Source organism: Prevotella sp. ne3005 (genome assembly GCF_900110085.1).
Classification (GTDB): Bacteria; Bacteroidota; Bacteroidia; order Bacteroidales; family Bacteroidaceae; genus Prevotella.
Map to the genome: position 1 here is coordinate 57,672 of NZ_FOCK01000008.1, position 55,441 is coordinate 113,112.

Annotated in this window: 66 protein-coding genes and 1 pseudogene (2 of these 67 only partly in view); 13 read left to right on the top strand and 54 right to left on the bottom strand. The window is 49.2% G+C overall.

Going from position 1 to position 55,441, the window contains the following annotated elements:
* Positions 1–611, top strand: the 3' portion of a protein-coding gene (locus BMY16_RS12130) for a sensor histidine kinase (RefSeq protein ID WP_091842806.1). It extends 505 nt beyond the left edge of the window; 611 of the gene's 1,116 nt are visible here — the last part of the coding sequence; its start codon lies off the left edge, out of view; its stop codon occupies positions 609–611.
* A gap of 16 nt (positions 612–627) precedes the next feature.
* Positions 628–1,404: a LytR/AlgR family response regulator transcription factor gene (locus tag BMY16_RS12135; protein ID WP_091842807.1), complete on the top strand. Its 777-nt coding sequence runs from the start codon at positions 628–630 to the stop codon at positions 1,402–1,404.
* Here BMY16_RS12135 and BMY16_RS12140 read toward each other — a convergent pair.
* Positions 1,347–2,579, bottom strand: coding sequence for an MFS transporter (locus tag BMY16_RS12140; RefSeq protein WP_091842809.1), 1,233 nt, complete (start codon positions 2,577–2,579; stop codon positions 1,347–1,349). The genes BMY16_RS12135 and BMY16_RS12140 overlap by 58 nt on opposite strands.
* 32 nt (positions 2,580–2,611) lie before the next feature.
* Complete coding sequence (locus tag BMY16_RS12145; protein WP_262987330.1) at positions 2,612–3,289, bottom strand: MIP family channel protein; 678 nt, start codon at positions 3,287–3,289, stop codon at positions 2,612–2,614.
* 150 nt (positions 3,290–3,439) lie between these two features.
* Here BMY16_RS12145 and BMY16_RS12150 point away from each other — a divergent pair, with 150 nt between their 5' ends.
* Together BMY16_RS12150 and BMY16_RS12155 are read left to right on the top strand one after the other, a co-directional pair.
* Positions 3,440–4,438, top strand: a complete 999-nt coding sequence (locus BMY16_RS12150) for a YqiA/YcfP family alpha/beta fold hydrolase (protein ID WP_091842812.1) — start codon at positions 3,440–3,442, stop codon at positions 4,436–4,438.
* Positions 4,435–5,613, top strand: a complete 1,179-nt coding sequence (locus tag BMY16_RS12155) for an aminoacetone oxidase family FAD-binding enzyme (protein WP_091842813.1) — start codon at positions 4,435–4,437, stop codon at positions 5,611–5,613. Before BMY16_RS12150 ends, BMY16_RS12155 begins: the two co-directional genes overlap by 4 nt.
* A gap of 4 nt (positions 5,614–5,617) precedes the next feature.
* Here BMY16_RS12155 and BMY16_RS12160 read toward each other — a convergent pair whose 3' ends face one another.
* From BMY16_RS12160 to BMY16_RS12170, 3 genes and pseudogenes are all read right to left on the bottom strand, one after another.
* Entirely contained in the window at positions 5,618–7,216 is a 1,599-nt protein-coding gene (locus BMY16_RS12160) for a beta-N-acetylhexosaminidase (RefSeq protein ID WP_091843053.1), read from the bottom strand.
* Positions 7,217–7,289: 73 nt separating this feature from the next.
* Positions 7,290–8,447: pseudogene (locus BMY16_RS12165) on the bottom strand (PIG-L family deacetylase); the annotation flags it as partial.
* Between the two features lie 24 nt (positions 8,448–8,471).
* On the bottom strand, positions 8,472–11,471 hold the full coding sequence (locus tag BMY16_RS12170) for a PEP/pyruvate-binding domain-containing protein (RefSeq protein WP_091842816.1): 3,000 nt from the start codon (positions 11,469–11,471) through the stop codon (positions 8,472–8,474).
* A gap of 111 nt (positions 11,472–11,582) precedes the next feature.
* Between BMY16_RS12170 and ald the strand changes: the two genes are divergently transcribed.
* The 5 genes from ald (at position 11,583) to BMY16_RS12195 (ending at position 15,268) form a co-directional block, all read left to right on the top strand.
* Entirely contained in the window at positions 11,583–12,689 is a 1,107-nt protein-coding gene (gene ald, locus BMY16_RS12175; protein ID WP_091842817.1) for an alanine dehydrogenase, read from the top strand.
* 238 nt (positions 12,690–12,927) lie between these two features.
* A complete protein-coding gene (locus BMY16_RS12180; RefSeq protein WP_091842819.1) occupies positions 12,928–13,392 on the top strand; it encodes a DUF2975 domain-containing protein in 465 nt (154 codons plus the stop codon).
* 7 nt (positions 13,393–13,399) lie between these two features.
* Entirely contained in the window at positions 13,400–13,609 is a 210-nt protein-coding gene (locus BMY16_RS12185) for a helix-turn-helix domain-containing protein (RefSeq protein ID WP_073210620.1), read from the top strand.
* 21 nt (positions 13,610–13,630) lie between these two features.
* Complete coding sequence (locus BMY16_RS12190) at positions 13,631–14,119, top strand: hypothetical protein (protein ID WP_139207219.1); 489 nt, start codon at positions 13,631–13,633, stop codon at positions 14,117–14,119.
* A 102-nt stretch (positions 14,120–14,221) separates the two neighbouring features.
* Positions 14,222–15,268: a TlpA disulfide reductase family protein gene (locus tag BMY16_RS12195; RefSeq protein ID WP_091842824.1), complete on the top strand. Its 1,047-nt coding sequence runs from the start codon at positions 14,222–14,224 to the stop codon at positions 15,266–15,268.
* Between the two features lie 621 nt (positions 15,269–15,889).
* Here the strand turns inward: BMY16_RS12195 and BMY16_RS12200 are convergent.
* From BMY16_RS12200 to BMY16_RS12275, 16 genes are all read right to left on the bottom strand, one after another.
* Positions 15,890–16,393: a hypothetical protein gene (locus BMY16_RS12200; RefSeq protein WP_139207220.1), complete on the bottom strand. Its 504-nt coding sequence runs from the start codon at positions 16,391–16,393 to the stop codon at positions 15,890–15,892.
* A gap of 258 nt (positions 16,394–16,651) precedes the next feature.
* On the bottom strand, positions 16,652–18,859 hold the full coding sequence (locus BMY16_RS12205) for a TonB-dependent receptor domain-containing protein (protein ID WP_091842829.1): 2,208 nt from the start codon (positions 18,857–18,859) through the stop codon (positions 16,652–16,654).
* A gap of 7 nt (positions 18,860–18,866) precedes the next feature.
* Entirely contained in the window at positions 18,867–19,727 is an 861-nt protein-coding gene (locus BMY16_RS12210; protein ID WP_139207221.1) for a hypothetical protein, read from the bottom strand.
* Positions 19,717–20,334 (bottom strand): hypothetical protein, encoded by a 618-nt coding sequence (locus BMY16_RS12215; protein ID WP_091842834.1) that lies wholly within the window; start codon positions 20,332–20,334, stop codon positions 19,717–19,719. The genes BMY16_RS12210 and BMY16_RS12215 overlap by 11 nt, the downstream gene beginning before the upstream one ends.
* On the bottom strand, positions 20,331–20,825 hold the full coding sequence (locus BMY16_RS12220; RefSeq protein ID WP_091842837.1) for an RNA polymerase sigma factor: 495 nt from the start codon (positions 20,823–20,825) through the stop codon (positions 20,331–20,333). The genes BMY16_RS12215 and BMY16_RS12220 overlap by 4 nt, the downstream gene beginning before the upstream one ends.
* 62 nt (positions 20,826–20,887) lie before the next feature.
* Positions 20,888–21,916 carry a type II toxin-antitoxin system HipA family toxin gene (locus tag BMY16_RS12225; protein WP_091842839.1) on the bottom strand — a complete coding sequence of 343 codons (1,029 nt, stop codon included), beginning with the start codon at positions 21,914–21,916 and terminating at the stop codon, positions 20,888–20,890.
* Positions 21,917–21,918: 2 nt separating this feature from the next.
* Positions 21,919–22,227, bottom strand: coding sequence for a HipA N-terminal domain-containing protein (locus tag BMY16_RS12230; protein WP_091842841.1), 309 nt, complete (start codon positions 22,225–22,227; stop codon positions 21,919–21,921).
* Positions 22,214–22,435 (bottom strand): helix-turn-helix domain-containing protein, encoded by a 222-nt coding sequence (locus BMY16_RS12235; protein WP_091843056.1) that lies wholly within the window; start codon positions 22,433–22,435, stop codon positions 22,214–22,216. Before BMY16_RS12235 ends, BMY16_RS12230 begins: the two co-directional genes overlap by 14 nt.
* A gap of 129 nt (positions 22,436–22,564) precedes the next feature.
* Positions 22,565–23,542 carry a tetratricopeptide repeat protein gene (locus BMY16_RS12240; RefSeq protein WP_091842844.1) on the bottom strand — a complete coding sequence of 326 codons (978 nt, stop codon included), beginning with the start codon at positions 23,540–23,542 and terminating at the stop codon, positions 22,565–22,567.
* Positions 23,539–24,801: a TlpA family protein disulfide reductase gene (locus BMY16_RS12245; protein ID WP_091842847.1), complete on the bottom strand. Its 1,263-nt coding sequence runs from the start codon at positions 24,799–24,801 to the stop codon at positions 23,539–23,541. The genes BMY16_RS12240 and BMY16_RS12245 overlap by 4 nt, the downstream gene beginning before the upstream one ends.
* 23 nt (positions 24,802–24,824) lie before the next feature.
* Positions 24,825–26,084, bottom strand: a complete 1,260-nt coding sequence (locus tag BMY16_RS12250) for a tetratricopeptide repeat protein (protein WP_091842850.1) — start codon at positions 26,082–26,084, stop codon at positions 24,825–24,827.
* Between the two features lie 11 nt (positions 26,085–26,095).
* Complete coding sequence (locus BMY16_RS12255) at positions 26,096–27,952, bottom strand: TonB family protein (protein WP_091842853.1); 1,857 nt, start codon at positions 27,950–27,952, stop codon at positions 26,096–26,098.
* Positions 27,953–27,955: 3 nt separating this feature from the next.
* Positions 27,956–28,318, bottom strand: coding sequence for a BlaI/MecI/CopY family transcriptional regulator (locus BMY16_RS12260; RefSeq protein ID WP_091842855.1), 363 nt, complete (start codon positions 28,316–28,318; stop codon positions 27,956–27,958).
* Between the two features lie 151 nt (positions 28,319–28,469).
* The gene (locus BMY16_RS12265; RefSeq protein ID WP_139207222.1) at positions 28,470–30,020 is read right to left on the bottom strand and encodes a tetratricopeptide repeat protein; all 1,551 of its coding nucleotides are present in this window, start codon (positions 30,018–30,020) and stop codon (positions 28,470–28,472) included.
* Positions 30,017–30,421: an energy transducer TonB gene (locus BMY16_RS12270; RefSeq protein ID WP_091842861.1), complete on the bottom strand. Its 405-nt coding sequence runs from the start codon at positions 30,419–30,421 to the stop codon at positions 30,017–30,019. The genes BMY16_RS12265 and BMY16_RS12270 overlap by 4 nt, the downstream gene beginning before the upstream one ends.
* 218 nt (positions 30,422–30,639) lie before the next feature.
* Positions 30,640–31,191, bottom strand: a complete 552-nt coding sequence (locus BMY16_RS12275) for a hypothetical protein (protein ID WP_091842864.1) — start codon at positions 31,189–31,191, stop codon at positions 30,640–30,642.
* 210 nt (positions 31,192–31,401) lie between these two features.
* On the opposite strand from BMY16_RS12275, the gene BMY16_RS12280 reads away from it, so the two are divergent.
* The 4 genes from BMY16_RS12280 to BMY16_RS12295 all read left to right on the top strand — a co-directional run bounded on the left by BMY16_RS12280 (position 31,402) and on the right by BMY16_RS12295 (position 36,598).
* Complete coding sequence (locus tag BMY16_RS12280) at positions 31,402–33,048, top strand: family 43 glycosylhydrolase (RefSeq protein ID WP_091842867.1); 1,647 nt, start codon at positions 31,402–31,404, stop codon at positions 33,046–33,048.
* Between the two features lie 284 nt (positions 33,049–33,332).
* Positions 33,333–34,616 carry an O-acetylhomoserine aminocarboxypropyltransferase/cysteine synthase family protein gene (locus BMY16_RS12285; protein ID WP_091842870.1) on the top strand — a complete coding sequence of 428 codons (1,284 nt, stop codon included), beginning with the start codon at positions 33,333–33,335 and terminating at the stop codon, positions 34,614–34,616.
* A 132-nt stretch (positions 34,617–34,748) separates the two neighbouring features.
* The gene (gene gdhA / locus BMY16_RS12290) at positions 34,749–36,089 is read left to right on the top strand and encodes an NADP-specific glutamate dehydrogenase (RefSeq protein WP_091842873.1); all 1,341 of its coding nucleotides are present in this window, start codon (positions 34,749–34,751) and stop codon (positions 36,087–36,089) included.
* Between the two features lie 5 nt (positions 36,090–36,094).
* Positions 36,095–36,598 carry a septal ring lytic transglycosylase RlpA family protein gene (locus tag BMY16_RS12295; protein WP_091842876.1) on the top strand — a complete coding sequence of 168 codons (504 nt, stop codon included), beginning with the start codon at positions 36,095–36,097 and terminating at the stop codon, positions 36,596–36,598.
* A gap of 6 nt (positions 36,599–36,604) precedes the next feature.
* Here the strand turns inward: BMY16_RS12295 and BMY16_RS12300 are convergent, their stop codons facing one another.
* The 33 genes from BMY16_RS12300 to BMY16_RS12460 all read right to left on the bottom strand — a co-directional run.
* Positions 36,605–37,315 carry a hypothetical protein gene (locus BMY16_RS12300; protein ID WP_091842879.1) on the bottom strand — a complete coding sequence of 237 codons (711 nt, stop codon included), beginning with the start codon at positions 37,313–37,315 and terminating at the stop codon, positions 36,605–36,607.
* Positions 37,316–37,505: 190 nt separating this feature from the next.
* Positions 37,506–38,024 carry a 50S ribosomal protein L17 gene (rplQ, locus tag BMY16_RS12305; protein WP_091842880.1) on the bottom strand — a complete coding sequence of 173 codons (519 nt, stop codon included), beginning with the start codon at positions 38,022–38,024 and terminating at the stop codon, positions 37,506–37,508.
* 52 nt (positions 38,025–38,076) lie between these two features.
* Positions 38,077–39,069: a DNA-directed RNA polymerase subunit alpha gene (locus tag BMY16_RS12310; RefSeq protein ID WP_091842883.1), complete on the bottom strand. Its 993-nt coding sequence runs from the start codon at positions 39,067–39,069 to the stop codon at positions 38,077–38,079.
* A 14-nt stretch (positions 39,070–39,083) separates the two neighbouring features.
* Positions 39,084–39,692: a 30S ribosomal protein S4 gene (rpsD, locus tag BMY16_RS12315; RefSeq protein ID WP_091842887.1), complete on the bottom strand. Its 609-nt coding sequence runs from the start codon at positions 39,690–39,692 to the stop codon at positions 39,084–39,086.
* Between the two features lie 30 nt (positions 39,693–39,722).
* Positions 39,723–40,112, bottom strand: a complete 390-nt coding sequence (gene rpsK, locus BMY16_RS12320) for a 30S ribosomal protein S11 (protein WP_013063216.1) — start codon at positions 40,110–40,112, stop codon at positions 39,723–39,725.
* Positions 40,113–40,145: 33 nt separating this feature from the next.
* The gene (rpsM, locus tag BMY16_RS12325; protein WP_013065210.1) at positions 40,146–40,526 is read right to left on the bottom strand and encodes a 30S ribosomal protein S13; all 381 of its coding nucleotides are present in this window, start codon (positions 40,524–40,526) and stop codon (positions 40,146–40,148) included.
* Between the two features lie 113 nt (positions 40,527–40,639).
* On the bottom strand, positions 40,640–40,756 hold the full coding sequence (gene rpmJ / locus BMY16_RS12330) for a 50S ribosomal protein L36 (protein ID WP_009160995.1): 117 nt from the start codon (positions 40,754–40,756) through the stop codon (positions 40,640–40,642).
* A gap of 15 nt (positions 40,757–40,771) precedes the next feature.
* Positions 40,772–40,990 carry a translation initiation factor IF-1 gene (infA, locus tag BMY16_RS12335; protein ID WP_004341775.1) on the bottom strand — a complete coding sequence of 73 codons (219 nt, stop codon included), beginning with the start codon at positions 40,988–40,990 and terminating at the stop codon, positions 40,772–40,774.
* 6 nt (positions 40,991–40,996) lie between these two features.
* The gene (gene map / locus BMY16_RS12340; protein ID WP_091842889.1) at positions 40,997–41,797 is read right to left on the bottom strand and encodes a type I methionyl aminopeptidase; all 801 of its coding nucleotides are present in this window, start codon (positions 41,795–41,797) and stop codon (positions 40,997–40,999) included.
* Between the two features lie 9 nt (positions 41,798–41,806).
* Entirely contained in the window at positions 41,807–43,147 is a 1,341-nt protein-coding gene (gene secY, locus BMY16_RS12345; protein ID WP_091842891.1) for a preprotein translocase subunit SecY, read from the bottom strand.
* Positions 43,148–43,155: 8 nt separating this feature from the next.
* A complete protein-coding gene (rplO, locus tag BMY16_RS12350; RefSeq protein WP_091842893.1) occupies positions 43,156–43,602 on the bottom strand; it encodes a 50S ribosomal protein L15 in 447 nt (148 codons plus the stop codon).
* A 26-nt stretch (positions 43,603–43,628) separates the two neighbouring features.
* Positions 43,629–43,805 carry a 50S ribosomal protein L30 gene (rpmD, locus tag BMY16_RS12355; protein ID WP_073207279.1) on the bottom strand — a complete coding sequence of 59 codons (177 nt, stop codon included), beginning with the start codon at positions 43,803–43,805 and terminating at the stop codon, positions 43,629–43,631.
* A gap of 14 nt (positions 43,806–43,819) precedes the next feature.
* Positions 43,820–44,332 carry a 30S ribosomal protein S5 gene (rpsE, locus tag BMY16_RS12360; protein WP_091842895.1) on the bottom strand — a complete coding sequence of 171 codons (513 nt, stop codon included), beginning with the start codon at positions 44,330–44,332 and terminating at the stop codon, positions 43,820–43,822.
* Between the two features lie 6 nt (positions 44,333–44,338).
* Positions 44,339–44,683, bottom strand: a complete 345-nt coding sequence (gene rplR, locus BMY16_RS12365) for a 50S ribosomal protein L18 (RefSeq protein WP_091842897.1) — start codon at positions 44,681–44,683, stop codon at positions 44,339–44,341.
* Between the two features lie 19 nt (positions 44,684–44,702).
* Positions 44,703–45,272 carry a 50S ribosomal protein L6 gene (gene rplF / locus BMY16_RS12370; RefSeq protein WP_091842900.1) on the bottom strand — a complete coding sequence of 190 codons (570 nt, stop codon included), beginning with the start codon at positions 45,270–45,272 and terminating at the stop codon, positions 44,703–44,705.
* Positions 45,273–45,286: 14 nt separating this feature from the next.
* Complete coding sequence (gene rpsH, locus BMY16_RS12375; RefSeq protein ID WP_091842902.1) at positions 45,287–45,682, bottom strand: 30S ribosomal protein S8; 396 nt, start codon at positions 45,680–45,682, stop codon at positions 45,287–45,289.
* A gap of 69 nt (positions 45,683–45,751) precedes the next feature.
* A complete protein-coding gene (gene rpsN, locus BMY16_RS12380; RefSeq protein ID WP_091842905.1) occupies positions 45,752–46,069 on the bottom strand; it encodes a 30S ribosomal protein S14 in 318 nt (105 codons plus the stop codon).
* A gap of 5 nt (positions 46,070–46,074) precedes the next feature.
* Positions 46,075–46,632 (bottom strand): 50S ribosomal protein L5, encoded by a 558-nt coding sequence (rplE, locus tag BMY16_RS12385; protein ID WP_091842908.1) that lies wholly within the window; start codon positions 46,630–46,632, stop codon positions 46,075–46,077.
* Complete coding sequence (rplX, locus tag BMY16_RS12390) at positions 46,632–46,949, bottom strand: 50S ribosomal protein L24 (protein ID WP_091842911.1); 318 nt, start codon at positions 46,947–46,949, stop codon at positions 46,632–46,634. The genes rplE and rplX overlap by 1 nt, the downstream gene beginning before the upstream one ends.
* Positions 46,950–46,969: 20 nt before the next feature.
* Positions 46,970–47,335, bottom strand: coding sequence for a 50S ribosomal protein L14 (gene rplN, locus BMY16_RS12395; RefSeq protein ID WP_013065032.1), 366 nt, complete (start codon positions 47,333–47,335; stop codon positions 46,970–46,972).
* 2 nt (positions 47,336–47,337) lie between these two features.
* Entirely contained in the window at positions 47,338–47,604 is a 267-nt protein-coding gene (rpsQ, locus tag BMY16_RS12400) for a 30S ribosomal protein S17 (protein ID WP_091842914.1), read from the bottom strand.
* 2 nt (positions 47,605–47,606) lie between these two features.
* Positions 47,607–47,801: a 50S ribosomal protein L29 gene (gene rpmC, locus BMY16_RS12405; protein WP_013065209.1), complete on the bottom strand. Its 195-nt coding sequence runs from the start codon at positions 47,799–47,801 to the stop codon at positions 47,607–47,609.
* A 7-nt stretch (positions 47,802–47,808) separates the two neighbouring features.
* Positions 47,809–48,237 carry a 50S ribosomal protein L16 gene (gene rplP, locus BMY16_RS12410; protein ID WP_091842917.1) on the bottom strand — a complete coding sequence of 143 codons (429 nt, stop codon included), beginning with the start codon at positions 48,235–48,237 and terminating at the stop codon, positions 47,809–47,811.
* Between the two features lie 26 nt (positions 48,238–48,263).
* Positions 48,264–48,989 carry a 30S ribosomal protein S3 gene (gene rpsC, locus BMY16_RS12415; protein ID WP_091842920.1) on the bottom strand — a complete coding sequence of 242 codons (726 nt, stop codon included), beginning with the start codon at positions 48,987–48,989 and terminating at the stop codon, positions 48,264–48,266.
* A gap of 2 nt (positions 48,990–48,991) precedes the next feature.
* Positions 48,992–49,399: a 50S ribosomal protein L22 gene (rplV, locus tag BMY16_RS12420; RefSeq protein WP_073207265.1), complete on the bottom strand. Its 408-nt coding sequence runs from the start codon at positions 49,397–49,399 to the stop codon at positions 48,992–48,994.
* 46 nt (positions 49,400–49,445) lie between these two features.
* Positions 49,446–49,712, bottom strand: a complete 267-nt coding sequence (gene rpsS, locus BMY16_RS12425; RefSeq protein WP_013065476.1) for a 30S ribosomal protein S19 — start codon at positions 49,710–49,712, stop codon at positions 49,446–49,448.
* 26 nt (positions 49,713–49,738) lie between these two features.
* On the bottom strand, positions 49,739–50,566 hold the full coding sequence (gene rplB, locus BMY16_RS12430) for a 50S ribosomal protein L2 (RefSeq protein ID WP_013064908.1): 828 nt from the start codon (positions 50,564–50,566) through the stop codon (positions 49,739–49,741).
* A 3-nt stretch (positions 50,567–50,569) separates the two neighbouring features.
* On the bottom strand, positions 50,570–50,917 hold the full coding sequence (rplW, locus tag BMY16_RS12435) for a 50S ribosomal protein L23 (RefSeq protein WP_091842923.1): 348 nt from the start codon (positions 50,915–50,917) through the stop codon (positions 50,570–50,572).
* Positions 50,918–50,931: 14 nt separating this feature from the next.
* On the bottom strand, positions 50,932–51,561 hold the full coding sequence (rplD, locus tag BMY16_RS12440; protein ID WP_091842925.1) for a 50S ribosomal protein L4: 630 nt from the start codon (positions 51,559–51,561) through the stop codon (positions 50,932–50,934).
* A 1-nt stretch (position 51,562) separates the two neighbouring features.
* Positions 51,563–52,177 (bottom strand): 50S ribosomal protein L3, encoded by a 615-nt coding sequence (rplC, locus tag BMY16_RS12445; RefSeq protein WP_091842928.1) that lies wholly within the window; start codon positions 52,175–52,177, stop codon positions 51,563–51,565.
* A gap of 364 nt (positions 52,178–52,541) precedes the next feature.
* Positions 52,542–53,729, bottom strand: coding sequence for a GH3 family acyl-acid amido synthetase (locus BMY16_RS12450; protein ID WP_091842930.1), 1,188 nt, complete (start codon positions 53,727–53,729; stop codon positions 52,542–52,544).
* Positions 53,730–53,736: 7 nt separating this feature from the next.
* A complete protein-coding gene (locus BMY16_RS12455) occupies positions 53,737–54,717 on the bottom strand; it encodes a S66 peptidase family protein (RefSeq protein ID WP_091842932.1) in 981 nt (326 codons plus the stop codon).
* Positions 54,718–54,854: 137 nt separating this feature from the next.
* Positions 54,855–55,441: the 3' portion of a helix-turn-helix domain-containing protein gene (locus tag BMY16_RS12460; RefSeq protein WP_091842935.1), read on the bottom strand. The gene runs 532 nt beyond the window's last position; the window shows 587 of its 1,119 coding nt (coding positions 533–1,119); its start codon lies off the right edge, out of view — the gene reads right to left on this strand; its stop codon occupies positions 54,855–54,857.

The window sequence follows — 55,441 nt, forward strand, 5'->3', positions numbered from 1 at the left end:
GCCAGCAGCTGAAGGACGAACAGGCCAAGCACACAGAGGCAGAGCTCGCCTGGCTGAAAAATCAGATCAATCCCCATTTCCTGTTTAATACACTCAACAACATCTCCAGCCTTACGCAGATCGATGCCGATGCCGCACAGGATGCTATTGCCCAACTCTCCGACCTGCTGCGCTACGCGATGTACGAGACCAACAAGCCCCAGGTTGCCATTCAGGGCGAAGTGGAGTTCATGCGCAACTATATCTCGCTGATGGAACTGCGCTGCAACGACAAGACAGAGGTCAACGCCCAGTTCTCGATTCCCAATCCCCAACAGGAGATTGCCCCACTGATCTTCATCTCACTCATTGAGAACGCCTTCAAGCATGGCGTCAGCAGCAACCGTCACTCGAGGATAGACATCACCCTGCAACAGGAGGACGACACACTCGTGTTCACCTGCGACAACACCAACTATCCTAAGGACGATGCCGACCGCAGTGGCTCAGGCATAGGCATAGAGAACACGCGTCGACGACTCGACCTGATGTACGCCAACCGCTATACCTGGGAGCAGTCGCTCGAGAACGATATCTACCACGTTCGTGTTACATTAAAGATTAAAGGATAAAGATTAAAGAATAAAGATGAGTCTGAGTTGTATGATTGTCGACGACGAGCCCCTGGCCGTCAAGTTATTAGAGTCGTTCGTAGCCAAGACCCCCGACCTAGAGTTGCTCGGCTCATTTACCGACTCCGTCGAAGCTATCAATGCCATCAAGGAGGAGAAGCCACAACTGCTGTTCCTCGACATCCAGATGCCCGACCTCAGTGGCATGGAGCTGGCCCACATGCTGCCCGCCGGCACAAAGGTCATTTTCACCACGGCCTTCAAAGAGTACGCCTTCGAGAGCTACGAGGTGTCGGCCCTCGACTTCCTGCTGAAGCCCATCCGCTATAACAAGTTCATTGCAGCCGTCGAGAAAGCCCGCGAGTGGTATCTCACCCGTACGCCTCAGCCTGCTGCCGCCCCTGTCGCAGGAGCTGACACCCCCCAGGCATCCCCTATCCTCGCCACACCCACAGGAGGATCAATCTTTCTCAAGGTCGACGGCGAGTTCCGTCAGGTTGCCCTCGACAAGATTCTCTACGTCTCAGGCATGAAAGACTATGTGATGTTCTATCTCGACGGCGAGCGCAAGCCTCTCATTACCCACCTCACGATGAAGTCGGTCGAAGAGATGCTGCCCACGCAGCAGTTCATGCGTGTACATCGTTCGTATATCGTTGCCCTCGACAAGATCCGCAGCGTCGACCGCAACGACTGTATCTATATCGGCGACGAGATTATCCGCGTCACTGAGGCCTACCGTGAGACCTTCCTCAACTTCCTGGCACGACTCACCATCAGTCCGAAGCCATAAAGTCCAACGATGACGTAGCACATCAGCGGAATGATGAAGGGTACCACCATGTCGGTGGCATCGGCAATGATACCCACCAGCAGGAAGCCACAACCACCCACAGGCGTCATCATTAGTATCGACGAGGCACTCTTCGTCAGACTGCCCAGGTCTCTTACTGCCAACGAGAATATCGTCGGGAACATCACTGCCTCAAAGAGGAACACACCAATCAGGCCTATCATCGACAGACGACCAAAGTTCATCAGCACCAGCAATATGCAGGCCACACAACCACCGCCACACAGGAAGAGCATCTTCTCTGCAGGCACCTTACGCATCACCAGACTACCCCCGAAACGCCCTACCATAAAGAAGCCCAACGCAGCTGTCAGCACCATCGAGGCTGTACGGTCATCCATCCAGCCCATGCCCGTCACATAGTTGATGAAGTAGCTGTTGATTGATATCTCCGCCACTTCATAACACAACAGTGCTATGAGTCCATAGACGAAGTATTTGTGACTCCACACCTTCAGCAGTGGCTCACGCCCATAGCGGGCTTTCTCTTCCATTCCGTCATGATGCACGATCTCAGGAAGATGCACACGTGAAAAGACGGCTGCTATCACCAGCACCACCACTCCCAGTATCACGTAAGGCACAGCCACACTACCACCGTTGTCGCTGAACAGGAACTGTCCCACAGCAAAAGTAGCAAACAAACAGCCCAAGCCATTGAACGACTGCGAGAGGTTCAGTCGGCTTGAAGCCGTTTCACGCCCTCCCAACTCCGTCACGTAAGGGTTGGCAGCCGTCTCGAGGAACACCAATCCCATACTGATTATAAACAGCGCGAAGAGATACGAGCCGAAAGTGGCAGCCTCTGCACACGGTACAAACAACAACGCTCCGATGCCGAAGAGCAGCAGTCCGAGCACCACGCCGCGCCTGTAGCCCATATAGTTGATAAAGAGTCCTGCAGGAATCGCCATAAGGAAATAGCCCATATACGTGGTCACCTGGATTAGGCTCGACTGCGTGATTGAGATGTGCATCTCGTTCTGGAAATGCTTGTTCAGCACATCGAGGATGGCCCTGGCGAATCCCCAGAGGAAAAAGAGCGTGGTAATCAATATGAACGGCACCAGGTAGTTGGTGCCGTTCGCCTTAAACAGTCCGTTTTCGTGTTTCAATTTTCAATCTTCAATTTTCAATTTCCAATCTATTACTTCTCTGTGTCAATCAGCTTCCAGATACCAGCAGCACAGGCACCACCCACAAACGGACCCACGATGAAGATCCACAGGTTAGCCAGCGCCGTTCCACCCTGGAACACTGCCGGAGCAATCGAGCGGGCAGGGTTCACAGAAGTACCCGTATAACGGATACAAACCAGGTGTACCAGAATCAGAGACAGACCGATGGCCAGACCAGCGAAGTTGTTGGTAGCGCCGTTAGTCTTGGCAGTAGCACCCAGCACGACGAGCACGAACACACAGGTGAAGATTACCTCAGCCAGCAGACCGCCCAGCACGCTCACGTTCGCCTGCAGGTCGTTGGCACCCGTACCCTCAAGACCAGGCACATTCTCTGTCAGAATATAAAGAAGCAGAGAGCCGATGAAAGCACCGATCACTTGGAAGAGCATGTACATACCACAATCCTTCGCGCTCATGCGGCCACTCAGGAAGCAGCCCAACGTGATGGCGGGATTGATATGGCAGCCCGAGATGCCGCCGATTGTGTAGGCCATGGCCACCACAGCCAGTCCGAAGGCGAAGGCCGTACCCACCACAGCGGGAATATTATTTACAGGGTCACAACCCAGGCTCACGGCCACGCCGCAGCCCATCAACACGAGTACCATGGTACCCACCATCTCTGCTAAATACTTTTTCATAATCTCAATGGTTTTAATGAATTGAATAATATTTAATGTTTACGTTCTGGGGGCAAAGTTATACATTATTTCTAAAACAAACAAGAAAAAACGGTAATTTGTTTTGTATTTTGGGTGATTTGTCGTATTTTTGTGCCCTAAAAGCATATAAATATGGAACAAACCAATCCTTATATCACACAGTTTCCCGATCTTTTCAAGGGGAAAAAGATTCTATATGTTCACGGCTTTGCCTCGTCTGGACAGTCTGGCACAGTCACCCGCATCCGCACCGTCCTGCCCGAGGCAGAAGTGGTGGCTCCCGACCTGCCTTTGGAGCCTGAGGAGGCACTGGCATTACTGCGAAAGGTGTGCGAGCAGGAACAGCCCGACCTCATCATCGGCACGTCGATGGGCGGCATGTTTTCCGAGATGTTGAGGGGCTACGACCGTATCCTCGTGAACCCAGCCCTGAGGATGGGCGACACCATGAAGGATCACGGCATGATGGGTGCCCAGCATTTCCAGAATCCACGTCAGGACGGAGTGCAGGACTTCATTGTGACGAAAGCCCTCGTGAAGAGCTATAAGGAGATTACGGAACATTGTTTTGAGAGCATTACAGAAGAAGAACAACAGCGAGTATGGGGACTCTTCGGCGACGAGGACGATCTGGTGAATACCTATGGCCTTTTCCATGAGCATTATCCGCTGGCTGTGAGTTTCCACGGAGAGCACCGTATGAACGACCAGAGTTTTATGCACGCCGTCGTGCCCGTGATTCGTTGGATCGACGACCTGCAAGAGGGACGGCAACGACCTATTATATATATAGGTATAGAGACGCTCATGGATGACCATGGCAAGCCTAGGAGTTCATCGCAGAAAACCATCCGTACACTATTGGCAGACTATCAACTCTTTTTTGTACCCCCTGCCCCACCCGAGGCTGAGGCGTACAAAGAGGTCAACGACTGGCTAAGGCAGTATGTGAACGTGCCAGCCTTCAGACACACTGTGTTTACCAACCAGCGGACCCTGCTCTATGGCGACTATTTCATCGGCACCGATGACGCCTGGGACGGCATGGCCACGCAGATACGTTTCGGCAGCGACACGTTTAAGACGTGGGATGACGTGGCAGATTACTTCAACAGACTCGGCGGGCAATGAAAACAGCGATTGTCGGAGGCGGGGCGGCAGGCTTTTTCCTCGCCATCAACCTGAAGGAGATGATGCCTACGATGGAGGTAACCATCCTCGAGCGGAGCACGAAGCTGCTGGCTAAGGTCGAGGTGAGCGGCGGCGGACGTTGCAACTGCACCAACTCGTTTGCTGCCATCCGTGACCTGCAGGCCGTCTATCCCCGTGGCCACCGGCTGATGAAGCGACTGATGAAAGGTTTTTCACAGCGTGATGCCTATGACTGGTTCGAGGCCCACGGCGTGAGACTGACGACACAGGCTGACGAGTGTGTCTTCCCCCTGTCGCAGGACTCGCATACCATCATCAACTGTTTCCTGGCCTATGCCCGTCGCCTCGGCATTGAGATCCGTACTTCAGAGAAAGTGACCAACTTTGAGCAGTTAGCTGACTATGACTTCGTAGCCGTGACCTGTGGCGGTCAGCCTAAGGCAGAGGGGCTCCAGTGGCTTGCAGACCTTGGCCATGAGACAGCACAGCCCGTGCCGTCGCTCTTCACCTTCCAAATAGCCGATGAAGGATTGCGCACCCTGATGGGAACAGTAGCCGAAGAGGCCGTGGCGATGATCCCTGGCACCAAACTGAGGGCGCAAGGACCGTTGCTCATCACCCATTGGGGCATGAGCGGGCCTGCCATCCTGAAACTCTCGAGCTATGCGGCACGCCATCTGGCAGAGCGCCAATACAAAGCCCCCTTGGCCATCAACTGGCTGGGATCGAAGGATACGGAGGCCATTGCCCTACTACAGGCCACAGCCCAGCGAGCCCCACAAAAACAAATCGACACCATTGCCCCAGAGGGACTGACAATGCGTCATTGGACCTATCTTGCAGGAAAAGCCATAGGCGAAAGAGCCACAGGCCGTTGGAGCAGTCTGAATCAAAAAGAACTGAACCGCCTGGCCAACGCCCTATGCTGTGACACCTACGAAATCACAGGTCGCGCACCGTTTAAGGATGAGTTTGTCACCTGCGGAGGCATCGCCCTCGAAGCCGTCAACCCTGCCACCTTGGAGAGTCGTCATGTTCCTAGACTCTTCTTCGCTGGCGAGATCCTCGACATCGACGGCATCACAGGAGGCTTCAACTTCCAAGCCGCCTGGACCACTGCCTATACCGTGGCCAAAGCCATCGCCAACTATTAATACATCAGAACTGCCAACGGTTAGGGATCTGGCGCTCGGGCCAGAGGTGTTTGCAGTAGGTGTAGTGCAAATATTCCAGATACTTGGTAAATTCGCCCAGTCGTTGTTTGAAGTCATCGAAATTCTTACGCTCGGGCATAGTCCACTGCACCTCAGCGAGAGCCGTCATACGGGGCAGGGCCTGATACTCTACCATCGCCTCGTTGGTCATATACTCCGACCAGAGATTAGCCTGCGTGCCGAGGATATGCTGGCGGGCCTCCACGGAGAGGCTGTCTGGGGCAGGATCAAGCGAATAGACCTTTTCGATGGGGATGAATCCACCACAACGACTCGGTTCGAAAAGCACATCCTCCACTTGCTGGTAGTCGAGATAACAGTGGGTGGTAGGCGCCATGATGACATCATGCCCAGCCTCAGCAGCCTTGGCACCAGGGGCAGTACCGCGCCACGACATGATCATCGCATCCTGAGGACTGCCGTCGAGAATCTCATCCCAGCCTAAAGCACGACGACCTTTCGATGTCAGGAAGTCGAAGACACGCTTGGTGAAGTGCGCTTGCTTCTCCTTGATGCCCTGACATTTAAGACAGGCCTCCCATTTCTCCGTAGGCGTCTCGTCCCCCCCGATATGAATCACCTCCGAGGGGAAGATATCCATAATCTCCGTGAGCACATCCTCCACAAACTGATAGACCTTCGGATTGCCCACACAGAGCACATCCTTATAGACGCCCCAATAGTGTCCCACTTGATAGGGGCCACCCGTGCAGCCCAGCTCTGGATAGCTGGCGAGGGCAGCGAGCATGTGGCCTGGCATATCAATCTCAGGTACTACGGTAATATGACGTGCTGCAGCATAAGCCACAATCTCGCGGGCCTCAGCCTGCGTGTAATAGCCACCATAGGGAATCTGATCGTCAATGTCGCTGTTGGTACCGATAATGGTACCCGTGCGATGAGAGCCCACCTCCATCAGTTTCGGCCACTTCTTGATCTCGATGCGCCAACCCTGATCGTCGGTAATATGCCAATGGAAGATGTTCATGTTATGCAGGGCCAACAGGTCGATGAACTTCTTCACGAACTCCACCGAGAAAAAATGACGGGAACAGTCAAGGTGCATGCCTCGCCAAGAGAAACGTGGTGTATCGGTGATGACGGCTGCAGGCAGCTGGAACATCTGAAGCAGAGACGCGGACGAAGTGTTGGCGAATGACTTCCTAAGTGTCTGGATGCCATAGAAGACGCCAGCAGCCGAGCCTCCCTGAAGGGTAACGCCCTTGCTGCCGACAGTGAGCACATAACCTTCCTTCGATGTCACCCTAGGCGACACTGCCAGTTCGATATAACACACCTTCTTAGCGCGTTTCTGGACGACAGGGAAGTCAAGCCCCACCATATCGCGGAGGTAGAACTGCAGAAACTCAGCCTCCTGTTGCAGTGCTGACGGTGCCAGTATCTGCACGGTGGCATCAAGCGTAAAGGGTTCTCCCTTCTGCAGGGCAATGCTCTGGGGCAGGGGCACAATGTTGTAGTCGCCAGCCTGCGCTGACAAAGGTAAAAGGGCAAAAAGGTAAAAGGGTAAAAGACCTTTTACCATTCCTATTACCTTACGGATTACATTCGTTCTCATCATCTCCATTTTACTTTTTACTTCTTTACCTTTTTACCTTTTAAAAGTGGTATTCCACAAATGCTTCCATGGCCTCGTAGCAGGCGAGGCCCAGTTCGTCGTAGCGTTTGGCGGTGTCGCGGTTGCGATCCTCAGCACGCTGCCAGAAAAGGCGTTCGTCGTTGCCTAAGAACGGAGCACTCTCCATCTGACTCTGATGGCGCAGGATGGCATTACGTTTCTCGCGCAACTCCTCAGGACTCATGGGTACACACATCTCGATATCTGCCACGTCCCACTCTGCCCAGGCACCACGATACATCCACACACGGCAGTCGTCGAGCCACAGGGGCACATAAGGATCACCCTTGCTGCGAGCCTCAGTCTCAACTTTCTTCTCCTCGTCGATAGCTGCCAGCACGGCATCAGTACACTTACGGTGGGTACCATGGGGATCAGCAAGGTCGGCAGCCACATAGATCTGATGGGGTTGGATCTCGGCAAGCAGCTGGATGATGGGTTCCACATCGCGCTCACTCATGGGCAGTTTCTCAATCTTGCCACTCTCATAGAAAGGCAGGTCGAGGAAGTGGATATGCTTGCTGTCGATGCCGTTGTACTCACAGGCCAGACGAGCCTCACCACGACGGATCAGTCCCTTCAGACGCAGGATCTGCTCATTGTCGAGATCACCTTCCTTCTTATTCTTGATAAAAGCTTTCACCACCTGATAGCTGTGCTTGATCACCTCGTCGGAGCCATTGGCAAAGATGGTGTTGAAGCCATTGATGAAATGCATGAAACGACGGACCTCCTCATCGCCCACGGCAATGTCGCCAGAAGTCTCGTAGGCGATATGCACGTCGTGGCCCTGCTGCATGAGTCGACGGATGGTGCCGCCCATGGAGATGACATCGTCATCAGGATGGGGCGAGAAGACGACAACCCGTTTTGGATAGGGCGTGGCACGCTCCGGACGCGTGGAGTCGTCGACTCCAGGCTTACCTCCTGGCCAACCCGTAATGGTATGCTGCAGTTCGTTGAAGACTTCGATATTGACAAGTCCCGCCTGGCCCTTGAACTGTTCCACAAGATGGCCGAGACCATTATCCACATAATCTTTCGTGGAGAGTTTCAACAGGGGTTTCCCCACCTTGTGGCAAAGGTCAATCACTTGCCGACGCAACTCGTGGTCGGGCATCTGAATAGTTGATGTAAGATGTAAGTTCATATCATCAATGTTTTAGTTATTAGGCAATAGTACTACGCCAAGCTGCTTCTTGCCGTCCATCATGATCTTCATCGGGTTCTCGAAGCGCACATGGCGTACATAATCCGTTTCCTCAACGGCAGGCATCTGGTCAAGCACCTCTTTCTGGAAGATGCCGTCGCCTGTATAGGTATTGATGGTGAAGTAGCCAACACCAAACGAGGTGAGGTTCTGGAAGAAATGCGTACCCTGAGAGGGGTCGACATGGTAGTTCTTCAGACCCGTCTCCACGATGACACGGGCAGCAGAGATATGGGGCCACTTCACGGGGATACCCAGCCAGTAGTCGCTGGAGCCCCAGCGCCCTGGCCCCACAAGCACGTAGTTTTTGTTCTCGTCTAGGAACTTGCGGTTGATCTGTTCTATCTGGTCGGCAATCGTAGGATTATTCACGGCTGTAAAGTCGTCATCCGTCTTGACATAGACCACATCGACCACATCCTCCGAGATACCATGTCCGAGGGAGTTGGCAGATCGCAAGAGACACTGTTCGTCGGGGATGGCCTGTAAGTCTTCCTCAAGCACCTGCTTGGAATCGACAATAGGTCGGATCTGCAACAGGTAGAACTCTCCCGTGCGGTCGTCATTCAGATTGCAGGCAAACTCAATTTCCACAGGGCGCTTCATCTCGTCAGCACCATATTTCTGTGACATCTGCAAGAGCTCAGGCAATGGGAACACACCATGCTGGAGCACACCACAGAAGGAGATGACCTTGCGCCCACCCTCATAGATACCATCACGGATAATCTGATCCACAGGATCGTAGGTCGAGGCTATATAGGTGAGGGAGCCATCAGCTGCCGCCTGCTTCACTCGGAGGTTCTTGATATTGAAGCCATCGTCCACCTTGAAGTCATCGCCCACATGCGTCATGTCAAGGGCATAGAAGCGGGTCTGCGTCTCCGTCAGAGCCGTCTCCATCTCCGAGGTCTGGAGCACCTGCGTGGGATGGTAGGGCGACACACGGAGCGTCTGTCCGCCATCCACGATATACTTACCCAGTCCGAGAGCCAGTGAGGCGATACCCTCCTCGGCCTTCTCTTCTCCGATGGGATAATAGTTCAGCGAACGGAGCACACCCGAGAAATTCGGATAATAGAGGTCGCCATACTGCTTACCCACCACCTCCTGCAGGATGACAGCCATCTTCTCTTGGTCGATGACGTTCTGCGTGGCGAGCATATAAGCCTTGGAGTCCTTATAATAGACCGAGGCATAGACGCCCTTGATGGCACAGGCCATCATGCGCAGCATCTCATACTTATCGCTGAGATAAGGAATCATATAGGTGGAGTAGATACCTGCAAAGGGCTGGTAGTGACTATCCTCCAACAGCGAGCTGGAGCGCACGGCGATGGGCGACTTCACCGCATCGAAGAAGGTGAAGAAGTCGGCTATCAGCGAGTCGGGCAACTGAGCCCGCATGAAGTGGTGCAGGATCTCCTCATCGCTGGCATCTGAGAGGGCGATGGGATAGAGGTTGTTCTTCTCCATGAACTCATCGAAGAAGTCGGTACAGAGCACCACCGTTCTGGGAATCGACACCTTCGCATTCTCATACTGGTTCAACTCCGGATGGCGCTTGATGATGTTATCGAGAAACGCCAGGCCACGACCTTTGCCTCCCAACGAGCCTTCTCCGATACGGGCGAAATGGCTGTAGGCATCAAACTTCAGGCGGTCGAACACGGCCACCACACCGATGTTCTTCATCCGTCGGTACTGTACGATGGCATCGAAGATGATCTGCCGGTGGGCATCCACATCCTGAAGCTTATGCCAGGTGACATGTTTCAGGAAAGCCGATACGGGGAAGATGGCACGGGCACAGAGCCAGCGGCTCATGTGGTTACGCGACACATGGTAGAGCATCGAGTCGCGAGGAATCTTGAAGATATTATCCTGCAACTCCTTCAGCGACGACACGCGCGCCACCTCTTCCTTGGTCTTAGGATCACGGAAGATAAAATCGCCAAAACCCATGTGCTCCTCCATCAGATGGTGAAGGTCGACATTCATCTTCGTGGAGTTCTTGTCGATGAAATGGAAGCCCTCGGCCTCTGCCTTGGCACGATTGATGGTTTCCGAAGAGTCGAGGATCAGGGGCACATACTCATCACGACGGCGGATCTCGCGCAACAGCTTCAGACCTGCCTCCGGATCGCCCTCTTCCACGTGACTGAGCCGTCCCTCATGAACCTGCATCGGGAAGCGGGTATCACTGATCACACCCAACGTATTCTCGTGATACTTCTCATAGATCTGCATGGCCTCCTCGTAGGTCGTGGCGAGCACCACCTTGGGGCGTCCTCGCTTACGCTGGGCTGCAGCGTGAGGATTCAGGGCTTCAGTAGAGAAACGCTTCGACTGGGCGAGGATATAATTATAGAGGTTGGGCAGTACGCTCGAATAGAAACGGATATTATCTTCGACGAGGAGAATCATCTGCACACCAGCCTCGCGGATATCGTGCTCGATGTTCATCTTGTCCTCAATCAGCTTGATGATCGACATGATGAGGTTGGTATTACCCAACCAACAGAACACGTAATCGAACACCGACATATCCTCATCCTGGATGCGCTTGGTGATGCCATGCGAGAAGGGGGTCAGCACCACGCAAGGGATGTTGGGATGCTCGGCTTTGATCTCACGGGCCACGGTGAAGGCATCGTTGTCGGCATTACCAGGCATACAGATCACGAGGTCGATGTCGGTCGTATGGAGCACCTCGTTGGCCTCCTCCGTCGTCGACACCTGGGTGAAGGTGGGCGGATAGCGCATGCCCAACTCCATATACTCGTCGAAAATCTTCTCGTCCACGCGGCCATCGTCCTCCAGCATGAAGGCATCATAGGGGTTGGCCACGATGAGTACGTTAAAGATGCGTCGTGTCATCAGATTGACAAACGACACATCTTTCAGATAGAATTTATTCCACTCTTGTGGTATCTTGATTTCTTCTTCCATTTCAAAGTTTTAGTTTCGACTGCAAAGATAAGAAAAATATCTTAATAATTGAACAACGAATGGATATTTTTTGTATATTTGCACCATCAATTAACTAAACACCCATAGATTATGAAAGTAGGAATTCCCAAGGAGATCAAAAACAATGAGAATCGCGTAGGCATGACGCCTGCAGGAGTAGCAGAACTTACACGTCGTGGACATGAGGTGAGCGTACAGCACACTGCTGGCGAAGGCAGCGGATTTAGCGACGACGACTACATCAGGGCGGGAGCGAGGATTCTGCCTACCATCGAGGCCGTGTATCGCGAGTGCGACATGATTGTGAAAGTAAAAGAGCCCATCGAGCCCGAGTACGAGCTGGTGCGTCCAGGGCAGTTGCTCTTTACCTATTTCCATTTCGCATGCGAGAAAGAGCTGACGGATGCCATGCTGAAGAGCAAGGCCGTTTGTCTGGCTTACGAAACGGTACAGTTACCTAACGGCTCATTGCCATTGCTACAGCCCATGAGCGAGGTAGCAGGACGCATGGCGACCCTCAATGGTGCTTACTATCTGCAGAAAACGAAGGGCGGCAAGGGCAAACTCATCAGTGGAGTTCCTGGTGTATCACCCGCCAAGGTTTTGGTACTGGGTGGTGGTATCGTAGGCGAGGCTGCAGCCCTGATGGCAGCTGGCTTGGGTGCCGATGTCACCATAGCCGATATCTCCCTGCCCCGCTTGCGTCAGCTCGACATTGAGACACCCGCCAATGTCCATACACTCTTTTCCTCAGAGCACAATATCCGTAAGATGTTGCCGACAGTAGACATCGTCGTAGGTTCTGTACTCGTACCTGGAGATAAGACGCCACATCTGATTACGCGCGATATGCTAAAACTGATGGAACCAGGAACTGTTCTCGTCGATGTAGCCATCGACCAAGGCGGCTGTTTCGAGACTTCCCGTCCTACCACCCATAGCAATCCCGTTTATACAGAAGAGGGCATCGTTCACTATTGTGTAGCCAACATCCCAGGAGCCGTTCCCAATACTTCTACATTGGCTCTGACAAACGCAACCCTACGTTATGCCATTGCCCTGGCCGATAAGGGTTGGCAGAAGGCCTGCAAGGACGATCCTGCTCTGGCCAAAGGCCTGAACATCGTTGACGGCAAGGTCACCTTCAAGGCCGTCGCCGATGTCTTCGCCCTCCCCTACGAGCCGATTGCCCTGTAGTTACCACTCAGGTACATTAAGAAAAGTGTTGGCGTTCCAAAAGGGCGCCAACATTCTTTTTTCCCAAGATGTAATGCTTAGTTGTTACGGAACGTTAAATTTATCGTTTTTCGATAAGTTTTTATTGATTTTCTTTGGTTAATTCAGAAATAACAACTACTTTTGCATATCGAAAATCGATAAATAAACAAAATAAAACAATAAACAGAGTATGAAATCAACAAAAATCGATTGAATTATGAAAAAGAGACTGAACGTTTTCTGTGTACTGATGTTGTTGCTGATGGCAACAATGGTTGTGATGACCTTTGTTACTGGGGCCGATGCCTTTCAGGAAGGTTGGGAAAAGGGTAGCAATGCTGAACCCGATTACAGCTGGGCTCATCTGCTGGCGTTCATTGCTGAGATGTTCGCCATTGTAGCCGCCCTTGTGTCGTTCATCAGCTTTATCCGGTTTATCCTGAATGTGAACCGCAACAAGGTGTTTGTATGGGAGAATGTCAGCCTGCTGCGCTTGACGGCTTGCGGACTGATAATTGTTGCCTTAGTAGCTACTGGCGATGAACTTTATACGGGTTGTAGCTTTGTTGATGTCTACGAGCACTTCTTCGATGCTTTCCTCTTTGGTGTGTTTAATCTGATTATAGCCGAGGTGTTTGCCGTAGGCTTGAAGTTACAGGAAGAACAGGATTTAACTGTTTAATAGGCCTATGGGACAAATCATTGTAAACTTAGATGTAGAACTCGCCAAGCGCAAAATGTCGCTCAGCGAGTTAGCCGAGAAAGTAGGCTTGACATTAGCCAACCTCTCGATCCTGAAGACGGGCAAGGCCAAGGCCGTACGCTTCACCACCCTCGAGGCCATCTGTCGCGAGCTGGGTTGCCAGCCTGGAGACATATTGGAATATAGAGACGAATAACAACATCAAATCAAACCAAATATGAAGAAGATAAAAATATACGGATCAAAGCAGAATCCGATCATTGGCATTGTCATGTTCATCGCTTTTATGGCAGGGTGCATGTTCAGCATGTATCAATCTGGAGGCAAATCTAATAGCGGCATCATGATTCCAGCTATGATGTTTGCACTCAGTGCGGCCATCAGTATTGTTGCCTTCGCCATCAGGAAGCCCAAACTCATTATCTCAGACTACTCTGTGATGATAAACACATCTGTACCATGGGAAGTTTGTTTCGAAGAGGTAGACTCATTCTATCCAACCAGTTACAAAGGAGAAGAGATGATATGCATCCGCTACAAGAAAGATGTTGAGGCAGGCGTAACTATAGAAGAAGTGGAAGACGGAATTAGTCTGCGTAAGAAAACGCTCCTGAATCCAGGCGAGCCTTACGACATCTACGTAACAGGCCTCGCCAAGAAACCAAAAGATATTCTCAACCTGCTGAACGAACGATTAAAGGTTTGAATTATTAACAAACATAAGTTTTGGTTTCTTTAACACATAAACCTGTAATCATTTGATATTTCCCATGTCTATAAAATAAATAGTTAGAAATTGATATTGATTATGAAAAAACTATTATCCACATTCGTACTAGCCCTTGTCGCATTGACGACCTCCGCACAAGGGAATAACTACACCGTTAGTTGTGATCTCACCTCAGTCATTGAATCCATGACTAAGCAAGGTGTCCATATCGACAGTTTCTATTTAGCCGACTATGCCAGCAAAGAACCTATCACCAAGAAGACTGCCTTCCTGGAAAACAAGATCACCATCAGCGGTAAGGTTACTGCTCCCCAGGTTGCCGTCCTGCAATTGCAGATGCAGATTCCTAACGGCACTCGCACACAGAGCTTCCCCCTTCTCCTCGAAGCAGGTAATATCGTTGTTACTGTCGACGACCGTTCGTTCTCTGTAGGAGGCACGCCACAGAACGATGCACTCTTCAGCGCCATAAGCGACATTCGCAAGGCTAACCAAGAAGGCGATATGGATAAAGCCCGACAGCTCATCAAGGATTACGTCCCCCAGCACCGTCATGACCTTACTAATGTACTGATGGTAACATCGTATAACGCCATCACCTCTGATGACGCCAAGCAAGTTAAGGAACTCATCGCCCAGTGTAGTGAGGCAGTACAGCAGCATCCCGTCATCGTCAAGTATGCCGATAGAATGAACACCCTACTGAATCGTCCTAAGGAGGGCGACATGTTCAAAGACTTCGCAGTAGAGTATGACGGTAAGACCACTCGCCTCAGTGATTTTGTAGGACGTGGCAAGTACGTACTCGTTGACTTTTGGGCCTCGTGGTGCGGTCCCTGTCGTAAAGAGATTCCAAACATTATCGCCATGCACGAGAAATACAAGGATCGCAACTTCACTGCCCTTGGCGTGGCTGTAAACGACAAGCCTGAGAACACGCTGAAAGCCATTGAGAAAGATAAGATAACCTATCCGCAGATCATCAACTCGCAGAACATCGCCCCAGGTGTCTATGGTTTCAACGCCATCCCGTATATCATCCTCTTCGCTCCTGATGGCACTATCGTAGCCAGTGGCCTTCGTGGTCAGGACATCGAGAACAGACTTGCAGAAATCTTCAAGTAAGCTTTAAAAGCCGCTCTTCAGGGTTATCCATATAAATCCAAATTTATATATTATTGCTTCAAGTTCTACAAAAAACAGTACAATTTATTGATTTACAAGAAATTATATAGCAATTTAAATTCTATTAAAGTTCTATTAATCCTCTACATTAGTTCTACATTAATTCTATAAATGTACTCATTTCATTAACTTCACCATGCCACAAACAGAATGTTATAGTGTATTAAACCCGCACTTTGCTACCTGCTCTTATAGAGTCAGGCATTAGGAAACCCTTAAATTCTCTAGAGAATTTAACACTTTACTCCGACCTTTCTTATAGTTTAATTACGGCAAGCTCCTAAATTCTCTAGAGAATTTAGGAGTCACTTCCCTGTATCCTTTGACTTACCTCGTTACATAGAAGCACATTAAACGCCATCAACTACTATTCGGGTGGAACAATAGTAGAACTTTAGTAGAGGGAAAATAGAACTTTAGTAGGACTTGATATTACTGATAATTACGAGGATAACAATAGGATACGGAGATTTCAGTAGAAGTAGAAACATCCTCGCCACTGACAATGATGTCAAGTAGGCGAGGATTTGAAAAAACTCAGTATACTCATTTCACAATGATTCATTTCTTAAGCCGTTCGATACTCATTTCGAACAGATCCTGGATGAATTCATCTTCGGTTTTGGCTTTCAGTTTCTTGATTTCCTTAGCCACCATCTTTTTCTCCGCATCATCCAAAGGCTTTGCCTTCTTGCAGAGGTTGTAGATATAGGTGGCATAATAGTTGGCGGCTGCGCCATCAGGCTTCTTCAGAAACAGATTCTTGTAAGTATTAAACTCACTCAGCCACGATTCGGAACTCTTTTCGCCACCAATGAAGATAGAGTCGCCCTCAAACCCTGTCCATTTGCCAGGATTCAATTTCAGCTCTTTGCCATTGACGAAAATCTTCTTAATCTTAGGGTTCTTCTTGCGATACTCCTGGGTGGTGGCATAGGTGATGGCGAGGCGCACTTGGGTCTTCTCGCCTTTCTCCAACCACTCCATGGCGTAGGCATAGCGGTATTTCTTCTCTGGATCGTCCTTGTCGAGGAAACAGGCGTAGATATAATTGGAGCCTTTCATCTTGCCAATAGCCACAGACTGGGACCTGCCTCACCGCCCAAGACCAGTTCAAAGCCCTCCTTGAGCATTTCAAGATTCCTGTATAAACAAAGAAAAAGGTTATTTTCTCCATCCTGCGACAAGATCTAAGGGTATTCCAAAGTTCTGTCGCAGAATGGAGTGTGAGTCGCTCTTTTGCATCTACATAGGGCTCGCAGTGATGCGGGCCCCATGTGATTGTATAGAAAAATAGAAAGTTACCTACATTCCTAAACAAAGTCACGAATTTCCTTTCGATATTCCGCCAACTACATCGTCATTTTCGATGCTATGCTCTGTCTTCTTAACGCTTGACTTCAGCGAGCCGAAGCGCCAATTGACTGAAATAGTGAAACAGCGTCCTCGATTCCATGACTGCTGATAATCACGATAGTTGCCATTAACAGTTTCTGCCACAGAAGGCAAGTATTTGTCGAAGGGAGAATTGGCCCCAAGCCTTACTGTTAGACGATCGCCTTTCAAGAATGATCGTTGTAGTGAGGCATAATAGTTATACCAAGAATGCTGTATATAGTAGACGCCCGATGGACTATGTCCTATCTTACCGTTTACGCTCAGATAGAGGCGCAATTTCCAAGGCAGTTTCTGAGTGAGATGCACGTAGCCGATATCCGACCATCCATGAGTGCAATATCCCAAATTGGGATTCTCATTATGCTCATAACGGAGGTTGTTGTTGATGATGAGAGTTGTACCATCGAAAGGCTTCCATTGCACATACTGCTCAACGGAGAAACGACGATAGCGCAGGATGTTGTCGTAAGTCGTATAGCGGACATCGCCCTTAGCCGTCTGTACGGAGCTAATGCCTCCAGATGAGAAGCTATAGGCTGGAGCGAACTGGAAAGTCAGCTTGGGCAGAATATAGGAATAGATGAGACTGAGGCGCTGAGTGTGCGAACTCTCTAGATTGGGATTACCCTGCGATACAACAGTTGGGGTTATGGATGCTGCAGGGTTCAGGTAGGAGATGCCTGGGCGATTGATGCTGGTGGTATAGTTCAGTTTCAAGGATTGGGCATCCGTCAGTTGATATTTCAGTGTGGCCTGTGGTACCCAGTCGCCCAAGTGTTTATCAAACGATTCGCCTTTGCCATCAGGATAACTGCCCTGCATAAAGCTATACTCATAGCGCAATCCTGCACGAGCCGACCATTTGTTCCGCTTGTAGATATAGTCGGCATAGCCTGCCAGCACTCGGGTGGTATGCTGAAACTCATTGCTGGTCAGCATATCTGTATCATAAAAGTCTTGGGTGTTATGGCTGTTATTATTGCGATCGATATATTTGGCGCCAATCTCCAACTGGTGACCTTTGCCCAGAGGTCTGAGCCAATCGGCCTGAAACGTATGCTCTGTAAAGCGTTCGCGCTCTTTCATCATGCTGCCACTATAGGGGAAGGGTACATTCATCAACTCTGTATAGGTATTCTCCTGATCGGTATGTTGACGCGTGAGGGCGAGCATGTAAGAGAGAGTGAGCCGCTCGCCCTTCCGTTGCGTCTTATGTTCATAGTCCAATCGTCCGTTCCATGAATGGTGCTGATAGCCTGGCATCCAGTAGTGGTTGTTGTAGCTATAGATGGGCTGATCATCATGTCCAAGCCAGGTGGAGCCGTCGCCCTGCACATTAAACTTATAGAAGTAGCCACCAAACGAGGCCGAGATCAGGTTGAGCGAATCAATGTCGTAGCTGGCATTCAGGTTGGTGTAGTGGATGTCACCTGGGTTAGAACCCTCTGAATTTGAGAACATCCGATTGCCTGTATCGAGATAGGTACGATCCACTTCCGTACGATTATAGGAGTCCTTATCCGTCATTTTGCTGAAACCATAATCCACAGATAGCAGTAGCTTGCCCATCTGCCCAGTGAGCGAGGTGTAGAAATTGGGATGACTCAGAGATGTATAGCTGGCAGAGACCACGCCTGTTATGCCTTGCATCTTTGAGCCATTGACCATCACGATATTCAGGATGGCATCCACGCCTTCTGCATCCTCTCGTGCTCCTGGATCCGTAATCACTTCGATGCGTTTCACCATCGTGGCAGGCATCGCCTTTAATACTTCTTTGGCATTCTTCGTCAGACTGGGATCAAGGTGCCCGTTCTTATAGACTTTGAAACTGCTGTTGCCTTTTACGAGGATATTATCCTGTCCGTCTACTGTTACCATCGGTACCTTGCGCAGCATATCGATTACAGTCTGCGTTTTCGATTCTTCATCGCTTTGTACATCGTAAGCGATGCGATCAATCTCCTGCTTGATGAGCTGCTTTTGTGCCTTGATGACAACTCCCTCCAACTCCTTGTTCCAAGTGATGGAATCGTTGCTCACGCTGGTAGAATCCTTTTGCGTCTGGGCCATAGCTATCCCTACTCTCGCTGCCAGAAGCAGCGAGAGGAAAACAATCTTCAAATATTTCATAAGTGGGTTATTTCTTAAGCCGTTCGATGCTCATTTCGAACAGATCCTGGATGAATTCATCTTCGGTTTTAGCTTTCAGTTTCTTGATTTCCTTAGCCACCATCTTTTTCTCCGCATCATCCAAAGGCTTAGCCTTCTTGCAGAGGTTGTAGATATAGGTGGCATAATAGTTGGCGGCTGCGCCATCGGGCTTCTTCAGAAACAGATTCTTGTAAGTATTAAACTCACTCAGCCACAATTCGGAACTCTTTTCGCCACCAATGAAGATAGAGTCGCCCTCAAACCCTGTCCATTTGCCAGGATTCAATTTCAGTTCTTTGCCATTGACGAAAATCTTCTTAATCTTAGGGTTCTTCTTGCGATACTCCTGGGTGGTGGCATAGGTGATGGCAAGGCGCACTTGGGTCTTCTCGCCTTTCTCCAACCACTCCATGGCGTAGGCATAGCGGTATTTCTTCTCTGGATCGTCCTTGTCGAGGAAACAGGCGTAGATATAATTGGAGCCTTTCATCTTGCCAATAGCCACAGACTGGGACCTGCCGTCGCCAACAGCCAAAGACATGTGGTCGCTTCCAGGATGGCTGACCGTACGAAGCTGGTAGGCTGCATCCTTGTCGTTCTCGAAAGCCTTCTGGATGGCTTTGACATGGTTGAGGCCAGAGGGATTGGACACCACGAAGTCGTAGACATCCGACTGAGCCGTCTTCTTACCCGTCTCAGGGTCGCGATCCACCGAGTGTTGCGTCTTGGTTTCTATAACATTGTCGTTCAGCAGAGCATCGAATGCTTTCTGGATATTCTGCTGGGCATTTGCTGTTGTGGCCGATAGCATCAGTATCGTGGCCATCATTAAGTTTTTACTCTTCATATGCAATTAATTCATTTTGTTCGTTAATATATATTATGGTACCATCTTCTTGCATCACGGGAATGAAGCCATAGGCAGCCAATTGGGCGTCGATGACCTCCTGCCGGGCCTGTTCCAGCTCCAGTTCCACATTCCTTTTTGCCCTTTCCGCCTCAGCCGTCAGCGCATAGGCTTTGTCGTAATCGGTCATGGTGGGTGCAGGCTTCCTGAGGCTGCGCTTCTTGGTCTGAACAGGCAGCACTTGCTCTTTAGGCGATGACGCCGTATCGGGCGTTGCCTGTTGCGTGGTTGTCGAGTCTGCCTGAACCATCAGGGGCACATCGGGATTCCGATCTGTCTGGCGGGAAGGCATCGTGAGATACAACACACCTGCCACCACGGCAGCAGCAGCCACGCCCCACCCTATCCATCTTCTTCTGGGCTTGGCGGAAGACTGGGATTTCATCGCCTCGAATTCTGCGAACAACAGACGATACTCCTCCCACTCTGCAGGTATCTGACCCTGGGCAAAGTACTGGCTGAGGATGTCTTCTTCCTCCAGCGTCGATGTGCCTTCCATAAACTTGTCGAGCAATCGGCCTATATGTTCCTTTGTGTACTGTATCATCGTTGATTCCTCCTTTTGATTTCTTCTAATAATGTTCGTCGTGCCCTTGCAAGTAGTGTACTGACCGAGGTGATCTCGATACCCAGCAGTCGGGCTATCTCCTCATGGCTGCGCCGTTCCACCTGTCGCATATATAATAAGGTGCGCTGTGTGGTGGGCAGTTGTTGGAGCTTTGCTGAGAGCCATTCATCGTTTTCCTTGCTCTCCAGTTCTTCGTGCGGACTGGTGTTGAGGCTCACTACTATGGCTTCGTCGAGCGTTTCTGAGGGTTTTCGTCGCTGGTGGTTCCTGAGCTGATGTTTGGCCATCAGGGCAACGAGGGCTTCCACAGAGTCATAACGGTCCAGTTCGTCGTGCATCTGCCACAGGCGGAGCATCACATCCTGAGCGATGTCTTCTGCCTCGTCCTTGCCCGCCCCGTTGCTGATGCTCACGCTGAGCGCCTTCTTCCGCCACGAGCGGGCTTGATGTTCAAATGCTGTTCTGTCCATTCTTATGCTTGCACTACATCTACAAGACACGCCAAAACGTCAAAACCAAACAAGATTTAATGTTACTTAACTCTTTTACCGTTATTTACAATGGATAACGTATTTCTTCTATATTTGTACGATAGCCAATAACTGCGTTTCAGGGCATCCGAAAGGAAAGAACGTTCTATCAGTTCTTTTGCCAATGGGATATCTGTGGCAAATGTGTCTAGTTCTCGCTTTATCAGTCGTGGAGCCAGTCCTATACGACGGCCAAATTCCTCAAAGTCCTCCCTACTGACGGTTTTTGTATCAGACATCAGCATGCCTTCCTTGAAAAGCCCTTTGTCGAGGGCAAAGATGCGGGGCATACCCAAATGGAGGCTTGTATTGATGAGATCATAGGCAGGAGCCAGATGGTACTCGCCGTCGCCTCGGTTAATGAGCGAGAAGTTCTTGAGATGGGCATCATCATTGAGGGTGAGATAGTTGAACACCACTATGCGGAAAAATTTCAGTATCTCAACAGGAGCAGCATTTACATACTTGCGGATGATATCAGCACATTCCTCATAACTCAGGTTGCAGTATTTGTAATCACTACCTCCATTGGCGTTTGTCAGCCCCGCTATCGATGCGAAATCTTCCTGCTGGTATTTCTGCCCGTCAGGTCCGACATCAAACCTGCGGCAGAAGTATGCAGCCTCACCATCACGAAAGAAACATAGTCCATTAGCTGCTGTCTCAATATGATAGACTTGCGATGCCAACTGCATTGTCAGGTGCTCATTGGCAGGACAGTATTTACGTTCGAAAAGCGCATAGGATGAAGGAGCAGGCTTTAAGATATAGGTGCCACGTTCATCTTCTGCCGGTTTTACGAGCTGATGGCTTGAGTTGACAATCAGGCTTGCCTTTGGCTGTACACCAGAAAGTGATATACGGCCTACACTTCTCAGATAGGCTTCGCTATCAGCACTTTCATTGTTTGGACTGTTGAAATCCAGAATATGTGATACGGGCTGCCCATCGAACAATTGTTTCAAAGCCATTGGCGAATAGGTGGAATAACCTTCCTGCAGCGTAGATGGACAGACATTGAGTTCTATCATATTCATACAGGTTTTACGGTTACGGCTCCAATGGTGTCATATTGTGCAGTGGCCAGCATAATACCAAAGTCGTCTTTCTCATCAATATGCAGTAACGTCGACTGCACCTGCCTGTTAGCCCCCTCGGAAAGCATGTTGAAGAAATAAGGGAAAAGGTGGTCAGAACGATAAACCTTTTGTCTTACAGGCATTGCAAGACACACGGGATCGCCCTGATAGTCATCATGATAGGTGAATACATATTCTCTGTCGTCTGTCTCTTGCAGAAGTCCTGCTTCTGCATTGTGGACATATACCTTACATTCTCTCATACTCCAATTGCTTGATGTTGATATCTGCTTGTAATCCCAACGTATCAAGAATAGTCAGCAGCGTTGATAACTGCGGATTTCCCTCACCACGTTCGATGGCAACCAATGTATTGACTGCCACACCTGCCAAATCGGCCAGCGTCTGCTGGTTTACTCCCAACTTTTTCCGGCGCTCCTTAATGGCACTACCAATTTCTTGCTGCGTCATAATCCCAATATATTGCGATTTCGCCACAAAGATAAGAAAAAGATTCTATACTTCCAAGCAAAATCGCAATAAATTGGGAATTTCTCTTAAAACCAAACAGCGTTTAGCAAAACTTAACAAAAAAAACACTTACCACATCATCATGCGGAGGGTTTGCTCTGCTGAACGGCGCATGGATTTGATTTTGTCGTTGTATTCTTTATTCTCCGTTGCTTCAAGAAACTTGTTGAAGCACTCTTTGGCTTTATCGCGCTGTTTCAGTTGGAAGTAGCACTGCCCCATCTGATAGGTCAGTTCATTGACATCTTTCTCGTCAGCCAGTTTCATACACTCCTGCAATTCCTCTAAGCGGAAATCGTATTCACCTTTCTTCCCAAAAGCATCTGACAGTTCTTGATGCAGGCGGAAGAGCGTCCTGCGGTCTGGCATCATCCGCTCCTTGGCCATATCGAGATAACTCAGGGCTTCAGCACCAAAACCGATACGATTGCAAACGATACCAAGCGTAAAGAGACAATAGGGGTTGGCATCATTATTGATGGTGGTTGCTCGCGACAGATAATCGTAGGCAGTAGAGTTGTCACCCATACGCTGATAAGTCAGTCCAAGGGTATAGAGCGTTCCAAAGCAGGTGTCGCCCACAGCCTCCAACTGCTTGAGTGCAGGCAAAGCAAGATCATAGTTACCTATATTATAAAAGGCCTCAGCGAGTTGACGATTCACAAGAATATGGGTGGAGTCACGTTCACGATACTTCTGACAGATATCGATGACTTTCGAAGGATAACTCTTCTTGCCCACATCGCCCTGCCAACCCTTATTCAGTCGTGGTGTGAAGTCAACGATTAACGATACATCGTAAGGATCTTGTTTCAGAATCTTATCACCCCAATATGCGAGAGAATCGTATTGTCCGAGTTGGACGAAGTTATCATAGAATAGTCGCATGTCTTCAATCGTGAGACTATCTTCTGGTATCTGGCGCAGTTCGTCAAGACTCTTGTTAAAATAGCCTCTCGAGGCCCAAAGACGGGCAGAATCTCGAACCTGCCCCCACGATTCGGCTTGTACAGCCAAGACGATAAGAATAAGTAGTAGTTTCTTCATTGTTGTCTCTCCTTTTCCAATAGTTGTTGCATTTTGTCGATCAGCATCGTGGCAGAGATATTCTTGGCGATGATGCGTCCTGAGCGGTCTACGAGATAGTTGTGGGGTATGGTCTTGATACCAAGCAGACGGACCTCATCGTCCAACTTACCCTTATTGCGGTAGGCATGGATATGATGAATCTGATAGGGATGCTCGCCATCGAGATGATTAAGCAGATCATGTTCCTTCACTGCACTCCACCACTCCTTACCTGATTTATCGATAGAGACGAGATAAACCCGCAGATCGTCTGCAAACATCTGGGCTGCCTGTTTGATGTTGGGCATCTGCATCAGACAGGGCTGGCACCACGAGGCCCAGAAATCCAAATAGATATACTGGCCGCGATATTCGTTCAGACCATAGATCTTCATATAGTCGCCAATCTTCAGCGGACGGACAATGGTGTCCGTCTCACTGTCGTAGAAGCGATCGCTATAACGTTTCCAGAACAGGGTGTGAGTAGCAAAACTCTCTGCTGACATATAATTGCCAAGTGTACTGTCATTAACAAGGGCACGAATAGGCGGATAGTCAGGAAAGCGGGCTATGAGCGAGTTCATGATGGAATCGACTACCTCCTCCTTGTAAGTATGCGTGGTAGGGCTCCATTTGTAGTTGCTATAGATGCTACCGCCTGCCCCCATCGCTGCATAGGGGTACTTGGCATTCATGGCAAAGACCTCTTTGTTGTGCTCTATCTCGCGAAAGATTGCTTTTTCAATCGCCTTGAGCGAATCCACCTTAGCTTCAGGTAGTCCTACAAGCTGCGACTCTGCTCTGGCCATGCGTTCCTTCCTATCAAGACTATCCTGCATCAGATGATAGCCGACATACTCCAGCATGGCTGGCGAGCCTTCCACCTTTCTGGGATAGCGCAGGCGGAAGCCATCATCTTCATCAGCCACATGAACAGTAATACTGTCGCCATTGTTCACCACTACAGGCACCACCCCTGGTCCTCGACGGGCAAACATCAGATGGACGGCATACTCATAAGGTACAGAGCCGTGCAAGGTACCGATGCGATGTACGGAATCAATATGCAGTGAATCGTGCAGCTGCATCTGGTTCTCGATTTGTGAATACAGATACACCTTCTGCGGTTCACTGGCAATGGCAGAGTCCACCTTCAGCGTAATGGCAAACTGCTCATTCTGAGCATTGGCACTCATCAGGAACAGCAGACTACCTAAAATGGTCGATAATCGTTTCATACTGCAAAGGTATTATTATTTTTTCATTTATGTACAGTTATCCGCTTTGTTTTGATTTTATGGAGGAATTCCTCTGCCTTGCCCATCATGTCGATGAGCTGCTGCGTGGGTTTCTCCTCTTGGCGGGCAAGGTCGATGAACTGGCGATAATAGTCCTCGGCCAGTTTGTTGTCTTTCAGGATATAAGCGTAGACATTAGCTATATTAAAGTAGGTGGCGACGGATGATGGGTTGTAGTCCAAGTGGCGTTTCCAAGCCTCCACGGCCTCGGGATAGTGTTGACTAAGGTAATAGCCTTCGCCCTGCGAAAGGGTGATGGCCTTCATGGTGGTGGTATCGGGTTGCATCATCTCTGTGGCCAGCTTCAGGTAGTTAAGGCCCTCCGGATAGCGCTGGGTATCGACACACACCACCCCAAGACGATAGGCACACCCCTGATGCTGCATGCCACTGATGAGGAAGGCCAGTTGCAGATACTTATAGGCACGCTCCAGACTGTCAATGCGCGAATAGCTCATACCAGCCGAATAGAGGGTATTGAAGGCGGAATCGCCTTGTTGGAGCAAACGCTCATACATCTGCGAAGCTTTCTCGAACTGGCGATCCATAAAGTAGGCATCGGCGAGGGCACGATTCACTTCGATATTTGTCGAGTCGACGGCAAAGTACTTTTGTCCGCACTCGAGTCCGTTCTGTGGCTGCTCCAATTGAACATAGCCCAGTGTCAGGCCTGCCACGATCTCTCCATCCATAGGATAACGAGCCACCAACTGCCCTGCCCAATAAACATAGGAATCAAGATCCCCCAGCTTTTTGTAGCTCAGTGCCAACTGACGGAAGGCCTCATGAGAGAGCGAATCCTCAGGGATGGTCTTCAGCAGTTGCGCACTCTCACGATAGTTCGCCCGTTTATAATGACAGTTGGCGAGTTTCATCTGGACCATGCAGTCGACTATCGCACTCTTTTCAGTTGATTGCTTCAGATGTTCGATAATCTCATCCTGTCTCTCCTGAGGCAGTTCCTCAAGCTTGTCGAGAGGAAGATCAAGATGCTCTACTGCCTTTTGCTGACTTCTGGCTTTAGCAAGGGCGTACGCTTGCTTATAATACTTCAGCGCCTCAAAGGTGTTGAACTGTTGCATGCAGCTGTCGCCAGCCTGCAAGCAGATGGTGAGGGAGTCAGCAACGGGCTCCAACGTCTTTGACTTTTTAGCCAAAACCTCGCCCCTGGCAGGGGAAACTGCCAGCAGGGCGAGGACGAAAAAACTCAGTATAATTCTCATTTCACAATGATTCATTGTTTGGTATTCTTCTTGGTGGTGATCAGGATGACACCATCTTTGGCCTTCTCACCATACTTCTCGATGGCAGACTTGTCTTTCAACACATCCATATGGTCGATAGATTCACCTTTGATCTTTTCCAGCTCATCATAAGACACCTCTTTACCATCAACTAAAATCAGCGTCTTTGGCGTTGGGGGAAGACCATTCTTTGCTGCATAATAACCAGCGAGATAGGCTGTCGTTTTTTGGACGAGAGGGTCGTCTGCTCCTTTTATTCCGCCTTCGACTCTGAAAGTAACGGGGATTGTGTACTTAACACGGAAAGCTTCGCCATTCTGCTTGCCGGGGATCCACTTAGGCATGCTGTTGACGACACGCAAAGCCTCAGCGTCGAGCAAGGGATCGATAGGCCTCACCACCTTTGCATTGGAAACACTACCATCTTTCTCTACTACAAATGAAACAATCACCCGCCCCTGAAGATTGGCATCCTCAGCCTCCTTCGGATACTGGATATTCTTAGAGATGAACTCAAAGAGTGCAGACGGTCCGCCAGGGAACTGGGGCATCTCGTCAACGACATCATAGGCTTTATTGGAATCAGGTGTGCCTTCAGGCTCTTTCTTCCCACTACGATTTGCCTCAAAGGCGACCTTCACCACGTCACCCTTTGCAACCATATCCTTAGTAATCCTAATTCCCTTACTGTAGTTTACAACAGTAAAGGTCACCAAAGAACCAACAACAGGATTGTCTAATACAAACTTTCCGTCTTTATCAGTCTCGGCACTCTTGACAGGTTTACCAGTCTCTACCATCAGGACAGGAACGCCTGCTATTGGCGAATCTTCAGGACTAAAGACTACCTGAAAGGTGATTGGCTTATTCTTAGCTTCGTCCACTACTTCTGCAGGTTGAGGTTCTGCCTGCAGGATTTCCTCATTAACAAGTTCCTCTGCAGAGGGAGCCACAGTATTGGTATACACCACATCCTGCACTTTCTCTGCATTCACAGCGAGGGCGAGGCCAACGATGGGAACGAGGGCGAGGAGCTTCAGCAGACTGGTCTGGCTTGATTTCTTATGTAACATCATATTGATTCGGTTTTTGAGGGTACTATGGCTAATACCGTTGGCAAGGGAGTACCCGCCAATGCTAGCGGCTTTAGTGATTAACAGATATTGATATTGACGCGCGTTAATCCCTAAAGAGAGTACTTCACCGTCGGCCTCGTATTCATGGATGGCCCTGAGGTCAGAGCGCAGCATCCACATGGCAGGGTTAAACCACTGGAGGGCGGTGAGGGTGTCCACGAGGAGCAGGTCCCAGGAGTGCCTGAGGCGGATATGTCCCCGTTCATGAGCGAGAATAGCGGCATTGCGTTCTGCGTAGTCGCTTTGGTTCATGACTATATAGTGCATCCAACTGAATGGTGGCACATCGGCGTTTCCGGACACGCAGATCGTAGTACCATCAGACTGGGGATGCTTCTCGCTCCGTTTTATCAGCATGAGGATTCTGAACATTGACATCAGGGTGTGGCCTATCGTTACGACCATACCTATCATAAATAGGACAGGCAGCAGAATCTGCCACCAAGGCGTTTCTACAGCGGGCTCTGGCATGGGCGCAACATCGTCGACTGTCAGATTGTCGACAGTCATCACAGGCACCGCCTCCATCGTAACCGTCTCGTGCATGGTAATCACACACAAGGGCAACACAAACGAGGCAACAGCCGTGAGGAGCAGCACCAGGCGGTTCACCCTGTGGAAGGTCTCACGGGCCAGCATCAGGCGATAGAACATATAGAATACTGCTATCAGCACAGCCACCTTGGCATCGTATATCAGGAAGTCCATCATACTTTACGATTGTTGGTTTTCTATCTGGTTAATGAGTTCGCGCAGTTCGTCTACGCTGATCTTCTCTTCTTTGACAAACGAGGAGACGGCAGAGAGATAGGAGTCGTCGAAGTAGTTCTTGATGATACCTGCAATAGACTTGCGCCCATACTCCGCCTCAGAGATGAGGGGGTAATACTGGTAGGTATTGCCAAACTGCTTATGGTCGAGGAATCCCTCACGCTCCAGGATTCTGACGATCGTAGAGAGCGTGTTGAAGTGAGGGCGGGGCTCGGCATAGTGCTCCTGCAACTCGCGAACGAACATAGGACCATGCTTCCAATACAGATCCATGATTTCCTTTTCCTTGTTGGTCAGTTTCTTCATTGCTTTCGGGTTTTAAGTTTACCTTTTATTTGCGTCAATTATCAATATCTGAGCGCAAAGTAACTAAAACTTTTCGTTATATACAACTAAATACTTTAGTTTTTAAACTATTTTAATTAGTTTCTTTAGTTGTTAACCTTTTCCCAATGCCTTAGTTGACTGCCTTGATGGCAGCATCGAAGTCCTTGGCGCCACCTGTCTGACCAAAGAGTTTCTTCAACAAGCGTACTCTTGTATTGGTGATGGACTGGGGAGTAGAGATGGTCAGTGTGGCAATCTCCGTAGGCAGGAAGTTATGACGGATTAGCAGACAGACAGTCTGCTCTTTGGTAGTCAGTACGGATAGCAGCACCTGCAACGCTGGACTCAGGGCATAAGAGAACTGTGCCAGAGAATTGACATCCTCGTCATCAGCTACCCTACCCTTGTTGGCAGAGGCATGCAATCGGGCGATGACGGCTTTCAGCTGCTGTGAGTTTTCCTTCATCTCGCGCTCCTTCTGGTGGCGCATCTGGGTGAGTTCGCTACGCGTCATGTCATATTTCTGCTGGCTTTCCATGAACCTGACATTCAGCAGATCAATGCGCCTGCGACTATACCTTATTATAATAGTAGCACCTATGGCAATGAGAATGATGGTTGCCAGCAGGGCAATGGTGGTGCGATACTGGCGGCGCTCCTTTTGCTGTTCATCATACTGAGCCTGCATGTCGATGACACCAGCCGCATCGCTGCGTTCGTAGAGCTTTTGATAGACCTCATTAAGTCGCTGACTATATTCCAAGGCCTGGTCCTTGTCACCCTTACGGTTCAGGTATTGTATCAGTAAGCGGTAGGACTGGATGCTGACATCTGGCGAGAACGAGTTGGTGAGGCGATACCACTGTTGGGCTGCTGCCTCTGTATCGCCCTCCTTCATATAGATGTCGGCCAGGAGTTTAGAGGCTCTGTCGATGGGTGTATAGCGCATCGACTCATTCAACAACTGCTTGGCCTCCTGACGCTTGCCAAGGCTTAGCAGATAGCTGGCCTTGTTGACCAGATAAGTGGCTCGAATCTCACCATCGGTCTTGGGGGCATAAGGCTGTGCCAAGTCCGTATAGTGCTTCAGACTGTCAGGCTGGCCTAAGAGGTCGAAGGTGGTGGCAATATTATTGAGGGTTTGTACCATCCACGCCTCGTTCCTGCTCTTCCGGGCTTCAGCAAGGGCTTGTTTGTAGTAACGGAGGGTCTGGGTATAGTTGCCCACATTGTCGTTCACATCACCCAACACGGAGTAGAGATACCACTTGAAGGCTGGCAGTTCCATATCCTCAGCCAGATATTCCGCCTGTTTCATGGTGAGCACAGCCTCGTGGGTCAGCTTCTGTCTATAGAGAATGATAGCGTGATGGAGCAATGCCCTCGAGAGGTGTTCTTGATCACCTCTCTCCTTATAATACTTTCTACTGAAGATGATCAGCGAATCGGCCTCCGTATAGAGTCCGCTACGATGGAGGGCCTCCGTATAAAGCAGTCCGTAGAGAGCCAGATCAGCCTCATCCATCTTGGTGTCGTACCAGCGAGGGGCGAGCAACCGCACAACGGAGTCGGGCTTTTCAAAGACCATCGCCTCAGCCTTCGTCAGGAACTCATTGTGGGGCTGCTCAGACGAGCAGCCCACAATAAAGAGGGAAAGTATTAAAAAGGAGAGTGCTATCATTTCAGATTGAAGCTAATAGGTACTGTATATTTCACTCTTACCACTTTGCCGCTCTGCATGCCAGGCTTCCACTTAGGCATAGCAGACAAGACCCTGACGGCCTCGGCATCGAGCGAAGGGAATACGGGCCTGAAAACCTCTACATTGCTGATACTTCCATCAGTTTCAACCACGAAGTTGGCAATCACCCTTCCTTCTATCTTCTGTTTCTCGGCATCAGCAGGATACTTCACGTTCTGACAGAGATAATCAAGCAGGGCTTTTATACCACCAGGGAACTCAGGCATCTGTTCTACGACATCGAAGGCCTGCTGGTTCTTTTCGGCTACCACAGTTTTCTGTGCACTTGCTGTCGTGAGGCCAAACACAGCCATCAACGACAAGATAATCAGTTCCTTCATTTCTTCTTTTTTTTAATGATTCAACATTTGTTTGTCTGTCCGGACGTTTGCAAAGACAGTGCAAACCGAATGCAGAGAACTAGCTCTTTGCTGAGGTGCAGCCTGTCTTCGCGTTTGCAAAGGTAGACAAATTCCCTTTTCGATGCAAGAAAACCATTACATTATATTACACAACTACTCAACTTCGTAGCCTTTTACCATGATTTGTGCTTTCCCCCTCATTCTTTTTTCCCTTCCAGGGCATCCCAACGCTGCTGGTATTCCGCTTCTTGCTGGCGGACCACCTTTAAGGCCTTTTTCCTTCTAGCACGCTTCTCCAGATTCTTGCCTAAGGTGTTTTCAAAAAGCCAGGAGGCTATGGCAAGCACATTGGGTCCTGAAGGAATCTTGATTCGGGCTAATTGGGCATCGACGCTCTGGTCCATTGTGGACTTCCGCATCTCTGCCATCCGATTGTCGAACCGTCGCTCACCATAAATTACCACCTCACGCAAGGCATTCATATTGGGCATCAGCCAGATGGTGTCGCCTTTCAGCTCCGATTTGAGGATGTAGCGTTTCTCATAATTCAGATGTGAGAGGTTAATCTTACCGAATCCCTCATGGAGCGAGAATGTACCATCCCAGTTGCTCCGGGTATCCTGATTGTCGTCGGTATGAATCAGGACATCGCGAATGGGAGCTCGCGACTCCATATCTGCCACAACATACTGTTGAACTTCTGCGCTGGCAGAAGTGGCTAGTAACGACAGAATCAAGAGTTTTCTCATACATGAACGGATGATAATCGGCTGCAAAGATACAAATAAAAGTGAGACAGCCAATGTGGATTAACATTTCTGCCCTCTATTCTAACATCTTTAACCTCAAGTAAGGTAATAAAAAATTATCAAATGGTAACTCTTTTTGTCAAATGGTTGCCTATTCCAAAATAATTGTTTAAATTTGCAGCCAATTAATGACCATTCAAAATAACAGAGATGAAAACTAAGACCCTAAGCATGATTATTGCAGCAGCCTGCTGTTCGCTGATGGCTGTATCCTGTGCCCAACAGGCAGAAACAAAGAAGTCAGAGTTGACTACCGTAGGTAACCCTTACCTCCCCCTCTGGGAACATATCCCCGACGGAGAGCCTTACGTGTTTGAGGATCCTAACAATCCAGGAAAGCAACGCGTATATATATATGGTTCGCACGATAATCTGATAACAGCTTATTGCGGAAGAGACCAGGTGGTGTGGTCGGCTCCCGTTGAGGATCTGAGCCAGTGGCGCTACGATGGCATCATCCTCGTAGTAGACAAGAATGCCAAGGGCGAGCCTTTTGATTCAGCAAAAACGGCAGATGTATTGTATGCTCCCGATATCACTTTGGTAACAGACAGTACGGGTAAGAAGACCTACTATCTGTTTCCCAACGACCAGACTGGCTACCGTAATGGTCTGATTGCCAAGAGCGACAGACCTGACGGACCTTTCGAGGTATGCAACTGGAATGCGGATGACCCAACAAAGGTGGACGGCATCTATGGCTTTGACCCCGCTGTATTTGTGGATGACGACGGGCGTGTCTATGGCTATTGGGGCTTTGAGCACTCCTACGCTGCAGAGATCGATCCTGCCACTATGTGTACTGTCAAACCAGGTACGCAGATCGTGGATGGCATGGTTTCTGGCAGAAACGAACCAGGCATCTTCCATTTCTTTGAGGCCTCATCCCTCCGTAAGATCAAGGATAAGTATGTGTTTATCTATAGTCGCTTCACCGAGGATGGTGAGTTTGGATTACCCTCGTCGAACTATAACCTTGCCTATGCCTACGGCGACAGTCCATTAGGCCCTTGGACCTATGGCGGCACGATCATCGACGGACGTGGTCGTGAGACGGATGAGCAGGGCAACGTGATTGCCTCAGCTGTTCCCGACGGCAACACCCATGGTTCGATCTGCGAGATCAACGGGCAGTGGTATGTGTTCTATCATCGTCAGACAGGTACTGACGAGTATGCCCGTCAGGCCATGGTAGCCCCCATTGAGGTAAAAGTACAGGAAGGTAAAGGCGGTAAGGTGGAGATATCTGAGGGAGAATACAACTCTGAAGGCTTCGCTCTTAACGGTCTCAATCCCTTGGAGCGCCACTCGGCAGGTATTGCCTGTTGGCTGACGGGTCCGAAGCCTGCTAAGCACAACTGGCCCAACAACACCTTCTATGGTTCGTATGTAGAGTCATCCTATGGAACAGACTCTAACTTTGATGAGCCTTATGACCTGAAGAATAACACCAATCGCATCATTAACAATACTGATGGTTCGATTGTTGGGTACAAATACTTCAATTTCACAGAGGCCAATGGTAAGGACAATATTCAATTGTTACTGCGTCTGATTCCAGAGGGAATCGATGGCACCATCACCATCATGGCTGATAGACCTTGGGCATCCCAGGGAGGAAAAGTTATAGGCACTATCGAATTGAAGACCGACATGCCTCAGACTTCAACGGAACTCTCTGTGACATTGCCAGCACTAAAGGAACTCACAGGCAAGCACGCACTCTACTTCGTATTCGCTTCAGAAACGAAAGAGAAGTCGCTCTGCATACTGGAAGATTTCGTATTCAACTATTAAAAAGTAATCGGGACGCAGGGATGCGTCCCGATTACCTTACTAACCAATTAACTAACAAAACCTAATCTTATGTATGAAAAAACTAACTATTAATGTTTCACGATGCAAAGGTACGACGAAAGATTGAACGGACAAAATCCGTTCAACGAATCGACACATATATTCAGTAAACCAACCTATTTATATTTTGTTAGCAATCAGCAGTCCACTTTTGGAGTAATAATGGCTTCTTTCTGAAAAAAAGTTGTACCTTTGCAGGCAGATTATCAAAACCGACAACAACAATGGAAAAGAAACTGAAACAAGGCACGCTCTGCGTACAGGCAGGCTATAAGGCCAAGAATGGAGAACCAATAGAGTTACCCATCATCCAGTCGACAACGTTCAAGTACGACGACTCTGATGAGATGGCAAAGTTGTTTGACCTCGAAAAGGAGGGCTATTTCTATACCCGTCTTCAGAATCCCACCAACGATGCCGTGGCTGCAAAGATCGCCACCCTTGAAGGGGGTGTGGGGGCTGTGCTCACCTCTTCTGGCCAGGCAGCCAACTTCTATGCCATCTTCAACATCTGTCAGGCCGGTGACCACTTCATCACCTCGAATGAGATCTATGGTGGCACCTACAACCTCTTCGGCGTGACGCTGAAGAAACTGGGCATCGACTGCACGTTCATCTCACAGGAAGCGTCTGACGAAGAGATTCAGGCTGCTTTCCATCCTAACACTAAGGCGATGTTCGGTGAGACAATCTCCAACCCTGGTTGTGCTGTCTTCGACATTGAGCGCTTTGCTAAGATTGCCCATAAGAACGGGGTACCCCTCATTGTGGATAACACCTTTGCCACCCCCATCAACTGCCGTCCGTTTGAATGGGGCGCCGACATCGTGACCCACTCTACTACAAAGTATATGGACGGAATGGCTACGCAGGTTGGCGGCGTCGTAGTGGATAGCGGCAACTTCCCCTGGCTCGACTATGCAGACAAATTCCCTGGCCTCTGCACACCCGACGAATCGTATCATGGCCTGACTTACGTGAAGGCATTCGGTAAGATGGGCTACACCACGAAACTCGTGGCCCAGCTGATGCGTGACCTCGGAAGCATTCCTGCACCCCAGAATTCTTTCCTGCTGCACCTTGGACTGCAGACACTCCATCTGCGTATGGCACAGCACTGCAAGAACGCCCAGAAGGTGGCCGAATTCCTGCACGACAACGAGAAGGTGGCTTGGGTACACTATTGTGGACTGCCCGACGACAAGGCCTATGCTCTCGGACAGAAATATCTGCCTAACGGCAGTTGCGGTGTGATTGCCTTTGGCCTGAAGGGCGACCGCGAGACGGCTATCAAGTGGATGGACTCACTACAGATGATCAATATCGTGACCCACGTGGCCGATGCCCGTACCTGCGTGCTGCATCCTGCCTCACATACTCACCGACAGCTGAGCGACGAACAGCTTCGCGAGGCTGGTGTCGCTCCAGACCTCATCCGTCTCTCTGTCGGCATTGAGGACGTAGAGGATATCCTCGACGATATCAAACAGGCCTTGGCAAAGATTTAAAGGGGCACGATTTAACAAAATGTAACTTTATAAGAAAATTATTCGGTACTTTCCTTGGATGGTATCGAATATTTTTCTATATTTGCACCATCAAACGTAACATATTGTAAACTTAAAACAATTATTATTACTATGCAAGTAGAGAAAATCATGCAAGCTTTGGAGCAGAAGCATCCTGGCGAATTAGAGTACTTACAGGCTGTAAGGGAAGTGTTGGAGTCAATCAAGGACGTGTACAACCAGCATCCTGAGTTTGAGAAGGCAAAGATTATAGAACGCATCGTGGAGCCTGAGCGCATCACCACCTTCCGTGTGCCCTGGGTCGACGATAAGGGTGAGGTACAGGTAAACATCGGTTATCGTGTACAGTTTAATAGTGCCATTGGCCCGTATAAGGGCGGTCTGCGTTTCCACCCGTCAGTAAACCTGAGCATTCTGAAGTTCCTCGGCTTTGAACAGACCTTCAAGAACGCACTGACCACACTCCCGATGGGTGGTGGAAAGGGAGGCTCAGATTTCAGCATCCGCGGAAAGAGCGATAATGAGGTGATGAAGTTCTGTCAGGCCTTTATGTGCGAACTGTATAAGGTGATTGGTCCTGACATGGACGTTCCTGCAGGTGACATCGGCGTTGGAGCCCGTGAGATTGGCTACCTCTTTGGATACTATAAGAAGCTGACCAGTCAGTTCCACGGTGCAACCCTCACAGGTAAGGGTATGGAATGGGGCGGCAGCATCCTCCGTCCCGAGGCAACAGGCTATGGCGCCCTCTATTTCGTTCACCACATGATGGATACCCACGGACTCGACATCAAGGGTAAGACTGTGGCTCTCTCCGGCTTCGGTAATGTGGCGTGGGGTGCTGCCAAGAAGGCCACCGAACTGGGCGCCAAGGTAATCACCATCTCAGGTCCCGATGGTTATATCTATGATCCCGATGGACTTGATGCCGAGAAGATTGAATATATGCTCGAACTGCGTGCCAGTGGCAATGACGTCTGCCAGCCCTACGAGGAGGAGTTCCCAGGCTCGAAGTTCTTTGCAGGCAAAAAGCCTTGGGAGCAGAAGGCTGATATCTATCTGCCCTGCGCTACCCAGAATGAGCTCAACGGTGAGGATGCCGACAAGATCTTGGCCAACAAGCCGCTGTGCGTAGCAGAGGTGTCAAACATGGGCTGCACAGCAGAGGCAGTCAACAAGTTCATCGCTGCAGGTCAGCTGTTTGCTCCTGGTAAGGCCGTTAACGCTGGTGGCGTAGCAACATCTGGCTTGGAGATGACACAGAACTCTATGCGTATGGCATGGACTGCCGAGGAGGTAGACCAGCGTCTGCACCAGATTATGTCTGGCATCCACGAGCAGTGCGTGAAGTACGGTAAGGAACCGAATGGCTATATCAACTACGTGAAGGGCGCCAATGTCGCCGGTTTCATGAAGGTTGCCAAGGCCATGCTGGCCCAAGGTGTTGTTTAATTTTAATGTTATTTAAAAACAAGATAGTCTTAACGACACTTACATTGCTGATTTTCGGCTTTACCGCTCTGGCTCAGACTCAGAGCGGTAAGGCTTCGTTTTATCCCATCAAGTTTACTGGACGGCAGACAGCCAGCGGAGAACGACTGCATCACGACAGTCTGACCTGTGCCCACCGCACCTACCCCTTTGGCACATTGCTCAAAGTCACCAATCCAGCAAACAATAAACAGGTTATTGTGCGGGTTACCGACCGTGGTCCGTATGTCAAGGGGCGAATCATCGACTTGTCTGTCAAAGCTGCCCGTGAACTGGGAATCATTGCCCAAGGTATAGCTCCAGTGATTGTGGAGCGAATAAAGTTCATTCCCATCCCCTTCAAACCAGAAGATATTGAACTGCCAGAATTAGACATGGGCACCAACGAAGGACCTCTAGAGAAGCCCATCTGGGTCATTCTAAGAGAACAGATGAAGCAGCAACAACAGAAAGAACAAAGCAAGCGATAGATGTTTCTATCGCTTGCTTGTCATAATGCGGAATTCACGAGCCTGAGAGGCCATCTCCCTACTGCCTTGGAAGACACTAATACGGAACACCGCCTCGCCATCATGCAGTTTATTATCGGTTCTGATGACTGCCGTATAGCGGATTCCCTTACCCGGCATAATGCTTTCTACCAAGACATTCTCCGAAACACGGATATGCTTGTTACCTGTGAGTTCTCTTACCATAGGGAGCACGCGATAGACAGGCTTCGAAGAAGTATTAAAGATCTCAAAGACCATCCTTGCCTCTTCACCACGAGTCAGCACACCATCGCGGCTGGAGTCAACCAAGTGAGGATGACGGATCTCCAGGCATGATTCAGAGGCCGGTATGGGATGCTGGCTGGGTGTAGTATTGAAAGACTCATCAAAGCCATATAAACGGTCATCGCCATCATAGCGCTGCTGACGTTCCTGACGCTGCCGCTTATAATCTTCGTATCTCTGTTGCTCTGCATTATCAGCAGCCTGGCCAATAGCTGCACCAACAACGGCGCCACCAGCCATACCAACAAGTGTACCAATGTCACTACCTCTATGACCACCAGCAATACCGCCGATGGCAGAACCGATAATCGAACCGAACCAACCACCTGAAGCAGCTCCCGATGCCGTATAAGTACCACAACTGCTCATCAAAAGCAACACGCCAATCGATAATACCAATATCTTCTTCATAACCTTCGTATTTTAAAAGATTCACGCTGCAAAGATAGGGAATTCTTTGTTTCCTGCCAAAGGGAAAACCCGAAAAAAGAATAGGGGAACTCCTATTCATGGTTTGTAGTCACAAATTCACTTACCTAAGAAAAACAAGAATCCCGCATCACGGTAATGATACGGGATTCTTATATAAAGAGCGTTGTGATTACTCAGCCTTTGCCTCTTCAGCAGGAGCCTCAGCAGCAGGAGCTTCCTCAACGGGAGCCTCTGCCTTTGCCTCTTCTGCAGGAGCAGCAGCCTCAGCCTTAGGAGCTGACTTACGAGAACGGCGAGTGGACTTCTTCTTGGTATCCTTAGCCATTTCAGGATCGAAGTCAACGAGTTCGATGAAGCATACCTGAGCAGCATCACCCTGACGGGTACCGAGCTTGATGATACGGGTGTAACCACCGGGACGGTCACCTACCTTCTGAGCTACCTCTCCGAAGAGTTCCTTGATAGCTTCCTTATTCTGCAGGTAGCTGAATACTACACGGCGAGAGTTGGTGGAGTCGTCCTTTGCCTTGGTGATCAGAGGCTCCACATACTTCTTCAGGGCCTTAGCCTTTGCGACGGTCGTAGTGATTCTTTTGTGCATGATCAGCGAGATAGCCATGTTTGCGAGCATGGCGCTACGGTGAGATGCAGTACGACCGAGATGGTTGAATTTCTTACTATGTCTCATTTTTGTTTCTTTCTTTTTGTTGGGCGTTGAGTCTTATAGGCCTCACCTACAGTTACTCCTTGTCCAGTTTATACTTTGAAATATCGGTTCCAAACGACAGATTCAGACTCTCGAGCAAATCATCAAGCTCGGTGAGCGATTTCTTACCGAAGTTGCGGAACTTCAGGAGGTCAGTCTTATTGTACTGTACCAGATCGCCAAGGGTCTCTACATCAGCAGCCTTGAGGCAGTTGAGGGCACGAACAGAGAGGTTCATGTCTACGAGACGGGTCTTAAGCAACTGGCGCATGTGCAGAATTTCCTCATCAAACTCCTGATTGCTCTCAGTCTCTGAAGTCTCAAGGGTGATCTTCTCGTCAGAGAACAGCATGAAGTGGTAAATGAGAATCTTTGCAGCCTCCTTCAGGGCATCCTTCGGATGGATGGAACCGTCCGTCGTAACTTCAAGCACGAGCTTGTCATAGTCGGTCTTCTGCTCAACACGATATGGCTCAACAGCGTACTTCACGTTACGAATCGGAGTGTAAATAGAATCGATTGCTATTACATTCACGTCGGTGCAGAACTCGCGATTCTCATCTGCGGGTACATATCCGCGACCTTTATTGATTGTAAGATCAATCTGCATCGATGCCTTGGAATCTAAATGACAAATCACCAAATCGGGATTCAGCACCTCAAATCCAGTCAGATACTTGCCGATGTCTGCGGCTTTGAATTCGGTAGAATTCTCGACCGTGATACTGACTTTCTCGTTCTCGAATTCTTCTACAACTTGCTTGAACCGAACTTGCTTCAGGTTCAAGATAATGTTGGTCACGTCTTCCTTTACACCAGGTACAGAAGAGAACTCATGCTCAACACCAGCGATACGGATGGTGTTGATAGCATAGCCCTCAAGTGATGAAAGAAGAATGCGGCGCAAGGCGTTACCGATGGTCACACCGAAGCCAGGCTCCAAAGGACGAAATTCGAACTTGCCGAATCTGTCGTTAGCCTCCAACATTACGACTTTATCAGGTTTTTGAAATGCTAATATCGCCATTAATTTAAATGATTTTAGTTCTTAGAGTACAACTCAACGATTAACTGTTCCTTAATGCTCTCGGGGATGTCAGCACGCTCCGGCTTATGCAGGAACTTACCACTCTTTGAGTTCTCATCCCACTCGATCCAGGGATACTTGCTATGGTTGAAACCAGCAAGGGCAGCTTCGATAACCTCGAGAGACTTAGACTTCTCGCGGACAGCAACAACCTGACCGGGCTTCACACTATAGGAAGGAATATTAACAACCTGGCCGTCAACAGTAATGTGCTTGTGACCCACGAGCTGACGAGCAGCAGCACGGGTGGGAGCAATACCAAGACGGAACACTACATTGTCGAGTCGGCTCTCCAACAGCTGGAGCAACACCTCACCAGTGATACCCTCGGCCTTAGCTGCCTTCTCAAACAAATTACGGAACTGGCGCTCAAGTACTCCATAAGTGTACTTGGCCTTCTGCTTCTCTGCCAGCATGACCGCATACTCCGACATCTTGCGACGACGGTTATTGCCATGCTGTCCCGGGGGGAAGTTCCTACGGGACAAAACTTTGTCTGCGCCGAAGATGGGTTCACCAAAACGGCGTGCAATCTTTGATTTCGGTCCTAAATATCTTGCCATAATACTAAAAAATAATTCTGAATAATGTGATTATACGCGACGACGCTTCGGGGGACGGCAGCCGTTGTGGGGCAGCGGAGTTACATCGATAATCTCCATCACCTCGATACCTGCACCATGAATGGCACGGATAGCCGACTCACGACCATTACCGGGACCCTTCACATAAGCCTTCACCTTACGCAGGCCCAGGTCATAAGCTACCTTGGCGCAATCCTCAGCTGCCATCTGAGCAGCATACGGAGTGTTCTTCTTAGAACCACGGAAACCCATCTTACCGGCAGAAGACCAAGAGATAATCTGACCCTCGTCGTTTGCCAGAGATACAATAATATTATTGAAAGAACTGTGTACGTGGAGCTGACCAATAGCGTTCACTCTCACGTTTCTCTTCTTTGAAGTGACTGTTTTCTTTGCCATAATTCTTAAATTCTTTAAACGTTCAACTTAGAATTACTTCGTAGCCTTCTTCTTATTAGCAACAGTCTTCTTCTTTCCCTTACGGGTACGAGCATTATTCTTTGTGCTCTGACCGCGAACAGGAAGACCATTACGATGACGGACTCCACGATAGCAACCAATATCCATCAGTCGCTTGATGTTCAACTGGATCTCACTGCGGAGATCACCTTCTACCTTGAATTCAGCGCCGATGATTTCACGGATTTTGGCTGCCTGGTCGTCAGTCCACTCGTTAACCTTCAGGTCACGGCTGACACCTGCCTTGTCCAATATCTTTGCTGAACTACTTCGACCAATACCATAGATATAGGTCAATGCGATTTCGCCACGCTTATTCTGGGGCAAATCTACTCCAACAATTCTTATTGCCATTTGTTAAATAAAAATGATAAAAATAAAAACTTTAAATTTCGAAATTCTGCTAAAAAGCATGCAAAGGTACGAAGATTTTCTCAAACCTCCGCACATTTTATGCTTATTTAACATTAACCCTGACGCATTTTATACTTAGGGTTCTTCTTGTTGATAACGAACAGGCGGCCCTTGCGACGTACAATCTTGCAGTCTGGGGTACGCTTCTTCAATGATGCTCTTGTCTTCATATTTGTTCCTATTGTTTATTTGTATCTGAATACGATTCGGCCCTTTGTCAGGTCATAAGGACTCATTTCGACCTTGACCTTGTCGCCGGGAAGTATCTTGATATAGTGCATTCTCATCTTACCAGAGATATGCGCAATAATCTGGACTCCATTTTCAAGTTCTACACGGAACATCGCATTCGACAGCGACTCTACGATGGTTCCGTCCTGCTCAATAGCGGATTGCTTTGCCATACAAATCTAATATATATTTCCTTCTAATTGTTCTATCTCTTCAAAAGAAGATAAAATCTCTGCCTTGCCCTTGCGGACAACAATCGTATGCTCAAAATGAGCTGCGGGTTTGCCGTCGCGGGTGCGGATGGTCCAACGGTCCTTATCCAGCCAGATGCTTCGCTCACCCATTGTAATCATGGGTTCGATTGCGATACACATCCCTGCCTTCAACATCACACCGTTTCCCCTCCTGCCATAGTTGGGCACCTGCGGATCCTCGTGCATCTCACGACCAATACCGTGACCGGTCAACTCACGTACGATACCGTACTTCTGTGCTTCACAATGCTCCTGCACTGCACTGCTGATATCGCCAAGGTGCTTACCTGCAACAGCATTCTCGATGCCTAAGTAGAGCGACTCCTTTGTCGTCTTCAACAGTTTCTTCACTTCATCGGTGACCTCACCAACACAGAACGTATAGGCAGAGTCGCCATTGAAGCCATTCAGCAACGTACCACAATCGACGGAGATGATATCACCCTCTTTCAGAACTGTCTCTGCATTGGGCACTCCGTGTACGACTACGTCATTGACTGACGTGCAGATGCTGGCAGGAAACGGCCCTCCATATGGATTGGGAAAACCCTTGAAAGTTGGCTGAGCACCGTGATCTCTGATGAACTCATCCGCTATCTTATCCAACTGGAGGGTCGTTACTCCAGGCTTGATATGTTTTGCCAATTCGCCAAGCGTACGTCCAACAAGTTGGTTTGCCTGGCGCATCAACTCTATTTCATCCTCAGTCTTCAGATAGATCTTCATAGAAGAAGATTAATATGCAGCCATTCCGCGGCCATGGATACGGCCAGAACTGAGCAAACCATCATAATGGCGCATCAACAGGTGGCTCTCAATCTGTGCGAGCGTGTCGAGCACGACACCGACGAGAATCAGCAGTGATGTACCACCAAAGAACTGAGAGAACGCATCCTGTACATTCAGCAGCCCTGCAAGAGCCGGCATGATGGCGATGAAGGCGATGAACAGAGAACCTGGCAAAGTGATGCGTGACATCACTGTGTCGATATACTCTGCCGTCTCCTTACCAGGCTTGACACCGGGGATGAAACCGTTATTACGCTTCATATCCTCAGCCATCTGCGTCGGGTTCAGCGTGATAGCTGTGTAGAAATAGGTAAATGCGATAATCAGTATAGCGAAAATGATGTTGTAGGTCCAGCTATGATGATCGAGCATCGTACGCACGAACCAGCTTGCATTTTCAGGTGCAGAATACTGTACAATTGTCAACGGGATGAACATCAGTGCCTGAGCAAAGATGATAGGCATCACATTGGCGGCGAACAGCTTCAGAGGAATATACTGACGGGCACCACCCACCTGCTTGTTACCCACAAGACGCTTTGCATACTGTACGGGAACCTTGCGGACACCCTGTACCAGAACAATAGATGCGCAAACAACTGCATAGAGAATGATAATCTCAACGAGGAACATCACCAGTCCACCACCTGTGATGGCAGTGAAACGTGAGCTCACCTCCTGGATGAATGCCTGAGGCAAGCGGGCGATGATACCGATCATAATGATCAGTGAGATACCATTACCTATACCCTTATCCGTAATGCGCTCACCCAACCACAGAATGAACATACTTCCTGCGGAAAGGATGATGACAGCAGGAACCATAAAGACTGACCAGGAGATGCCTGTAGCCAAGGCAGCTCCAGAGGTCATCTTCAGGTTCATCAGGTAACCCGGTGCCTGGAACAGCAGGATTGCCACTGTCAGCCAACGGGTATACATACTGATTTTCTTACGGCCGCTCTCGCCCTCACGCTGCATTTTCTGCACGTAAGGAACAGCGACAGCGAGAAGCTGCATTACGATAGAAGCAGAGATGTATGGCATGATTCCAAGCGCAAAGATAGATGCGTTGGAGAATGCACCACCGGAGAACATGTCAAGCAGCGACATCAGACCGCCGGCAGTCTGCGACTGCAACTGGCTCAACATGGCAGGGTTGATACCAGGGAGTACCACAAACGAGCCAAAACGATAAATCGCTACAAACAGGAGTGTGATCAGGATGCGCTGGCGCAAATCCTCAATCTTCCAAATGTTCTTCAGTGTCTCTATTAACTTCTTCATCTTACAGTTTAGATTTTTGTTGCGTTACCACCTACTGCCTTGATAGCTTCCTCAGCAGTCTTTGAGAATGCATTGGCCTCTACGTCAACCTTTGCCTTCAGCTCACCAGTGCCAAGAACCTTGACAAGCTCCTTACCGTTGGTCAGACCAGCGGCGATAAGCTCTGCAATACCGATCTTTGTGAGGTTCTTCTCCTCAGCAAGCTTCTGAAGGGTTGAGAGGTTAACTGCAAAGTACTCCTTGTGGTTGATGTTCTTGAAACCACCCTTCGGCACACGGCGCTGGAGAGGCATCTGACCACCTTCGAAACCAATCTTTCTCTTATAACCAGAACGAGCCTTGGCACCCTTGTGACCACGAGTAGAAGTACCACCCAGACCTGAACCAGGTCCGCGACCGATACGACGACGTGAATGAGTAGAACCCTCAGCCGGCTTTAAATTATTCAGTTTCATAATCGAATCTACTTTTTAAATGTTAATTACTCAACGACGGTCACCAGATGGTGTACCTTGCGAATCATACCACGGATTGAAGGAGTATCCTCTACCTCAACAACCTGGGAGATTTTACGCAAGCCAAGAGCCTGGAGCGTACGCTTCTGGTCTACCGGATAACCGATCTTACTCTTAATCTGTTTTACCTTAATTGTTGCCATAGTCTTGTTCTCCTTTATCCTCTAAATACTTTCTCCATACTGATTCCACGAGTACCAGCCACAGTATAGGCGTCGCGCATCTGACTCAGGGCGGTAATAGTTGCCTTTACCAAGTTGTGAGGGTTAGATGAACCCTTAGACTTGGCGAGCACATCCTTTACACCTACGCTCTCCAGTACAGCACGCATAGCACCACCGGCCACCAGACCAGTACCGGCTGCTGCCGGCTTCAGGAATACCTGTGCACCACCGAAGTGTGCCTCCATCTCGTGAGGGATAGTACCCTTGAGTACAGGAACCTTCACCAGGTTCTTCTTGGCAGCCTCAACACCCTTGGCGATAGCGGCGGTAACTTCACCAGCCTTACCAAGACCCCAGCCGATGATGCCGTTGCCGTCACCGACAACAACAATGGCTGCGAATGTAAAGGTGCGACCACCCTTGGTTACCTTCGTTACACGGTTGATGGCAACCAGTCTGTCTTTCAACTCTACGTCACTATTTACTTTAACATTTTTCATTGCCATAATCGTTTAGAAATTAAGTCCACCTTTACGAGCTGCGTCTGCGAGAGACTTCACGCGGCCGTGATAAAGATAACCGTTACGGTCGAAGACTACAGCGGTAACGCCAGCCTCCTGAGCCTTCTTGGCCACCAGTTCACCAACCTTCTCAGCCTGCTGGATCTTAGGCATAGCCTCGAGACCCAGTGAGGATGCAGATGCAAGTGTTTTACCTTCCAAATCATTAATCACCTGAGCATAGATCTGCTTGTTGCTGCGGAAGACGCTCAGACGAGGACGCTCGGCTGTGCCGAACACGTTCTTACGAATTCTATATTTGATCTTAATTCGTCTTTCTACTTTCTTCGTTGTCATAATCTTCAATCAATTAAAGTTACTTAGCTGATGCTGATTTACCCGACTTACGACGGATAACCTCACCCTTGAACAAGATACCCTTTCCTTTATAAGGCTCAGGCATACGGAAAGAACGAATTTTAGCACAAATCAGACCGAGCAGTGCCTTGTCGCATGACTCGAGGATAATCTGGGGATTCTGGTTACGCTCCATCTTGGTCTCAACCTTCACCTCCTTAGGAAGCTGGATGAAAATGGGGTGCGTATAACCCAGAGCGAACTCGATGATGTTACCCTGGTTGGACACACGGTAGCCAACGCCTACGAGCTCCATCTCCTTCTTGTAACCTTCGCTCACACCTACAACCATATTATTGACAAGCGCACGATAGAGACCATGGAAAGCCTGCTTCTGCTTAACGTTAACAGGGCTGTTCTCATCAATCTCGAATGTCACGTGGCCATCCTCAATCTTCACTTTGATAGAAGCATCCACCTTCTGTGAAAGCTCTCCCTTCGGACCCTTAACGGTCACGATGCCGTCCTTATCCTGTACTACTGTAACGCCTGCAGGGATACTAATTGGTAATTTTCCTATTCTTGACATAATCTATCCTCCAATTAATATACATAACAAAGCACCTCACCACCAATCTTCAGGTCGGCAGCCTCTTTGTCTGTCATTACACCCTTGGACGTGGAAAGGATTGCGATTCCAAGTCCGTTAATTACTCTCGGCATCTCTTTGTAGCCAGTGTACTTGCGGAGACCCGGAGTGGATACTCTCTTCAGGCACTTGATGGCATTTTCACGAGTTGCAGGGTCATACTTCAGAGCTACCTTGATAGTACCCTGAGGACCATCCTCAATGAACTTGTAGTTCAGGATGTAACCCTTCTCGAAGAGGATCTTTGTGATTTCCTTCTTCAAGTTTGACGCAGGAACCTCAACGACACGATGGTGTGCCATGATGGCGTTTCTGAGTCTTGTCAGATAATCTGCTATTGGATCTGTCATAAAATTGAGTTTTTAATTAATCGGGACTGCCCCGACAATATTAAATAAATAAAATGTCTCTTCTCTGGATTACCAGCTAGCCTTCTTCACACCGGGAATCAGACCACTTGATGCCATCTCGCGGAACTGGATACGAGAGAGGCCGAACTGGCGCATGTATCCTTTGGGACGGCCCGTAATCTTACAACGGTTGTGCAGACGGATGGGATTGGCGTTGCGGGGAATGCTCTGCAGCTTGCGGGCAGCCTCGTAGGCAGCCATAGCGCCCTCCTCCGTATTCACGTCAGCAGTAGCGATGATTTTCTTCAGGGCCGCACGCTTCTCTGCGTAGCGGGCAACGAGCTTGGCGCGCTTCACTTCGCGAGCCTTCATTGATTCTTTTGCCATATCTCTTAGTCGTTTTTAGCGTTCTTGAATGGAAGACCGAAAGCCTTGAGCAGTGCATAACCCTCCTCGTCAGTCTGTGCAGACGTTACGAAGGTGATGTTCATACCCTGGATGCGATCTACTGAATCGATATTGATCTCCGGGAAGATAATCTGCTCCTGGATACCCAGTGTGTAGTTACCACGGCCGTCGAACTTGCTCTCGATACCCTTGAAGTCGCGGATACGAGGAAGAGCGATGCGAACAAGCTTCTCGAGGAACTCGTACATACGCTCACGACGCAGAGTTACCATCACGCCGATAGGCATCTTTTTACGAAGCTTGAAGTTTGCAATATCCTTCTTAGAATAGGTTGCAACAGCCTTCTGACCGCAAATAGCGGTAATCTCGTTGATAGCTACATCGATGATTTTCTTATCCTGTGTAGCATCACCCAGACCCTGGTTGACAACAATCTTCTTCAGGACAGGAATCTGCATCGTTGAAGTGTAATTGAACTGCTTTTTCAGAGCCGGAGCAATCTTCTCCTTGTACTCTGACTTTAACTGTGCTGTATTTGCCATTACTTAATCTCCTCCCCTGACTTTTTAGCGATACGAACGACCTTCTTGCCCTCGCGCTTGATGGCGACACGGGTAGCCTTGCCACTCTTCGGATCAATCAAACTAATATTTGAGATGTGAATAGGAGCCTCCATCTTCACAAAGCCTCCCTGAGGATTCTTGGCACTTGGCTTGGCGCTCTTGTTGACCATGTTCACACCCTCTACGAGAGCACGCTCCTTGTCGGCCATCACCTTCAGCACCTTACCAGTCTTGCCCTTGTCCTCACCGGCCAGAACGATGACTGTATCGTTTTTCTTAATATTGAACTTTGCCATTTCTCTTAATCATTTAAATATTAAAGTACCTCAGGTGCCAAAGAAACGACCTTCATGTTCACGGCACGGAGCTCACGGGCAACGGGGCCGAAGATACGGCTGCCGCGAAGCTCGCCGGCATTGTTCAGCAGCACACAGGCATTGTCGTCGAAGCGGATGTAAGAGCCATCAGCACGGCGGATCTCCTTCTTTGTGCGAACAACCAAAGCCTTTGATACTGCACCCTTCTTCACGTCACTTGTAGGGATCGCGTTCTTGATAGAGACGACGATGATATCACCTACGCTGGCATAACGGCGCTTGGTGCCGCCCAGTACACGGATGCAGAGAGCCTCGCGTGCACCACTGTTGTCAGCTACTGTAAGTCTTGATTCTGTCTGTATCATAATTACTTAGCTTTTTCTACGATTTGAACTAATCTCCATCTCTTTGTCTTTGACAGAGGACGGGTTTCCATAATGAGCACGGTATCACCTACATTGCACTCGTTATTCTCATCGTGTGCGTGATACTTCTTTGTCTTCTGGACAAACTTACCATACATCGGGTGCTTCTCCTTGAACTTGGCTGCAATAACAATGGTTTTATCCATTTTGTTGCTGATAACGACACCCTGTCTTGTCTTTCTTAAATTTCTTGTTTCCATCTGGACCATTGTTATTTGTTAAGTTCTCTCTGATGAAGTTCTGATTTCATACGTGCGATATCACGACGAGCAGCCTTAATCTGAGATGGATTCTCAAGCGGGGTGATTGCATGGTTCAACTTCATCTGGTTGTACTTTGCAACCTCGGCCTCAATGCGCTCTGCCAAGTCCTTGGTCTCGAGCTCTCTTACTTCTTTGATCTTCATACTCTAATTAAGCGTTTTTATCGTAATCACGTCTTACTACAAACTTTGTCTTCACAGGCAGCTTCTGGGCTCCGAGGCGGAGAGCCTCTTTAGCCACGTCGAAAGGAACGCCTTCTACTTCAAAGAGGATACGGCCCGGTGTAACGGGAGCTACCCATCCTGCGGGATCACCCTTACCTTTACCCATTCGGACGTCAGCAGGCTTGCGAGTGATGGGTTTGTCGGGGAAGATGCGGATCCACACCTGACCTTCACGGTTCATGTAACGGTTGATGGCAACACGGGCTGCCTCAATCTGACGGCTGTCAATCCACTTGGCATCCATAGTCTTGATGCCGAATGAGCCGAAAGCCAGCGTTGTACCTCTGTGGGCGTTGCCTTTGTTGCCGCGTCCGTCCTGAGGTCTTCTATATCTTACTCTTTTTGGCTGTAACATAATAAGCTTCTACTTTAAAACGATTATTACTTCTTCTTGTTACGGAACTTCCTGTCACCGCCACGGCCACCGCCCTGGGGACGGCCACTGTTCTTCTCCTGAGTGAAGTTCGGAGCCAGATCCACGTTTCCGTAAATCTCACCACGGCAAATCCAAACCTTGATACCCAAGATACCGACCTTGGTCAGAGCCTCTGCATGGCAGTAGTCGATGTCTGCACGGAAAGTGTGCAGCGGCGTACGGCCTTCCTTCAGCATCTCACTACGGGCGATTTCAGCTCCGTTCAGACGACCTGAGATGAGAACTTTGATACCCTCGGCACCGGCGCGCATCGTGTTCTGAATAGCCATCTTGATAGCACGGCGGTAAGCAATCTTACCCTCTATCTGGCGAGCGATGTTATTAGCCACGATGGTAGCGTCGAGCTCAGGACGCTTCACCTCAAAGATATTAATCTGAATCTCCTTGTCGTAGAGCTTCTTCAGCTCTTCCTTCAGCTTGTCGACATCCTGACCACCTTTACCGATGACGATACCCGGACGGGCAGTGCAGATAGTAATGGTAACCAGCTTCAGGGTGCGCTCGATGACAATCTTCGAAACGCTCGCCTTAGCCAGACGCTCGTTCAGGTACTTGCGGATCTTCTGATCCTCTACCAGGTTGTCGCCGAAGCTCTTGCCTCCGAACCAATTTGAATCCCAACCTCTAACGATTCCAAGACGGTTGCTTATTGGATTAACTTTCTGTCCCATACTTATTCTTTTACGTCATTAGTTTTAGCGTCAACGAACAGAGTCACGTGATTGCTGCGCTTGCGGATGCGATAGCCACGACCCTGCGGTGCCGGTCTCATTCTCTTCATTGTAACACCCTCGTCAACGAATACGCGGGTCACGTAAAGCTCACCGTCCTCAGCCTTCCGGTCATTCTTGGCTTCCCAGTTGGCAATGGCCGAACGGAGGAGTTTCTCTACATCAGCTGCTGCTGCCTTCTTCGAGAAACGAAGCACACCCAGTGCGCGATTCACCTCCATGCCGCGGATCATGTCCACAACATAGCGCATCTTGCGGGGTGAAGAGGGGCAGCCTTTCAGCTTGGCAAAATACTGTGTCTTAAGTGCTGCTTTTCTTTCCTCAGCCTTAATATGTTTTCTTGCTCCCATTGTTAATTTTCAATTTTCAATTTTTAATTTTCAATTTTCCCTGGGATTACTTCTTGTTACCGGCATGACCACCGAAGCGACGGGTGGGTGCGAACTCACCGAGCTTGTGACCAACCATATTCTCAGTAACGTAGACAGGGATAAATTTGTTACCGTTATGAACTGCAACAGTGTGTCCCACGAAGTCCGGGGAAATCATTGATGCTCTGGCCCATGTCTTGACGACATTCTTCTTACCGCTCTCATTCATGGCGAGAATCTTCTTCTCAAGCGATACGTTGATGTACGGACCTTTCTTTAATGAACGACTCATAATTTATACTCTTATTAACTTCGTGATTACTTCTTGTTAGCTCTTTCGATAATGTACTTGTTCGAAAGCTTCTTCGGTGCACGAGTCTTAAGACCCTTAGCGTACAGACCCTTACGTGAACGTGGGTGACCTCCAGACTGACGTCCTTCACCACCACCCATCGGGTGATCATGCGGGTTCATCACAACACCACGGTTGTGGGGGCGCTGACCCAACCAGCGAGAGCGACCAGCCTTACCTGATGCCTCGAGAGCGTGGTCTGAATTGCCTACACTACCTACAGTAGCCTTACAAGCTGAGAGAATCTGACGAGTCTCGCCTGAAGGGAGCTTAATCACACAATAGCTACCCTCACGAGAAGTCAACTGAGCGAAATTACCAGCCGAACGAACGAGCTTGGCACCCTGACCGGGACGCATCTCGATGTTGTGGATCACTGTACCAACGGGAATGTTAGCCAGCGGCAGAGCATTACCCACCTCGGGCACTGCGTCTGCACCAGACATCAGCGTTGCACCAACCTGCAGTCCATTAGGAGCAATGATATAACGTTTTTCACCATCAGCGTAGAAAAGAAGTGCAATACGAGCTGAACGGTTAGGATCATACTCGATTGTCTTTACTACAGCTGGAACACCATCCTTCTCTCGCTTGAAGTCGATCAGACGATACTTCTTCTTGTGACCACCGCCCATGTAGCGGACAGTCATCTTACCGGTGTTGTTTCGACCACCGGTAGAACGCTTACCGTAAACGAGAGACTTCTCTGGCACGGATGCAGTAATATCCTCGAACGTGCCAATAATCTTGTGTCTTTGACCCGGAGTAACGGGCTTTAATTTACGTACTGCCATTTCTTATTGAATATTGCTATAAAAATCAATTACGTCGCCCTCCTTCAGAGTAACGATTGCCTTCTTGAACGCGTTCTTCTGACCCTTGATCAGACCTGCCTTGGTGTAGCGCGAGCTGCGCTTGCCGGCATAACGACACGTGTTCACATCGATCACTGTCACATTGTACAGGCTCTCGACTTCCTTCTTAATCTCAAGCTTATTAGCCTCGGGACGAACGATGAAACCATACTTGGCCTCAGCCTTCTTGGTGCGCTCCTCGCCCTTCACCTTATAAGTTTTCTCTACAGAAGACTTGTCTGTAATCTTGGTCATCTTCTCAGTGACCAGGGGTTTTATGATAAATGCCATAACTCTTGTCTCCTTTACTTGTTTAAGATACCGTCGATAACCTCCAGAGACTTCTCAGAGATAACCAGCACATCGGCATTCATCACCTTATAGGTGTTCATGGTCGATGCCTCCATCACCTCTGCACCCTGCAGATTGCGAGCCGACAAATATACGTTATTATTGGTTCCGGTCAATACGAAGAGGCTCTTCTTGCCATCTACCTTCAGGTTCTTGGCAATGTTCACGAACTCCTTGGTCTTCGGGGCCTCCATAGAGAAGTCCTCTACAACCACGATTGCGTTCTCCTGAGCCTTGTATGACAGGGCTGACTTACGGGCCAGAGCCTTCACCTTCTTGTTCAGCTTGAAGCTGTAGTCACGCGGTGTGGGACCAAACACACGGGCACCACCACGCAGCAGCGGAGAGTTGATATCACCATGACGGGCACCACCGCCACCCTTCTGACGGCCGAGCTTGCGGGTAGAACCGGAAATCTCACTTCTCTCCTTAGACTTTGCAGTACCCTGACGCTGGTTAGCCAAATACTGCTTTACATCCAGGTAAACCACATGGTCATTAGGTTCAACGCCGAAGATAGCCTCGTTCAGAGTTACCTTGCGTCCGGTCTCCTGACCTTTGATATTCAATACGCTAACTTCCATCTTACTTGTTGATTATTACTGTTGAACCATTATAACCAGCGCAACTACCCTTCACGAGGATCAGGTTGTGCTCCGGTATTACCTTTAACACTTTGAGGTTCTGCGTGGTAACACGCTCGCCTCCCATCTGGCCGCCCATACGCATGCCCTTGAAGACCTTTGCGGGATAAGAACAGGCACCGATAGAACCCGGCTTACGCAGACGGTCGTCCTGACCGTGAGTAGCCTGACCTACACCACCGAAACCATGACGCTTCACAACGCCCTGGAATCCCTTACCCTTTGACGTACCGACAACGTCAACGAACTCGACACCATCAAAGATGTCAACCGTTACGGTGTCGCCGAGATTCATCTCTGCGTCAAACTTGAACTCGGCCAAGTGGGCCTTGGGTGTGGTGTTTGCCTTCTTGAAGATACCCATCATTGCTTTGGTGGTGTTCTTCTCCTTCTTCTCACCGAAGGCGAGCTGAACAGCCTTGTAGCCATCCTTCTCGACAGACTTCACCTGAGTCACAACACAAGGACCAGCTTCGATAACAGTGCACGGTACATTCTTACCGTCGGCACTGAAAACGGATGTCATTCCGATTTTTCTTCCAATTAATCCTGGCATTTCAGTTTAATAATTAATAATGTTATATAAAAAAATTTGTTCCTTCTTAAGTGGTTTTCGCATTTCCAATCGCACACATACCCACTTAAAAAGGAACCTCAACCGCTTCATTTTTGAAGGCTAAGTTGCTCTTTGTCAGGGTATTGATAGCTCTCGGGCCAGCGCAATACGCACTTTTGCGGGTGCAAAGGTACTAATAATATGTGGAACACACAACATTTTTCACCCGCCCTACCCTAACTTTTAAGTTTTTTTATGATTTTAATTCTCCTTTCAGGCACAATCTTTCAAAAAGTTCCCATGCTGGGAACAAAATGTTCCCACGGTGGGAACTGTTTATTCCCAGCGTGGGAACTCTTAGTCATCAACGGGCAACGATCACAGTTGGCGTATCGTGATAGCGCCCCACAACCGAGAGAACCTTCTGGGTCTTATAACGATAGAGACCAGAGAGCGTAGAGATGATAAGTTCATAGCTACGGCCTATCTCCAGCTGGTCGAGCGTGAGCAGCTGGTCATAGTCCTTGGCATCCTTGGGTTTGAACTCATAAAAGACGCTGTCGGGAATCAAGACGCCTTGCGGATCATCGAGGTTGATTGCAGTCGTAAAGGTCCCCTCTGGCGAGCTGATACCTGTAAACACAAAGTGGACATTCGTGCCGCAATAGGTGCGCAACAGTTCGAAGCTGGTGCTCAGGTGATCAACATCGTATACCATGATACAATGAAGTCCAGGCCACAGCTGCGCCACCATCTGCGAGCCTATATGATGGGGCTCCATGATTTCCCTGATGGCGTTGGCGCGTTCTGGATCGGACTGGACGTAGGAATTGCCTCGCTCTATGTCGTCAGCCAGCCTGGGCCAGTGTTTCTCAATATAGCGCAACAGCTCGAGCATCTCTTCATAATGCTCACAGATGGCTATGGATATGTATTTCTGCTTCAGGGCATAGAGCGCCTGAAGGTAGCGGAAATTGGTTTCAAGGGAGTGTCTAGGGATCTCGACGGGTATGACATAGAGCTGATTGTGATCGAACTCACGTCTAATAAGCAGTCGTCCAAGCAGGTTCCCTTTGCACACGCCCGAGGGAAGCTGTTCGAGGTGGTTGTCAACCAGATTGAGCACCATGCCGTCGGTAAGCAACCCATGATTGCCTGCGATATAGAACATGGCGCAGAAGTTGTAGTCGTTATACAATTGCACGCCCCATCTCGACTGGGGAAGAACCTTATAGCCGTGGTGCAGTGAGAGATGCTCTGTCTGATAGGCAGTCAGGACGTTACGTTCGCCATTGACGATACGCTCGATATATTGGATATAGTCTTCATAGGTTGTCACATGTATGCGTTGCCTGTATTCTTCCATGCTGCGAATGAATTCAAAGCCATGATTGCGTCCGAATGCCGTCTTGGCATTCTCGCGAATGAGCCTCATGACGAATTCTTCCTGGCTCTGCATAGGATTAAAGGTGATGTCCTCCAGCCTGTTCCATACCGTCTGTCCATCTGCCCACCTTGCCTCGTTAATAGATTTTATGACCTTCTCGTCCATGTATGTGTTATAGTTCTTTTTCCTTTATCAGTTTTGGGTTTGCGATATCCACATTATAGGGTTGTACGGAGCCTTTGATATTGAAACCCAGCATGGCGTTTTCGGTTGTCACATCCAGCGAGCAGGGGGCGCCCTCAATCAGCGGGATGCAACTATTGCTACCAACGGGGAAGCCACAACATACGGGAATCTCATATTGATGCAGGTGTGCTATCAGCATTTGCTCGACACTGCCATACTGAAGATCGTACCTGATGGAGCTGAACGTGCCCAGGATGATGCCTCTCACTCTCTCAAAGTCGTGTTGCAGGGTCAGCATATAGAACAATCGGTCTATGTTGTGCAGCGATTCTTCCACCTCTTCTATAAATAGAATAATGTCTTGCTTAGGTGGGAGTTGGAATCTGGTTCCTGCCACAACGGCGTAGCTGGAGAGATTACCCCCTATAAGGATGCCCTCTGCATGTCCGCAACGGTTATAGGGATTGCCGGGAACAATGAATTGGGGCAGGTTGCCAAACAGGATGTTACGGGTGAGACTGCTTGCCGGCTCCTGACAGCTTGCTATCTGGAAGGCCATGGGGCCGTGGATACTCATCAGGCCTGCACCTGTCGCTGCATAAAGCAGCATGGCGATGTCACCATGACCAATCAGCCATTTCGGATGCTGAAGAAAGGTCTCTTGTGGGATACGGCCCAACAGGTGAATGGAACCATAGCCGCCACGCGAACATATAACAGCTTTGATCGAATCGTCTTCGAGCGCCCAAAGCAAATCGGCGGCACGCTCGTCGGCCGTTCCTGCATAGGCATTGACATTAAGATTATTGGTGTTGGGTCCTATCACGGGTTGTAAGCCCCAACTCTTTATGACTTCAGCAGCCATCTGCAAGGCTTCTTGCGGCACCCAATAGGCAGGGGATACAAGGGCTACCTTGTCCCCCGCCTTTAAGTAGGGTGGCTGAATCATCTTTTTTCCTTGGTACATATTTTAATTGTTATCTGTCTTGCTGATTGCGCTTTCTCGCCCTGCAAAAGTAGCATTTTTCTATGGATTTAGCAAGGGTTAATGCCTTGCAACGGTACTTTTTGTAAATTCTGAGACTACTTTTGTAAATTCTGAGACTACTTTTGTAAATTCTGAGAGTCGGATGCCGTCTGAAGCCTCATCCAGGTAGCAACAGTCTGCCCTTTGAACTGCTTAAAGGCTGTAGAAAAAGTGCTGTAACTGCGGAATCCGCACTGCTGAGCAAGCTGCACGGCTGTCATGGTTTGTGCCGAGTTCATTTTCTCATGATAGAGGCGGATAAAGTGTTCAATGCGCAAACGGTTAATATAGGTATTGTAAGTAAAGCCCTGTTGGACAAAATAGCCACCCAGATAGGTCCGATTAGTACCAATAACTGTAGCAAGTTGCTGTAGGGTGAGGTCATGCTGCAGATAAAGCTGTTTGTCCTCGCAGCATGTTTTCAGCATTTGCTGGATGTTGACGGTTGTGGGCAGGCTCATAGATGGCTCATCAGCTTGACTGACATCTGACAACTTATCGTCAAGTTCCTGCAGTGTCTCGACGCGCCAGAGGAGGAAGGCGATGATGGCGAGCGTTTCCAGCTGTGCCAGATACTCTCTTGCCATCTCTCCCGGGTTCGTGAAATAGACCTCATAGACCACAAAAAGAGCGGCCACGAAAAGCAGACTCTGCCACACCTCCT

What these genes read in the sequence shown, in the direction of transcription:
- rplB (WP_013064908.1), bottom strand. Translation starts at nt 50,566, where the DNA reads ATGGCAGTACGTAAATTAAAGCCCGTTACTCCGGGTCAAAGACACAAG.
- BMY16_RS12455 (WP_091842932.1), bottom strand. Translation starts at nt 54,717, where the DNA reads ATGTACCAAGGAAAAAAGATGATTCAGCCACCCTACTTAAAGGCGGGG.
- rpsD (WP_091842887.1), bottom strand. Translation starts at nt 39,692, where the DNA reads ATGGCAAGATATTTAGGACCGAAATCAAAGATTGCACGCCGTTTTGGT.
- rpsS (WP_013065476.1), bottom strand. Translation starts at nt 49,712, where the DNA reads ATGAGTCGTTCATTAAAGAAAGGTCCGTACATCAACGTATCGCTTGAG.
- BMY16_RS12240 (WP_091842844.1), bottom strand. Translation starts at nt 23,542, where the DNA reads ATGAAGAAACTACTACTTATTCTTATCGTCTTGGCTGTACAAGCCGAA.
- infA (WP_004341775.1), bottom strand. Translation starts at nt 40,990, where the DNA reads ATGGCAAAGCAATCCGCTATTGAGCAGGACGGAACCATCGTAGAGTCG.
- BMY16_RS12200 (WP_139207220.1), bottom strand. Translation starts at nt 16,393, where the DNA reads ATGAAAGGCTCCAATTATATCTACGCCTGTTTCCTCGACAAGGACGAT.
- rplO (WP_091842893.1), bottom strand. Translation starts at nt 43,602, where the DNA reads ATGAAACTGAATAATTTAAAGCCGGCTGAGGGTTCTACTCATTCACGT.
- BMY16_RS12155 (WP_091842813.1), top strand. Translation starts at nt 4,435, where the DNA reads ATGAAAACAGCGATTGTCGGAGGCGGGGCGGCAGGCTTTTTCCTCGCC.
- rplN (WP_013065032.1), bottom strand. Translation starts at nt 47,335, where the DNA reads ATGATACAGACAGAATCAAGACTTACAGTAGCTGACAACAGTGGTGCA.
- BMY16_RS12300 (WP_091842879.1), bottom strand. Translation starts at nt 37,315, where the DNA reads ATGAAGAAGATATTGGTATTATCGATTGGCGTGTTGCTTTTGATGAGC.
- BMY16_RS12230 (WP_091842841.1), bottom strand. Translation starts at nt 22,227, where the DNA reads ATGAGAGAATGTAAGGTATATGTCCACAATGCAGAAGCAGGACTTCTG.
- rpsN (WP_091842905.1), bottom strand. Translation starts at nt 46,069, where the DNA reads ATGGCAAAAGAATCAATGAAGGCTCGCGAAGTGAAGCGCGCCAAGCTC.
- BMY16_RS12225 (WP_091842839.1), bottom strand. Translation starts at nt 21,916, where the DNA reads ATGATAGAACTCAATGTCTGTCCATCTACGCTGCAGGAAGGTTATTCC.
- BMY16_RS12265 (WP_139207222.1), bottom strand. Translation starts at nt 30,020, where the DNA reads ATGATAGCACTCTCCTTTTTAATACTTTCCCTCTTTATTGTGGGCTGC.
- rpmC (WP_013065209.1), bottom strand. Translation starts at nt 47,801, where the DNA reads ATGAAGATCAAAGAAGTAAGAGAGCTCGAGACCAAGGACTTGGCAGAG.
- rpsQ (WP_091842914.1), bottom strand. Translation starts at nt 47,604, where the DNA reads ATGGTCCAGATGGAAACAAGAAATTTAAGAAAGACAAGACAGGGTGTC.
- rplF (WP_091842900.1), bottom strand. Translation starts at nt 45,272, where the DNA reads ATGTCAAGAATAGGAAAATTACCAATTAGTATCCCTGCAGGCGTTACA.
- BMY16_RS12450 (WP_091842930.1), bottom strand. Translation starts at nt 53,729, where the DNA reads ATGGACGAGAAGGTCATAAAATCTATTAACGAGGCAAGGTGGGCAGAT.
- BMY16_RS12215 (WP_091842834.1), bottom strand. Translation starts at nt 20,334, where the DNA reads ATGATACAGTACACAAAGGAACATATAGGCCGATTGCTCGACAAGTTT.
- rplQ (WP_091842880.1), bottom strand. Translation starts at nt 38,024, where the DNA reads ATGAGACATAGTAAGAAATTCAACCATCTCGGTCGTACTGCATCTCAC.
- rplD (WP_091842925.1), bottom strand. Translation starts at nt 51,561, where the DNA reads ATGGAAGTTAGCGTATTGAATATCAAAGGTCAGGAGACCGGACGCAAG.
- rpsH (WP_091842902.1), bottom strand. Translation starts at nt 45,682, where the DNA reads ATGACAGATCCAATAGCAGATTATCTGACAAGACTCAGAAACGCCATC.
- BMY16_RS12285 (WP_091842870.1), top strand. Translation starts at nt 33,333, where the DNA reads ATGGAAAAGAAACTGAAACAAGGCACGCTCTGCGTACAGGCAGGCTAT.
- rplE (WP_091842908.1), bottom strand. Translation starts at nt 46,632, where the DNA reads ATGGCAAATACAGCACAGTTAAAGTCAGAGTACAAGGAGAAGATTGCT.
- secY (WP_091842891.1), bottom strand. Translation starts at nt 43,147, where the DNA reads ATGAAGAAGTTAATAGAGACACTGAAGAACATTTGGAAGATTGAGGAT.
- rplV (WP_073207265.1), bottom strand. Translation starts at nt 49,399, where the DNA reads ATGGGAGCAAGAAAACATATTAAGGCTGAGGAAAGAAAAGCAGCACTT.
- BMY16_RS12310 (WP_091842883.1), bottom strand. Translation starts at nt 39,069, where the DNA reads ATGGCGATATTAGCATTTCAAAAACCTGATAAAGTCGTAATGTTGGAG.
- BMY16_RS12170 (WP_091842816.1), bottom strand. Translation starts at nt 11,471, where the DNA reads ATGGAAGAAGAAATCAAGATACCACAAGAGTGGAATAAATTCTATCTG.
- ald (WP_091842817.1), top strand. Translation starts at nt 11,583, where the DNA reads ATGAAAGTAGGAATTCCCAAGGAGATCAAAAACAATGAGAATCGCGTA.
- rplP (WP_091842917.1), bottom strand. Translation starts at nt 48,237, where the DNA reads ATGTTACAGCCAAAAAGAGTAAGATATAGAAGACCTCAGGACGGACGC.
- BMY16_RS12250 (WP_091842850.1), bottom strand. Translation starts at nt 26,084, where the DNA reads ATGAGAATTATACTGAGTTTTTTCGTCCTCGCCCTGCTGGCAGTTTCC.
- map (WP_091842889.1), bottom strand. Translation starts at nt 41,797, where the DNA reads ATGAAGATCTATCTGAAGACTGAGGATGAAATAGAGTTGATGCGCCAG.
- rpmJ (WP_009160995.1), bottom strand. Translation starts at nt 40,756, where the DNA reads ATGAAGACAAGAGCATCATTGAAGAAGCGTACCCCAGACTGCAAGATT.
- rplX (WP_091842911.1), bottom strand. Translation starts at nt 46,949, where the DNA reads ATGGCAAAGTTCAATATTAAGAAAAACGATACAGTCATCGTTCTGGCC.
- BMY16_RS12220 (WP_091842837.1), bottom strand. Translation starts at nt 20,825, where the DNA reads ATGGACAGAACAGCATTTGAACATCAAGCCCGCTCGTGGCGGAAGAAG.
- BMY16_RS12150 (WP_091842812.1), top strand. Translation starts at nt 3,440, where the DNA reads ATGGAACAAACCAATCCTTATATCACACAGTTTCCCGATCTTTTCAAG.
- BMY16_RS12195 (WP_091842824.1), top strand. Translation starts at nt 14,222, where the DNA reads ATGAAAAAACTATTATCCACATTCGTACTAGCCCTTGTCGCATTGACG.
- BMY16_RS12275 (WP_091842864.1), bottom strand. Translation starts at nt 31,191, where the DNA reads ATGAGAAAACTCTTGATTCTGTCGTTACTAGCCACTTCTGCCAGCGCA.
- rpsM (WP_013065210.1), bottom strand. Translation starts at nt 40,526, where the DNA reads ATGGCAATAAGAATTGTTGGAGTAGATTTGCCCCAGAATAAGCGTGGC.
- BMY16_RS12235 (WP_091843056.1), bottom strand. Translation starts at nt 22,435, where the DNA reads ATGACGCAGCAAGAAATTGGTAGTGCCATTAAGGAGCGCCGGAAAAAG.
- BMY16_RS12270 (WP_091842861.1), bottom strand. Translation starts at nt 30,421, where the DNA reads ATGAAGGAACTGATTATCTTGTCGTTGATGGCTGTGTTTGGCCTCACG.
- BMY16_RS12185 (WP_073210620.1), top strand. Translation starts at nt 13,400, where the DNA reads ATGGGACAAATCATTGTAAACTTAGATGTAGAACTCGCCAAGCGCAAA.
- rpsE (WP_091842895.1), bottom strand. Translation starts at nt 44,332, where the DNA reads ATGGCAATGAAAAATGTTAAAGTAAATAGTGACGTAGAGTTGAAAGAC.
- BMY16_RS12260 (WP_091842855.1), bottom strand. Translation starts at nt 28,318, where the DNA reads ATGAAGAAACTGACCAACAAGGAAAAGGAAATCATGGATCTGTATTGG.
- BMY16_RS12205 (WP_091842829.1), bottom strand. Translation starts at nt 18,859, where the DNA reads ATGAAATATTTGAAGATTGTTTTCCTCTCGCTGCTTCTGGCAGCGAGA.
- BMY16_RS12255 (WP_091842853.1), bottom strand. Translation starts at nt 27,952, where the DNA reads ATGATGGACTTCCTGATATACGATGCCAAGGTGGCTGTGCTGATAGCA.
- BMY16_RS12135 (WP_091842807.1), top strand. Translation starts at nt 628, where the DNA reads ATGAGTCTGAGTTGTATGATTGTCGACGACGAGCCCCTGGCCGTCAAG.
- rplC (WP_091842928.1), bottom strand. Translation starts at nt 52,177, where the DNA reads ATGCCAGGATTAATTGGAAGAAAAATCGGAATGACATCCGTTTTCAGT.
- BMY16_RS12280 (WP_091842867.1), top strand. Translation starts at nt 31,402, where the DNA reads ATGAAAACTAAGACCCTAAGCATGATTATTGCAGCAGCCTGCTGTTCG.
- BMY16_RS12190 (WP_139207219.1), top strand. Translation starts at nt 13,631, where the DNA reads ATGAAGAAGATAAAAATATACGGATCAAAGCAGAATCCGATCATTGGC.
- rplW (WP_091842923.1), bottom strand. Translation starts at nt 50,917, where the DNA reads ATGGCATTTATCATAAAACCCCTGGTCACTGAGAAGATGACCAAGATT.
- gdhA (WP_091842873.1), top strand. Translation starts at nt 34,749, where the DNA reads ATGCAAGTAGAGAAAATCATGCAAGCTTTGGAGCAGAAGCATCCTGGC.
- BMY16_RS12180 (WP_091842819.1), top strand. Translation starts at nt 12,928, where the DNA reads ATGAAAAAGAGACTGAACGTTTTCTGTGTACTGATGTTGTTGCTGATG.
- BMY16_RS12295 (WP_091842876.1), top strand. Translation starts at nt 36,095, where the DNA reads ATGTTATTTAAAAACAAGATAGTCTTAACGACACTTACATTGCTGATT.
- rplR (WP_091842897.1), bottom strand. Translation starts at nt 44,683, where the DNA reads ATGACAACGAAGAAAGTAGAAAGACGAATTAAGATCAAATATAGAATT.
- rpsC (WP_091842920.1), bottom strand. Translation starts at nt 48,989, where the DNA reads ATGGGACAGAAAGTTAATCCAATAAGCAACCGTCTTGGAATCGTTAGA.
- BMY16_RS12245 (WP_091842847.1), bottom strand. Translation starts at nt 24,801, where the DNA reads ATGAAACGATTATCGACCATTTTAGGTAGTCTGCTGTTCCTGATGAGT.
- BMY16_RS12160 (WP_091843053.1), bottom strand. Translation starts at nt 7,216, where the DNA reads ATGGTAAAAGGTCTTTTACCCTTTTACCTTTTTGCCCTTTTACCTTTG.
- rpsK (WP_013063216.1), bottom strand. Translation starts at nt 40,112, where the DNA reads ATGGCAAAGAAAACAGTCACTTCAAAGAAGAGAAACGTGAGAGTGAAC.
- BMY16_RS12210 (WP_139207221.1), bottom strand. Translation starts at nt 19,727, where the DNA reads ATGAAGAGTAAAAACTTAATGATGGCCACGATACTGATGCTATCGGCC.
- rpmD (WP_073207279.1), bottom strand. Translation starts at nt 43,805, where the DNA reads ATGGCAACAATTAAGGTAAAACAGATTAAGAGTAAGATCGGTTATCCG.